General features: G+C 64.7%; 49 protein-coding genes and 2 pseudogenes (1 of these 51 cut by a window edge). 23 read left to right on the top strand and 28 right to left on the bottom strand.

From position 1 onward, the window contains the following. The 3 genes in view from FSZ31_RS09330 to FSZ31_RS09320 are tightly spaced (at most 20 nt apart) and all read right to left on the bottom strand, a layout consistent with a single transcriptional unit that may run on beyond the window. On the bottom strand, positions 1–163 hold the beginning of the coding sequence (locus FSZ31_RS09330) for a hypothetical protein (RefSeq protein ID WP_147123071.1). The gene continues 248 nt to the left of window position 1, outside the view; the window shows 163 of its 411 coding nt (coding positions 1–163); its start codon is at positions 161–163; its stop codon lies off the left edge, out of view. Positions 164–183: 20 nt separating this feature from the next. Then, positions 184–1,011 (bottom strand): 4-(cytidine 5'-diphospho)-2-C-methyl-D-erythritol kinase, encoded by an 828-nt coding sequence (locus tag FSZ31_RS09325; RefSeq protein WP_147123281.1) that lies wholly within the window; start codon positions 1,009–1,011, stop codon positions 184–186. A gap of 19 nt (positions 1,012–1,030) precedes the next feature. Continuing rightward, positions 1,031–2,665 (bottom strand): electron transfer flavoprotein-ubiquinone oxidoreductase, encoded by a 1,635-nt coding sequence (locus FSZ31_RS09320; RefSeq protein WP_147123280.1) that lies wholly within the window; start codon positions 2,663–2,665, stop codon positions 1,031–1,033. A gap of 159 nt (positions 2,666–2,824) precedes the next feature. Here FSZ31_RS09320 and FSZ31_RS09315 point away from each other — a divergent pair, with 159 nt between their 5' ends. Genes FSZ31_RS09315 through moaB form a run of 3 tightly spaced genes read left to right on the top strand, consistent with a single transcriptional unit; the run spans position 2,825 to position 5,909 of the window. Further along, the gene (locus tag FSZ31_RS09315; protein WP_147123070.1) at positions 2,825–3,610 is read left to right on the top strand and encodes a uracil-DNA glycosylase family protein; all 786 of its coding nucleotides are present in this window, start codon (positions 2,825–2,827) and stop codon (positions 3,608–3,610) included. Next, positions 3,607–5,358: a lytic transglycosylase domain-containing protein gene (locus tag FSZ31_RS09310; RefSeq protein WP_147123069.1), complete on the top strand. Its 1,752-nt coding sequence runs from the start codon at positions 3,607–3,609 to the stop codon at positions 5,356–5,358. The genes FSZ31_RS09315 and FSZ31_RS09310 overlap by 4 nt, the downstream gene beginning before the upstream one ends. Positions 5,359–5,381: 23 nt before the next feature. Then, entirely contained in the window at positions 5,382–5,909 is a 528-nt protein-coding gene (moaB, locus tag FSZ31_RS09305; RefSeq protein ID WP_147123068.1) for a molybdenum cofactor biosynthesis protein B, read from the top strand. A gap of 3 nt (positions 5,910–5,912) precedes the next feature. On the opposite strand, the gene FSZ31_RS09300 is transcribed toward moaB, so the two are convergent. Continuing rightward, positions 5,913–6,263: a VOC family protein gene (locus FSZ31_RS09300; RefSeq protein WP_147123067.1), complete on the bottom strand. Its 351-nt coding sequence runs from the start codon at positions 6,261–6,263 to the stop codon at positions 5,913–5,915. A gap of 56 nt (positions 6,264–6,319) precedes the next feature. Here FSZ31_RS09300 and FSZ31_RS09295 point away from each other — a divergent pair. Then, a pseudogene (locus FSZ31_RS09295) lies at positions 6,320–7,417 on the top strand (PA0069 family radical SAM protein). Between the two features lie 2 nt (positions 7,418–7,419). Here the strand turns inward: FSZ31_RS09295 and FSZ31_RS09290 are convergent. The 5 genes from FSZ31_RS09290 to FSZ31_RS09270 form a co-directional block, all read right to left on the bottom strand. After that, on the bottom strand, positions 7,420–9,015 hold the full coding sequence (locus tag FSZ31_RS09290; protein WP_147123066.1) for a long-chain fatty acid--CoA ligase: 1,596 nt from the start codon (positions 9,013–9,015) through the stop codon (positions 7,420–7,422). Between the two features lie 49 nt (positions 9,016–9,064). Further along, positions 9,065–12,541 carry a DNA polymerase III subunit alpha gene (gene dnaE, locus FSZ31_RS09285; protein ID WP_147123065.1) on the bottom strand — a complete coding sequence of 1,159 codons (3,477 nt, stop codon included), beginning with the start codon at positions 12,539–12,541 and terminating at the stop codon, positions 9,065–9,067. Between the two features lie 71 nt (positions 12,542–12,612). Beyond that, on the bottom strand, positions 12,613–13,176 hold the full coding sequence (locus FSZ31_RS09280; protein WP_147123064.1) for a hypothetical protein: 564 nt from the start codon (positions 13,174–13,176) through the stop codon (positions 12,613–12,615). A 51-nt stretch (positions 13,177–13,227) separates the two neighbouring features. After that, on the bottom strand, positions 13,228–13,899 hold the full coding sequence (locus FSZ31_RS09275; protein ID WP_147123063.1) for an ABC transporter ATP-binding protein: 672 nt from the start codon (positions 13,897–13,899) through the stop codon (positions 13,228–13,230). Next, complete coding sequence (locus tag FSZ31_RS09270) at positions 13,892–15,142, bottom strand: lipoprotein-releasing ABC transporter permease subunit (RefSeq protein WP_147123062.1); 1,251 nt, start codon at positions 15,140–15,142, stop codon at positions 13,892–13,894. The genes FSZ31_RS09275 and FSZ31_RS09270 overlap by 8 nt, the downstream gene beginning before the upstream one ends. 452 nt (positions 15,143–15,594) lie before the next feature. Between FSZ31_RS09270 and FSZ31_RS09265 the strand changes: the two genes are divergently transcribed. Beyond that, the gene (locus FSZ31_RS09265; protein WP_147123061.1) at positions 15,595–17,148 is read left to right on the top strand and encodes a serine hydrolase; all 1,554 of its coding nucleotides are present in this window, start codon (positions 15,595–15,597) and stop codon (positions 17,146–17,148) included. 68 nt (positions 17,149–17,216) lie between these two features. Here FSZ31_RS09265 and FSZ31_RS09260 read toward each other — a convergent pair whose 3' ends face one another. From FSZ31_RS09260 to tpiA, 3 genes are all read right to left on the bottom strand, one after another. Continuing rightward, a complete protein-coding gene (locus FSZ31_RS09260; protein ID WP_147123060.1) occupies positions 17,217–18,848 on the bottom strand; it encodes a CTP synthase in 1,632 nt (543 codons plus the stop codon). A 142-nt stretch (positions 18,849–18,990) separates the two neighbouring features. Then, the gene (gene secG / locus FSZ31_RS09255) at positions 18,991–19,404 is read right to left on the bottom strand and encodes a preprotein translocase subunit SecG (RefSeq protein ID WP_147123059.1); all 414 of its coding nucleotides are present in this window, start codon (positions 19,402–19,404) and stop codon (positions 18,991–18,993) included. Between the two features lie 89 nt (positions 19,405–19,493). After that, positions 19,494–20,243: a triose-phosphate isomerase gene (gene tpiA / locus FSZ31_RS09250; protein ID WP_147123058.1), complete on the bottom strand. Its 750-nt coding sequence runs from the start codon at positions 20,241–20,243 to the stop codon at positions 19,494–19,496. Between the two features lie 205 nt (positions 20,244–20,448). Here tpiA and FSZ31_RS09245 point away from each other — a divergent pair, with 205 nt between their 5' ends. The 6 genes from FSZ31_RS09245 (at position 20,449) to lexA (ending at position 26,101) form a co-directional block, all read left to right on the top strand. Beyond that, positions 20,449–22,380 (top strand): peptidylprolyl isomerase, encoded by a 1,932-nt coding sequence (locus FSZ31_RS09245; RefSeq protein WP_161595992.1) that lies wholly within the window; start codon positions 20,449–20,451, stop codon positions 22,378–22,380. A 41-nt stretch (positions 22,381–22,421) separates the two neighbouring features. Next, positions 22,422–23,003, top strand: a complete 582-nt coding sequence (locus FSZ31_RS09240; protein ID WP_147123279.1) for an anthranilate synthase component II — start codon at positions 22,422–22,424, stop codon at positions 23,001–23,003. Beyond that, the gene (gene trpD, locus FSZ31_RS09235) at positions 23,000–23,989 is read left to right on the top strand and encodes an anthranilate phosphoribosyltransferase (protein WP_147123056.1); all 990 of its coding nucleotides are present in this window, start codon (positions 23,000–23,002) and stop codon (positions 23,987–23,989) included. The genes FSZ31_RS09240 and trpD overlap by 4 nt, the downstream gene beginning before the upstream one ends. Further along, positions 23,986–24,780, top strand: coding sequence for an indole-3-glycerol phosphate synthase TrpC (trpC, locus tag FSZ31_RS09230; protein ID WP_147123055.1), 795 nt, complete (start codon positions 23,986–23,988; stop codon positions 24,778–24,780). Before trpD ends, trpC begins: the two co-directional genes overlap by 4 nt. Beyond that, the gene (gene moaC, locus FSZ31_RS09225; protein WP_147123054.1) at positions 24,777–25,247 is read left to right on the top strand and encodes a cyclic pyranopterin monophosphate synthase MoaC; all 471 of its coding nucleotides are present in this window, start codon (positions 24,777–24,779) and stop codon (positions 25,245–25,247) included. Before trpC ends, moaC begins: the two co-directional genes overlap by 4 nt. A gap of 173 nt (positions 25,248–25,420) precedes the next feature. Beyond that, a complete protein-coding gene (gene lexA, locus FSZ31_RS09220; RefSeq protein WP_147123053.1) occupies positions 25,421–26,101 on the top strand; it encodes a transcriptional repressor LexA in 681 nt (226 codons plus the stop codon). A gap of 625 nt (positions 26,102–26,726) precedes the next feature. Here lexA and FSZ31_RS13000 read toward each other — a convergent pair. Further along, positions 26,727–28,034 (bottom strand): annotated as a pseudogene (locus FSZ31_RS13000) (ComEC/Rec2 family competence protein); the annotation flags it as partial. A gap of 290 nt (positions 28,035–28,324) precedes the next feature. Between FSZ31_RS13000 and gltX the strand changes: the two are divergent. Then, positions 28,325–29,770, top strand: a complete 1,446-nt coding sequence (gene gltX, locus FSZ31_RS09210; protein WP_147123052.1) for a glutamate--tRNA ligase — start codon at positions 28,325–28,327, stop codon at positions 29,768–29,770. Between the two features lie 13 nt (positions 29,771–29,783). Continuing rightward, a complete protein-coding gene (locus FSZ31_RS09205) occupies positions 29,784–31,070 on the top strand; it encodes a citrate synthase (protein ID WP_147123051.1) in 1,287 nt (428 codons plus the stop codon). A gap of 7 nt (positions 31,071–31,077) precedes the next feature. On the opposite strand, the gene FSZ31_RS09200 is transcribed toward FSZ31_RS09205, so the two are convergent. The 3 genes from FSZ31_RS09200 to FSZ31_RS09190 are packed head-to-tail and all read right to left on the bottom strand — an operon-like array spanning position 31,078 to position 34,682. Next, positions 31,078–32,430, bottom strand: coding sequence for a sensor histidine kinase (locus FSZ31_RS09200; protein WP_147123050.1), 1,353 nt, complete (start codon positions 32,428–32,430; stop codon positions 31,078–31,080). Beyond that, entirely contained in the window at positions 32,427–33,437 is a 1,011-nt protein-coding gene (locus tag FSZ31_RS09195) for a hypothetical protein (RefSeq protein WP_147123049.1), read from the bottom strand. The genes FSZ31_RS09200 and FSZ31_RS09195 overlap by 4 nt, the downstream gene beginning before the upstream one ends. Positions 33,438–33,464: 27 nt before the next feature. Then, a complete protein-coding gene (locus tag FSZ31_RS09190) occupies positions 33,465–34,682 on the bottom strand; it encodes a hypothetical protein (RefSeq protein WP_147123048.1) in 1,218 nt (405 codons plus the stop codon). 239 nt (positions 34,683–34,921) lie between these two features. Between FSZ31_RS09190 and gyrA the strand changes: the two genes are divergently transcribed. Continuing rightward, on the top strand, positions 34,922–37,654 hold the full coding sequence (gene gyrA / locus FSZ31_RS09185; protein WP_236643769.1) for a DNA gyrase subunit A: 2,733 nt from the start codon (positions 34,922–34,924) through the stop codon (positions 37,652–37,654). Positions 37,655–37,792: 138 nt separating this feature from the next. On the opposite strand, the gene FSZ31_RS09180 is transcribed toward gyrA, so the two are convergent. Further along, a complete protein-coding gene (locus tag FSZ31_RS09180) occupies positions 37,793–38,458 on the bottom strand; it encodes a lysoplasmalogenase (RefSeq protein ID WP_147123046.1) in 666 nt (221 codons plus the stop codon). Positions 38,459–38,504: 46 nt separating this feature from the next. Here FSZ31_RS09180 and trmFO point away from each other — a divergent pair, with 46 nt between their 5' ends. After that, positions 38,505–39,869 (top strand): methylenetetrahydrofolate--tRNA-(uracil(54)-C(5))-methyltransferase (FADH(2)-oxidizing) TrmFO, encoded by a 1,365-nt coding sequence (gene trmFO / locus FSZ31_RS09175; RefSeq protein WP_147123045.1) that lies wholly within the window; start codon positions 38,505–38,507, stop codon positions 39,867–39,869. On the opposite strand, the gene FSZ31_RS09170 is transcribed toward trmFO, so the two are convergent. Next, entirely contained in the window at positions 39,866–40,333 is a 468-nt protein-coding gene (locus FSZ31_RS09170; protein ID WP_147123044.1) for an EF-hand domain-containing protein, read from the bottom strand. The two genes, trmFO and FSZ31_RS09170, sit on opposite strands and share 4 nt — an antisense overlap. A gap of 62 nt (positions 40,334–40,395) precedes the next feature. After that, positions 40,396–41,085, bottom strand: coding sequence for a squalene/phytoene synthase family protein (locus FSZ31_RS09165; protein WP_147123043.1), 690 nt, complete (start codon positions 41,083–41,085; stop codon positions 40,396–40,398). A 102-nt stretch (positions 41,086–41,187) separates the two neighbouring features. Here FSZ31_RS09165 and FSZ31_RS09160 point away from each other — a divergent pair, with 102 nt between their 5' ends. The 3 genes from FSZ31_RS09160 to FSZ31_RS09150 are packed head-to-tail and all read left to right on the top strand — an operon-like array spanning position 41,188 to position 44,458. Then, positions 41,188–43,140 (top strand): pilus assembly protein, encoded by a 1,953-nt coding sequence (locus tag FSZ31_RS09160; RefSeq protein ID WP_147123042.1) that lies wholly within the window; start codon positions 41,188–41,190, stop codon positions 43,138–43,140. Then, entirely contained in the window at positions 43,137–43,757 is a 621-nt protein-coding gene (locus tag FSZ31_RS09155; protein WP_147123041.1) for a TadE/TadG family type IV pilus assembly protein, read from the top strand. Before FSZ31_RS09160 ends, FSZ31_RS09155 begins: the two co-directional genes overlap by 4 nt. Beyond that, positions 43,754–44,458, top strand: coding sequence for a TadE/TadG family type IV pilus assembly protein (locus FSZ31_RS09150; protein WP_201739151.1), 705 nt, complete (start codon positions 43,754–43,756; stop codon positions 44,456–44,458). Before FSZ31_RS09155 ends, FSZ31_RS09150 begins: the two co-directional genes overlap by 4 nt. Positions 44,459–44,461: 3 nt before the next feature. On the opposite strand, the gene FSZ31_RS09145 is transcribed toward FSZ31_RS09150, so the two are convergent. The 4 genes from FSZ31_RS09145 to eno form a co-directional block, all read right to left on the bottom strand. Next, positions 44,462–45,877: a pyruvate dehydrogenase complex E1 component subunit beta gene (locus tag FSZ31_RS09145; RefSeq protein ID WP_147123040.1), complete on the bottom strand. Its 1,416-nt coding sequence runs from the start codon at positions 45,875–45,877 to the stop codon at positions 44,462–44,464. After that, complete coding sequence (gene pdhA, locus FSZ31_RS09140; RefSeq protein ID WP_147123039.1) at positions 45,877–46,962, bottom strand: pyruvate dehydrogenase (acetyl-transferring) E1 component subunit alpha; 1,086 nt, start codon at positions 46,960–46,962, stop codon at positions 45,877–45,879. The genes FSZ31_RS09145 and pdhA overlap by 1 nt, the downstream gene beginning before the upstream one ends. A gap of 98 nt (positions 46,963–47,060) precedes the next feature. Next, positions 47,061–47,438 carry an FtsB family cell division protein gene (locus tag FSZ31_RS09135; protein ID WP_236643743.1) on the bottom strand — a complete coding sequence of 126 codons (378 nt, stop codon included), beginning with the start codon at positions 47,436–47,438 and terminating at the stop codon, positions 47,061–47,063. Between the two features lie 33 nt (positions 47,439–47,471). Then, positions 47,472–48,749 carry a phosphopyruvate hydratase gene (gene eno, locus FSZ31_RS09130; protein WP_147123038.1) on the bottom strand — a complete coding sequence of 426 codons (1,278 nt, stop codon included), beginning with the start codon at positions 48,747–48,749 and terminating at the stop codon, positions 47,472–47,474. Between the two features lie 242 nt (positions 48,750–48,991). On the opposite strand from eno, the gene FSZ31_RS09125 reads away from it, so the two are divergent. The 5 genes from FSZ31_RS09125 (at position 48,992) to FSZ31_RS09105 (ending at position 51,217) form a co-directional block, all read left to right on the top strand. Continuing rightward, the gene (locus tag FSZ31_RS09125; protein ID WP_147123037.1) at positions 48,992–49,588 is read left to right on the top strand and encodes a hypothetical protein; all 597 of its coding nucleotides are present in this window, start codon (positions 48,992–48,994) and stop codon (positions 49,586–49,588) included. 25 nt (positions 49,589–49,613) lie between these two features. Continuing rightward, on the top strand, positions 49,614–50,015 hold the full coding sequence (locus tag FSZ31_RS09120) for a phage holin family protein (protein WP_147123036.1): 402 nt from the start codon (positions 49,614–49,616) through the stop codon (positions 50,013–50,015). 8 nt (positions 50,016–50,023) lie between these two features. After that, positions 50,024–50,437: a hypothetical protein gene (locus FSZ31_RS09115; protein WP_147123035.1), complete on the top strand. Its 414-nt coding sequence runs from the start codon at positions 50,024–50,026 to the stop codon at positions 50,435–50,437. A gap of 2 nt (positions 50,438–50,439) precedes the next feature. Then, on the top strand, positions 50,440–50,901 hold the full coding sequence (locus tag FSZ31_RS09110) for a hypothetical protein (RefSeq protein WP_147123034.1): 462 nt from the start codon (positions 50,440–50,442) through the stop codon (positions 50,899–50,901). A gap of 85 nt (positions 50,902–50,986) precedes the next feature. Continuing rightward, positions 50,987–51,217 carry a DUF4170 domain-containing protein gene (locus tag FSZ31_RS09105; protein WP_147123033.1) on the top strand — a complete coding sequence of 77 codons (231 nt, stop codon included), beginning with the start codon at positions 50,987–50,989 and terminating at the stop codon, positions 51,215–51,217. A 1-nt stretch (position 51,218) separates the two neighbouring features. On the opposite strand, the gene FSZ31_RS09100 is transcribed toward FSZ31_RS09105, so the two are convergent. The 5 genes from FSZ31_RS09100 to carA form a co-directional block, all read right to left on the bottom strand. Beyond that, on the bottom strand, positions 51,219–51,875 hold the full coding sequence (locus FSZ31_RS09100; RefSeq protein ID WP_147123032.1) for a rhomboid family intramembrane serine protease: 657 nt from the start codon (positions 51,873–51,875) through the stop codon (positions 51,219–51,221). A 22-nt stretch (positions 51,876–51,897) separates the two neighbouring features. Further along, entirely contained in the window at positions 51,898–52,374 is a 477-nt protein-coding gene (greA, locus tag FSZ31_RS09095) for a transcription elongation factor GreA (protein WP_147123031.1), read from the bottom strand. 99 nt (positions 52,375–52,473) lie between these two features. Further along, the gene (gene carB, locus FSZ31_RS09090) at positions 52,474–55,818 is read right to left on the bottom strand and encodes a carbamoyl-phosphate synthase large subunit (protein ID WP_147123030.1); all 3,345 of its coding nucleotides are present in this window, start codon (positions 55,816–55,818) and stop codon (positions 52,474–52,476) included. After that, the gene (locus tag FSZ31_RS09085; protein WP_147123029.1) at positions 55,818–56,273 is read right to left on the bottom strand and encodes a hypothetical protein; all 456 of its coding nucleotides are present in this window, start codon (positions 56,271–56,273) and stop codon (positions 55,818–55,820) included. The genes carB and FSZ31_RS09085 overlap by 1 nt, the downstream gene beginning before the upstream one ends. After that, the gene (gene carA / locus FSZ31_RS09080) at positions 56,273–57,457 is read right to left on the bottom strand and encodes a glutamine-hydrolyzing carbamoyl-phosphate synthase small subunit (RefSeq protein WP_147123028.1); all 1,185 of its coding nucleotides are present in this window, start codon (positions 57,455–57,457) and stop codon (positions 56,273–56,275) included. Before carA ends, FSZ31_RS09085 begins: the two co-directional genes overlap by 1 nt.

Below are 57,457 nucleotides of genomic sequence, written 5' to 3'. Positions count from 1 at the left end.
AGCTGTCGGTGAACTGCTGTTCATCGCCGAGCGCGCACGAGACCTTGGCAACGCTGTTCGCCGCGCCTTCCGCATCGTCGATCAATGCCTCGTCCTGCGATTGGCAGGCCGACAGTGCATAAAGCGACAGGACCGCTGCCGAAAGGATGAGGATCGTGCGCATGGTCGGCACTTTGCCGCGCTTCAGGTCAGGCGGCAAGCCATCGTCCAATAGTGTGGATGGTCTTGGGACATCGCTCTGGATGCTCGATCGCGCAAAACATCGCTTTCGTAGAGCGCGAAACATGTCGCGCCCGATCCCGACATCCTGGCGAAGGATGCGCCGCTGCCGATCAGAGCATCGAGCAAGCGATTGATATCGCGCGTTAGTTCCTGTGCCGGGGTGGTGAGATCATTGCGGCCATGTGCGATAATGTCGCTGACCTCGCCTGCCGCCAGCGCCCCACGATCGACGCCGTCCCATTGCGCGAAGACCGCTGCGGTCGACAGCGCGACGCCCGGATTGGCAATGAGCACGGGCGTCCCGGCGAGGTCGTTGGCGATCGGCACCAGATGCTCTCCCCTGCCCGTCCCGATCGCGGTCCGGCCAAGGAGGCATGCGGGAACGTCCGAGCCCAGCGCGGCCGCGATCGGCATCAGACCTTCGATGCCCAGATCGAGACCCCAGAAGCGGTCGAGCAGCCGCAGCGTAGCGGCGGCATCGGCCGAGCCGCCACCGATCCCCGAGGCGACCGGCAGGCGCTTGTCGAGCGTCAGTGCCGCGCCCTTCGCGATACCAGCCTGCGATTGCAGCAGGCGCGCGGCCCGCAGCACGAGATTGTCGTCGCCGCTGCCAAGGTCGCATGCAAACGGTCCCGTCAGCGCCAGCGAGAGGCCATCGCCTGGCGCGACCGAAACGACATCGCCCTGGTCGACAAAGGCGAACAGCGTTTCGAGCGCGTGATAGCCGTCGGCGCGCCGCTCGCGGACATGCAGCGCAAGGTTGAGCTTGGCGGGCGCAGGCTCGCGCATCGCGGTCACCGACGGGGACTCACATATTGGGATAATTGGGGCCACCACCGCCCTCGGGCGTGACCCAGTTGATGTTCTGCGTCGGGTCCTTGATGTCGCACGTCTTGCAGTGGACGCAGTTCTGCGCGTTGATCTGGAAGCGCGGCCCGTTGCCCTCGTCGATCACCTCGTAAACGCCTGCCGGGCAGTAAAGCCGTGCCGGTTCGTCGTAATGCGGCAGATTGTACGCGATCGGCCGGTCGGGATCGGCGAGGTGGAGATGGACCGGCTGGTCCTCCTCGTGATTGGTGTTCGACAGGAAGACCGACGACAGGCGATCGAAGCTGAGCACGCCGTCGGGCTTGGGATAGTCGATCGGCGTGACCAGGTCCTTGCGCCACAGGCTGGCGTGATCGGGATGGTGCTTCATCGTGAAGGGCATGCGCAGCCCAAGATGTTCGGCCCACATCGTGATACCGGCGAGCATCGACCCGATCAGGTCGCCGAACTTCTTGACCAGCGGCACGACGTTGCGAACCTTGCTCAGTTCCTTGGCGACCCAGCTCACCTCATAGGCGCTCTGATACGCATCGAGCGTGTCGTTGGCGCGGGTTGCGGCGATCGCATCGAACGCGGCCTCGGCGGCCATCATGCCCGTCTTCATCGCGGTATGCGTGCCCTTGATCCGCGGCACGTTGAGGAAACCTGCGCTGCAGCCGATCAACGCGCCGCCGGGAAAGACGAGATGCGGGACCGACTGGAAGCCGCCGTCGTTGATTGCGCGCGCGCCGTACGACACGCGTTTTCCGCCCGCGAGGATCTCGGCAATCGCGGGGTGATGCTTCCAGCGCTGCATCTCCTGGAACGGCGACAGATAGGGGTTGCGATAATTGAGCCAGGTGACGAAGCCCAGAGCGACCTGGCCATTGGCCTGGTGATAGAGGAAGCCGCCGCCATTGGCGTCGTCGTCGAGCGGCCAGCCCTGTGTATGGATGACCCGGCCGGGGACGTGTTTGTCGGGGGCAACGTCCCACAGTTCCTTGACGCCGAGGCCATAGACCTGGGGTTCGACATGCTCGTCGAGCGCGTATTTGACCTTGAGGTTCTTGGTCAGGCTGCCGCGCACGCCTTCAGCGAAAAAGGTGTATTTGGCGTGGAGTTCGAGCCCGGGCTGATAGTCCGCCTTGTGGCTGCCGTCGCGCGCGACGCCCATGTCGCCCGTCGCGACGCCTTTTACGCTGCCATCGTCGTTGTAGAGCACTTCGGCGGCGGGAAAGCCGGGGAAAATCTCGACACCCATGGCTTCGGCGCGTTCGGCGAGCCAGCGGCACAGGTTGCCGAGGCTGCCGGTATAGGTGCCCTTGTTGTTCATGAAGGGCGGCGTCAGGAGATGCGGCAGGCCCCATTTGCCCGACTTGCTCAGCACCCAGTGCTGGTTATCGGTGACCGGCGTGTCGGCCAGCGGGCAGCCGGCATCGCGCCAGTCGGGGATCAGTTCGTCGAGCGCCCTGGGGTCGATCACCGCGCCGGAGAGGATATGCGCGCCGATCTCCGACCCCTTTTCGAGGATGCAGACCGAAAGCTCGTGGCCCTTTTCCTCGGCGAGTTGCTTGAGCCTGATCGCCGCGGACAGGCCGGCGGGGCCACCGCCGACGATGACGACGTCGTACGGCATCGATTCGCGTTGAGTTTCTTCGGCGCTCACTGGTCGTCTCCTTTGTCGCGGTGCAGGTCGGCGAGACCGGAAACGTCCCCCGTTCGCACGCGATGCACAGTTCGTCGGGTATCCGATGCCTTTTGATTGACCTTGCCGTCAACACGCTGTTTCAAGCAAATGATGGCAGGGGGCAATCTCGAACTGGCACACAGCGTGCTCGACTGGTGGTCGTTGGCGGGGGTCGACTGCGATTTCGCCGACGATCCGGCGGACCTGCTGGTCGCGCCCAAGCCGATCGCTATCGCGCCGGCAAACGCCCAGCCGGTCGAGCTGCGATCGGCGCCCGACCCGGTTGCCGTCCCCGCCCAATCCGCCCCCGTGCAATCCGCTCCCGCGCGACTGGAACTGCCCGCTACGCTCGCCGAGCTGCGTGCATGGCTGGCAAGATCTCCCGACGTTCCCGGCGCCGGCCCGTCGAGCAACCGCGTCGCCGCCAGCGGACCCGATTGCGCCGACCTGTTCGTCCTGACCGCCGCGCCCGATGCGGTCGACCTGATCGACGGTCACGTCCTGGGCGGCGCGCCCGGCGCGCTGTTCGACCGGATGCTGAATGCGATCGACCTCAAGCGCAAAAAGGTCGCGATCGCCAGCATGGCGGTATCGCCGCTGGCGGGCACACGACTGGCCCCCGAGGACATCGCCGCGCTGGCCGACATCGCCCGCCACCACATCGCGCTGGTCAAACCCAAGGTGGTGCTGATCCTCGGCGACAAGGCGAGCCGTGCACTTTTGGCGACCGATGTCGTCAACGCGCGCGGAAAGTTACTCGAAATTAAAGTTAAAGGTGCAATCATCACGTCAGTCGCGACTTTCCATCCGCGCACGCTCGATCGCAACCAGCGGTTCAAGCGCGCAGCGTGGGAAAGTCTCTTGCAGGTACAAAAGGAACTGACGCGCTCATGATCGCCCCGCTCCGCCAATCGTTGATCCTCTGTGTTGCCGCATCGGGTCTGGTCGCCATGCCCGCCCTTGCGAGCGAGGTTCTGGCGGCGACCGTCAGCTATTCGTCGCTGGCGCCGATGGTCAGCGTCGACAGCGGGATCGATGCCGGCGAACGCCAGCGCGCCAAGGCGATCCTGCAGGCGATCCGCGACCAGCGCTGGAGCGATGTCGAGCAGATGCTTGCCTCCGCGCAGCGCGACCAGCTGACGCCCTTGCTGACCGCCGAATATTATCTTGCCGCCAACAGCCCCGAAGTGCCGCTCGATCGCCTGATGGCGCTGTTGCGCCAGGCGCCTAACCTGCCGCAGGCGGCGCAACTTGGCCGCCTCGCCCAGCGTCGCGGCGCAACCGAGCTGCCGCCCCTGCCGACCGAAGCAGGGCTGCGCTGGAGCGGGAGTGCGCCGATCCGCGCGCGCGGCAAATCGGTCACCGACGACCCGGTCGGTGTCGCGCTGGGCACGATCGCCCAGCAGATGATCGTCAACGATGACCCGGCGGGCGCCGAACGCGCGCTGAACGATGTCGCCAGCCAGCTCAGCCCGGCGGCGCTCACTGAATGGCAACAGCGCGTCGCCTGGTCCTATTATATCGAGAACCGCGATGCCGATGCCTTGCGTCTCGCACGGATGGCGCAACAGGGCACCGGCGACTGGCGCGTCCAGGCCGACTGGATCGCCGCGCTGGCAGCCTGGCGGCTCGACGATTGCCGCTATGCCGCCGCGTCGTTCGACAAGGTCGTCCAGGGCACAAGCGACAGCGAGCTCAAGGCCGCGGGTGCCTATTGGGCGTCGCGCGCCTATCTCGCCTGCGGCGAGCCGCATCTGGTCCAGTCGCGCCTGCGCACGGCGGCGGGCCAGCGCGAAACCTTTTACGGATTCCTCGCGATGGAAGCGCTCGGCCTGCCCGAGCCTTCGCCCGCCGTCGCCGAAACCAGCGGACGCGGCATTGCCAGCAAGCCCAACGTCCGCATGGCCGCTGCGCTCGCCGAGATGGGCGAGCACAAGCTTGCCGACCAACTCCTCCGGCACCAGGCGAAGATTGGCCCCGCATCGGACCATGACGAACTGCTCGCGGTTGCGCGTTCGCTCAACCTCGCCGAAACGCAGCTCTACCTCGCCTACAATACCCCCGGCGGCAAACGCCCCGACGAGTTCGCGCGCTATCCGGCGCCGAGCTGGCAACCCGAAAACGGCTGGCGGGTCGATCCCGCGCTGGTTTACGCGCACACGCTCCAGGAATCAGGTTTTCGCCGCGACGTGGTCAGTTCCGCGGGGGCCTATGGGCTGATGCAGGTCCGGCCGGGCACCGCGCAGGACCTCGCCAAGGTGCGCGGTTCGTTCCTCGAAAAATCCGATCTCGCGCGGCCCGAGGTCAATATCGAATATGGCCAGAGCTACCTCGAGAAGCTCCGCGATTCGGCGGTGACGGGTGGTTTGCTGCCCAAGGTTATCGCCGCCTATAATGCGGGCCCCAGCCCGGTTGCGCGCTGGAATACCGAGGTCAACGACAAGGGCGATCCGCTGCTCTACATCGAATCGTTGCCCTATTGGGAAACGCGTGGCTATGTCGCGATCATCCTGCGCAATTACTGGATGTACGAACGCCAGGAAGGCCGCGGTTCGGTCACGCAGAACGTGCTCGCGCAAAACCACTGGCCGCGCTTTCCCGACGCCAAGGGCGGTACGAGGCTCAGTCTCAACCAGCCTTGAGCACGCCTATCAAGGACGAGCCTATGCCGATCGACGAAACCCGCACGTTTACTCCGCTCAACATCGCCGTCCTGACCATTTCCGACAGCCGCAGCCCGGCCGAGGATGTCTCGGGCGACCGGCTCGCCGCGCTGATCACCGAAGACGGCCACAACCTGGCCGGACGCGCCATCGTCCATGACGAGGCCGACCTCATCGTCGCGCGACTGCACAACTGGATCGACGATCCCGCGGTCGACTGCATCGTCACGACCGGCGGCACCGGGGTGACCGGTCGCGATGTTACGCCCGAGGCGTTGCAGCGCCTCGACGGGCGGGACATCCCGGGGTTCGGCGAACTGTTCCGCTGGCTCAGCTACCAGAAAATCGGCACATCGACGATCCAGTCGCGCGCCTGCGCCTGCGTCACGCGCGGCACGTTCGTCTTTGCCCTGCCCGGCTCGCCCGGAGCGGTCGTCGACGGTTGGGAAGGCATTTTGCGGACCCAGCTCGACAGCCGCCATCGGCCGTGCAATTTCGCCGAGCTGCTGCCGCGCCTGACAGAGAAATAGGGCTCAGCTCTCGCCGCGCTGCCAGGCGCCGAGCAGATGGCCGTCGGGGTCGGTAAAGTGGAAGCGCCGGCCGCCGGGGAAATCGAAGATATCGCGATCGATCGTGCCGCCGGCGGCGAGTATCGCCGCGCGGCAGGCATCGAGATCGTCGACCTCGATCACCGGCAGCGGCGCCTTGATCCGCGTGGCCTCTTCGCGATCGCCATCAATGCCGAGGTCGGTGTCGTCGCTGATCGTCGCGGCATAGGTCGGGCCGAACGCGGTCATGCTCCAGCCGAACGCCCGCTCGTAAAAGCCGCGCGAACGGGCAAGATCGTCGCTCGGTAGTTCGAGATAGTTGAACCGTGCTGGCATGAGCGTCCTCCGATATGTTCTTGTTACGTTCGCATTGATATCCTAAAGGTCGAACGATGGCAATTCGGCCCGATCCAGACAGTCCGATCTTCGCGACGAAGGGACGCGGCGCGCCGCAGAACCTGACGCCGTTGCGGTTCAACCTTGCCGAGCGCCAGGCCGACGGCGAATGGCTCGACGATCGCGCGGCAATCGACGGGCACGCCGCGCCCGTGCGAACGACGGTGACGGTCGAGCGGGCGCGAACGATCATCTCGCGCAACAGCTCGCCCGATCTCGGCTTCGACCGTTCGATCAACGCCTATCGCGGCTGCGAACACGGCTGCGTCTATTGTTTCGCGCGGCCGACGCACGCCTATCACGACCTGTCGCCGGGGCTCGATTTCGAAAGCCGGCTGTTCGCCAAGCCCGACGCGGCCAAGCTGCTGCGCGGAGAATTGGCGAAACCCGACTATCGCTGCGCGCCGATGGCGATGGGGACCAATACCGATCCGTACCAGCCGATCGAACGCGACTGGCGGATCACGCGCGAGGTGCTCGAAGTCCTTGCCGAAACGCGCCACCCGGTCATCATCACGACCAAGTCGGCGCGCGTCTGCGACGACATCGACCTGCTCGCCGAGATGGCGGCGCAGAATCTCGTCGGCGTGGCGATCTCGGTGACCTCGCTCGACCCGGTCGTTGCGCGCACGCTCGAACCGCGCGCGTGCACGCCGGCGCGGCGGCTCGATGCGATCCGCCGCCTTGCCGAACGCGGCATCCCGGTCGGCGTCAATGTCGCGCCGGTCATTCCCGCGATCACCGATCACGAGATCGAACACATCATGGAACGCGCCGCTGAAATGGGCGCGCGTGCGGCATCGTACATCCCGGTGCGCCTGCCGCACGAGGTGGCGCCGCTGTTCCGCGCATGGCTCGATGCGCATTATCCCGACCGCGCCGAGAAGGTCATGCACATCATCAACGATTTGCGCGGCGGACGCGATAACGATCCCGGCTTCGGCACGCGGATGCGCGGACGCTGACCCTGGGCCGACCTGCTGCGCACGCGGTTCAAGCGCGCCGCGCGGACCTATGGGCTCGACGGGCCGCGCACCCGGCTCGCGACCGAGCTGTTTCGCAGGCCACAGGGGCCGCAGGGCGAGCTGTTTTAGGCTCAGACCCCCGGCAGGCGATAATCGGCATATGCGTCGCGCAGCTTGCGTTTGAGCAGCTTGCCGGTCGCGGTGTGCGGCAGTTCGGTGACGAACTTGATCTCGTCGGGCAGCCACCATTTGGCGACCTTGTCCGAGAGATAGGCGAGGATGTCGTCGGCCGAGACGCTGCTGTCGGGCTTGCGGATGACGAGGAGCAGCGGGCGTTCGTCCCATTTGGGATGATGGACGCCGACCGCCGCCGCCTCGGCAACGCCGGGGCAACCGACCGCGGCATTTTCGAGTTCGATCGAGCTGATCCACTCGCCGCCCGACTTGATCACGTCCTTGGCGCGATCGGTGATCTGCATGACCCCGTCGGGATGGAGGATCGCGACGTCGCCGGTGTCGAACCAGCCGTCCTGATCGATCGTCGGGCCGCCGGCATCACCGAAATAGGTATCGATGATCCAGGGCCCACGGACCTCGAGACGGCCGCTGCTTGTCCCGTCGCGCGGCAGCACCGTGCCATCGTCGTTGAGCGTGCGCAGTTCGACGCCGAACGGGACGCTGCCCTGTTTGACGACGATATCGACCTGCTCGTCAAAGCTGAGTTCGTCCCAGTTCGCGGGTCGCGATCCAACCGTGCCGATCGGCGACGTTTCGGTCATGCCCCAGGCATGCGCGACGTCGATCCCGGCGCGCATCAGTCGCTCGATCATCGCGCGCGGTGCCGCCGACCCGCCGATGACGGCGCGCCTGAGCTTGCCGTAATCGCCGCCGTTGGCGTCCATGTCGGCGAACATCGCCAGCCAGACGGTCGGCACGCCTGCGCTGTGCGTGACGCCCTCTTCGCGAAACAATGTCCACAGCGCGCCGGCGTCGTTGGTGCAGGAAAAAACGAGCTTCGCGCCGACCATCGCGGCGGCGAAGGGAATGCCCCAGCCATTGGCATGGAACATCGGCACGACGGGCAACATCACCGACCGCGTCGTCATGTCGAACACGTCGGGCTGGAGGCTGGCGAGCGCGTGGAGGACATTCGACCGGTGCTCGTAGAGCACGCCCTTGGGATGGCCGGTGGTGCCGCTGGTATAGCACAAACCGCACGGGTCGCGTTCGTCTCCGCCGAGCCAGGTAAAATCGCCGTCCACGCCGTCGATCAACGCGCGAAACGTTCCCTCGCCCGCGCCGTCGAAGACGACATAATGCTCGATCGTCGTCAACTCGGGCCGAAGCTGTTCGACGAGCCCCGCGAACATCGCGTCATAGAGCAGCACGCGGCCACCGGCATGGTTGATGATGTAGACGAGCTGTTCGTGGAACAGACGCGGATTGACCGTGTGAAGCACCCCGCCCATCCCCGCCGCGCCATACCAGGTGGCGAGATGATGGGCGTGGTTCATCGCCAGCGTCGCGATCCGGTCGCCCGGCTTCATGCCGAGACCGACCAGCGCGCTGGCGAACCTTCGTGCATCCACGGCGAGTTCGGCCCAGCTCGATCGGGTCACGCTGGCATCGGCCCAGCGTGTGACGATCTCTCGCGCGCCATGTTCGCGCGCGGCGTGATCGATCAGGTCGGTCACGCGCAAAGGTCGGTCCTGCATTCCGCCGATCATCCGTCTCTCCCTTTTGTTTTATGGGAGAGGTTGACCGCAAGCGATGGTCTTACGCAAGCCCCGTCGGCGGACGGGTGCCGATATTCGTGTCGATCACGCCGGGGATCCGCCCGATCAGCGCGGCGAGATCGGCGTCGATCGTCAGCTTCGTGCCGATCACGACGCGCGCGCGTTCGACGTCGTTGTCGAGCGCGCGGATGATCGCGGCATCGCCACCCGGAACGCGTGCGCCGAGCAGGCGGGCAATGCCGTCGAGCGCGTCGGCATCGGTGACCGAGATTTCAAGCAGCAGCGGCGTATTGGCGTGGATCCGCGCGAGCGGCGTCGCCTGGCGGATCGCGATGCGCGGCACCTCTTCGCCTTCGGGCAGGTCGAGTTCGACCTGGAGCAGCGCGCATTCGCCCTTGGCAGCGAGCTCGGCGAGCGTTTCATTGACCGTGTCTTCAAAGCAGCTTGCCTGGAACTGTCCCGAGCGGTCGGACAGGGTGACGACGCCATAGGCCTTGCCGCGTTGCGACACGCGCTGACGCGCCGATTCAACGAGGCCTGCCATCACCGCGGGGCGGCGCGCGCCGGGCTGGAAACCGCTCAGTTCACAAATTTCGGCAAAGGTGCGTGCGCCGTTGGCAGCGGCGACGGCGCCGAATTGCTCGACCGGATGGGCCGAGAAATAGAAGCCGAAAGCGTCCTTTTCGTGAAGCATCCGTTCGGCGATCGACCATTCGGCGGTACGCGGCAGCTGGATCGTCGGTGCGGTCGCAACGTCACCGCCGAATAGCCCGCCCTGCCCGCTTTCGCGCGCGCTCGCCGCGCTCGACGCAACCGACAGGATCGTCTCGGCAGCGGCAAAGACCTGTTCGCGCGAGGCGTTGAGATCGTCGAACGCGCCGCTTCCGGCAAGCGCTTCGAGCTGGCGACGGTTGAGCTGGCGCGGTTCGACGCGGTCGGCGAAATCGTCGAGGTGCTTGAAGCGGCCATTGGCCTCGCGCTCCCTGACGAGGCTCTCCATCGCCTTTTCACCGACGCTCTTGAGCGCGCCGAGTGCATAGCGCAATTTCGGTTCGTCGTTCGCGACCTCGACCGAGAAGTCGGCGTGGCTGGCGTTGACGCACGGCGGCAGGATTTCGCAGCCCGAGCGCCTGAGATCGTCGACGAAGATGCACAGTTTCTCGGTCTGGTGCGTGTCGAAGGTCATCGATGCGGCGAAGAATTCGTGCGGATAATGCGCCTTGAGCCAGGCGGTCTGATAGGCGAGCAGCGCATAGGCCGCGGCGTGGCTCTTGTTGAAACCATAGCCGGCGAACTTGTCGATCAAGTCGAACAGCTCGTTGGCCTGTTTCGCCTCGATCCCGTTGACCGCGAGACAGCCTTCGACAAAGCCCGCGCGCTGGGCGTCCATCTCGGCCTGGATCTTCTTGCCCATCGCGCGGCGCAGCAAATCGGCCTGTCCGAGCGTGTAGCCGGCAAGTATCTGCGCGGCCTGCATGACCTGTTCCTGATAGACGAAAATCCCGTAGGTCTCGGCCAGCACGGGTTCGAGCAACGCGTGCGGATAGGCGATCGGTTCGCGCCCGTTCTTGCGCGCGCCGAACAGCGGGATGTTGTCCATCGGACCCGGGCGATAGAGCGAAACGAGCGCGATGATGTCACCGAAAGCGGTCGGTTTGACCGCCGACAGCGTGCGGCGCATGCCTTCCGATTCCAGCTGGAAGACGCCGACGGTATCGCCGCGCTGGAGCAGTTCGTAGACCTCCGGATCGTCCCAGGCGAGCGTGTCGAGATCGACCGTAATGTCGCGCAGCGCAAGCAGTCGCTCGGCCTCCTTGAGCACCGAGAGCGTCTTGAGCCCGAGAAAGTCGAACTTTACCAGGCCTGCGCTTTCGACATATTTCATGTCGAACTGCGTCACCGGAATGTCCGAGCGCGGGTCGCGATAGAGCGGCACCAGCTCGTCGAGCGGACGGTCGCCGATGACGACGCCGGCGGCATGCGTCGAGCTGTGGCGCGGCTTGCCTTCGAGCTGCTGCGCCATGTCGAACAGGCGGCGCACGCCGGCGTCCTGCTTGTACTCGCGGGCAAGCTCGGACACGCCGTTGAGCGCGCGCTTGAGCGTCCACGGGTCAGTCGGGTGGTTGGGCACCAGCTTGGCGAGGCGGTCGACCTGGCCATAGCTCATCTGCAGCACGCGCCCGGTATCCTTGAGCACCGCGCGTGCCTTCAGCTTTCCGAAGGTGATGATCTGGGCGACGGTATCGCGGCCGTATTTGTCCTGGACGTAGCGGATCACCTCGCCGCGGCGCGTTTCGCAGAAATCGATATCGAAATCGGGCATCGACACGCGTTCGGGATTGAGGAAGCGTTCGAACAGCAGGCCGAGCTTGAGCGGGTCGAGCCCGGTGATCGTCAGTGACCAGGCGACGACCGAGCCGGCGCCCGAACCGCGCCCGGGCCCGACCGGAATGTCGTTCGCCTTGGCCCATTTGATGAAGTCGGCGACGATCAGGAAGTAGCCGGGAAAGCCCATCTGGATGATGACATCGAGCTCGAAATCGAGCCGGTCGAGATAGACCTGGCGCTCCTCGGCGGTCATCTCGCCATAGAGCGACAAGCGCTCGGCAAGCCCGGCGTGCGCGTCGAGGCGCAATTGTGCCGCCTCGGCATCGCGATCGCCCGCGAGGCTCGGCAGGATCGGGTCGCGATGCGGCGCGGCGACCGCGCAGCGCTGTGCGACGACGACGGTGTTGCGGATCGCCTCGGGAATGTCCGAGAACAGGTCCTCCATCGCCTCGGCGGACTTGAGCCATGCTTCGGGCGAGGATTTGCGGCGGTCGTCGCTTTCGACGTACGACGACTGGGCGATGCACAGCATCGCGTCGTGCGCGGGGTGGAAGCCGGGTTCCTCGAAACAGCACGGATTGGTCGCGACGAGCGGCAGGCCGTGGGTGTCGGCGAGCCCGATGAGCGCGGCTTCGGCGGCGGTCTCGTCAGCGTCGCCGCGACGGCACAGCTCGAGATAAAGCCGGTCGCCGAACACGTCCTTGAGCCGCGCGAGATAGCGGTCGGCGGCATGTTGCTGCCCCTGCGCGAGCATCCGCGTCAGGCCACCCTCGCCGCCCGCGGTGAGGCAGATCAGTCCGGCATTATACGTTTCGAGCGCGTCGAATGTGACATGCGGATCGCGTTCGACGGGGCGATCGAGATGGGCCGCCGAAACCAGCTTGCACAGATTGCCATAGCCCGTCTCGTCCTGCGCATAGAGCGCGAGCCAGTCGGTCGCCGGTTGCGCGCCATCGGGCGTGTCGGGTCGGGCGACGGCCAGCATCGTGCCGATGATTGGCTGGACACCGCCCGCCATGCACGCGTCGGAAAACGGCATCGCTGCGTAAAGCCCGTTGCGATCGGTCAGCGCGATCGCGGGAAAACGGCGCTGCGCCGCGGCCTTGCCGATCGCCTTCGGGTCCATCGCCCCGTCGAGCATGGTGAAGCTGGAGAATACGCGTAGGGGGACGAAGGGGGCATGCGACATGGTTGGGTGCACCCTAACGCCCGGTGCGTGATTCGGGGAAGCGAATTGCTCGGCTTTCTGGCGCGCGCGACCTAGCCGGGCCGACGGCGGTAGATAAAGTCGAACGAGGGCTGCCAGCTGAGGCCGAAATCGGTCGATTGCTCGCCATGCTGGCGCACCGATCCGTCCGGCTGAAGGGTGTATTGCATCCGCACCAGCGCGTCGCGGCCGGGCCCGAGCAGATTGCGCCACAGCCCCGTGAGGACCATCGTCTCCCCCGACAGGCCACCGCTGAAATCGACACGTGTTCCCGAAGAGTCGACCCACGCCTGGCGCCAAGACCGTGTGTCGCTGTCGTAATTGTTCAGGCTACCGCCGCCGGTTCCGCCAAACGGCATCCAGTTCTCGCGGATCGCGCATCCCCCGTAGAGGCTTTCAATCCTGCTTGTTGCGACCTGGGCGTCGCTACCGTTGGGGAAAACGTCCCATTCGCCGATCCAGAAATCAAGCTGGTGATACGCATCGCCGGTACACGGCGAAGCTTTCGGTGCGGGCTGGGTGGCAGCGGTTTGCGCTGGCGTGGGTTCAGCATACTGGATCGCGCCGGGTGCTGCGACGAGCAGGCCGATCATGCTTGCGGCCAGGACAATCGTCATGAGCCTTCCTCCTGACGCGAAGGTGACAGCTGCGCGCTTGGCTTGCAAGCCTCAGACGAGCACGCCCTCGTGCAGCCGCTCGACGCGGTCCATTCGGGCTGCGAGCGCCTCGTTGTGCGTCGCCACCAGCGCCGAGGAGCCGTGGCCGCGGACGAGGCTGAGGAACTGGTCGAAGACGATCTCGGCGGTCTTCTCGTCGAGGTTGCCGGTCGGTTCGTCGGCGAGGATCAGGCGCGGACGGTTGGCCAGCGCGCGCGCGACCGCGACGCGCTGTTGCTCGCCGCCCGACAGCTTGCTCGGCTTGTGATCGACGCGCTCGCCCAGGCCGAGGCGGCCGAGCAGGTCACTGGCGCGCTCGGCCGCCTCGCTCGCGCTGCGGCCGTGAATCAGCTGTGGCAGGATGACGTTCTCGAGCGCGCTGAAATCGGGCAGCAGGTGGTGGAACTGGTAGATGAAGCCCAATTTGTCGCGGCGCACGACGGTGCGTTCGTGGCTGTCGAGCCTGGCGACTTCCTCGTTATCGATGCGGATCGATCCGCCGAAGCCGCCTTCGAGAAGGCCGACCGCCTGGAGCAGCGTCGATTTGCCCGAACCCGACGGACCGAGTAGCGCGACGATCTCGCCCGGGGCAATCTCGAGGTTGAGCCCGCGCAGGACGTCGATCGTCACCCCGCCCTGTTCGAAGCTGCGCGTAAGCCCCGCGACTTTCAGCATCTCACTCATAACGCAGCACCTGAACGGGGTCGGTATTGGCTGCCTTGAAGGCAGGATAGAGCGTCGCGAGGAAGCTGAAGATGATCGCCATCGCGGCGATCCCGACGATCTCGACCGGATCGCTCTTGGTCGGCAGCTCGGTCAGCATGCGGATCGAGGGATCCCAGAGGTCCTGGCCGGTGAGCAACTGGACGAAATTGACGACGCCCTGGCGGAAATAGAGGAAGATCGCGCCGAGGATCAGGCCGGCAACGGTGCCGAGCACGCCGATCGACACGCCGACGGTAACGAAGATCCGCACCATCGATTTGCGCGTCGCGCCCATCGTGCGCAGGATCGCGATGTCGCGCATCTTCGAGCGGACCAGCATGATCAGCGACGACAGGATGTTGAACACCGCGACGAGGATGATGATCGACAGGACGACGAACATCGCGACGCGCTCGACCGCGAGCGCCTCGAACAGCGTCGAGTTCATCTGTTTCCAGTCCGAGATGACCGCCTTGCCCGCGACCTTCTGCGCGACGGGGGCGAGTATCTCTCCGACGCGGTCGGCATCGACGGTATCGACTTCGATCATGCCGACCGAATCGCCGATTAGCAGCAGCGTCTGCGCATCGGCCATCGGCATGATGACGAACGCCTTGTCGAAGTCATAGACGCCGATCTCGACGATCGCGGCGATGCGATACGATATCTCGCGCGGAACGGTGCCGAACGGCGTGCTGCGCCCCGCCGGATTGATGATCGTGATGTTGCCGCCGGGCTGCGCGCCCAATTGCCTGGCGAGTTCCTTGCCGAGCGCGACGCACTGGCAGCCGGTCGTCAGCTCGCCGAGATTGCCCGCAACCGCCTTGCCCTTGAGACTGGGATTTTCGCGGATGTCGTTCGGCTCCATGCCGCGCACCAGCGCCGCATCGACGCGACCGTTGAGGCTGGCAAGCAGGGGCTGTTCGATCAGCGGCGTCGCAGATGTGACGCCGGGCGTCGCGCGCACTTCCTTGAGGACATCGCGCCAATCGTCGAGCCGGCCATCATAGCCCTGGACGACGGCATGGCCGTTGAGCCCGACGATCTTGTCGAACAGCTCGGCGCGAAAGCCGTTCATAACGCTCATCACGATGACGAGCGCGGCAACGCCGAGCATCACCGCGACGAGGCTGATCGAGGCGACGAGGAAAATGAACCCCTCGCCCTTGCCCGGCAGGATGTAACGTTTGACGATAAGCCGTTCGGCGGGGGAGAGGATCATGACAGCCCGAAATTGCGCCAAAGGCGGGAATGCAGCTTTAGGCCCGCGCCCTGCGGCTGGCAAGCATCGCCCCTTCATCTTGCATGTGGCTCATGGGACACAGGCCCGAACGATAATCGGCAGGCAGCGGCTTCATCGCATGACAAACGTGCAAACAGTTCATATCAAATGCGTATCCGAACGACGGAGCGGAGGAGCAATCCTTCGCCGTCGGATCCGGACCAGGTCGGGGTCCGATCGTCGCCTTGGGCGGTGATCACTAAGGAATTACCGCCAAAAGGGGGATGGCGAAAGTTTCGTCACGCTGCGCCCGGGTTCAAAACCCGGGCGCTTTTTTTTGGTCGCGTCGCGCGGAATGGCTTGCCGGTCGGCCGACGCTATTGGATGATTTACCCCTTTGCGTTCGAGCTGTGGTGAATTACTCCCCTGCTCGAACCAGCGGAGGGTAATCTATGAAATGGCAGCTTGCGTGCGCGATTGCGCTCAGTGCGGTGACGATCCTTCCGGCCCAAGCGGACGACGTTACCCCGCCCGATTATGCAGGCGAGGCCAAGCGGATCATGAGCGGCCTGGATGCCACGGGCATGACCGCAGCAGTTTCGATAGACGGGAAGCTGGTCTATTCGGGAGCTTATGGCAGCATCGAGGACGGGAAGTCTGCCCCGGTCACCCCCGACACGCTGTTTCCCATCGCGTCGATATCTAAGGCATTCACGACCACCGCGCTCGCCATGCTGGTCGATGAAGGCAAGCTCGCCTGGGATGATCCTGTCCGGAAATACATCCCCGAATTTGCGATGTACGATCCGTGGGTCAGCGAGCATTTCACCGTTCGCGACGCGTTGACCCACAGATCGGGCCTGCCGCTCGGCGCGGGCGACCTGACGATCTGGCCAGACGGCAATGCCACGCCCGATGACGTCATCGCCACGCTCAAATATCTGCGCCCGACGACGGGGTTCCGCGACGGTTACGCCTATGACAATCTGCTTTACATTGTCGCTGGAGAGATCATCGAACGGGTGTCGGGGACGAGTTGGACCGACTTCATCACCAGCCGGATCTTTGCGCCCGTGGGCATGAACGATTGCGCCGCCGACAAGACGCGCATCCGGCCCGGCCAGGCGTTCGCCACCGGCCACGAACGCGCCGCCGCCGATACGCACGGCACGCCGATTGACCAACGCATGGCGTTTTCCAAGACATGGGATGCCGCGGGCGGAATCTGGTGCACGTCGGGCGACATGATGAAATGGGGCAAGTTCTGGCTCGACGGGGGCGTCACGGCCAGCGGCACGCGGCTGCTGTCGGAAGAGCAGGCGAAAGCGCTGTGGACCGGGATGACCCCGGTTGCCACGACGATCTCCCCGGCGACCGGCAAGGGCAATCTTGTCCTCTACGGCCTCGGCTGGTTTCTCTCGAACACCGAAGGCACGCCGATCGTCTATCACTCGGGCGGCGCGCCGGGGGTAACGAGCAATTTCATCATCCTGCCCGCGAAAAAGACGGTCATCTTCGCATCGTCGAACGATTATATGAGCACGGCGGGTGCGTGGACGCGCCACATTGCTGACGCACTTGCCAATGGGAACCAGGACGCTGATGTCGTTGGCTTGGCAATCGCGGCCAATGCCAAGGCCAATAGCGAAGCGGTCGCAGCCCTGGGCAAGGCGGTTGCCCCGCCGAAAGACGCCAAGCGTCCGACGCTGCCGCTCAACGCCTATGTGGGCACCTACCGGGACCCTTGGTACGGCACGGTGACGATCAGCCGGCGCGGCAAGGGGTTGTTTATCGACATGGGCCGATCGGCCCTGCTCGACGGACCGCTGACCCCTTTCGACGGCGATACCTTCGCCGCGATCTGGCCCGACAAGACGATGAAAGCCGATGCCTTCGTCACGTTCACGGTCAAGGATGGAAAAGCGGTCGGCATGAAGATGAAGGCGATCAGCGACATCACCGACTTTTCATACGACTTTCATGACCTCGAGCTGAAGCGGGAATGAGGCCCCAGTTACTGCGCGATGCAAGCGGCGATGAACGACCACTGCTCACCGCAGCGATTGCTGACAATCTAAACGAGGCGGCTTTGCTTGACCGCAGCGGCGACGAAGCTGGCGAACAGCGGGTGCGGGTCGAACGGTTTCGACTTCAGCTCGGGATGGAACTGGACGCCGATAAACCATGGATGGTCGGGGCGTTCGACGATCTCGGGCAATTCGCCGTCGGGCGAGAGCCCTGAGAACATCAGCCCACCCGCCTCGAGCGCCTCGCGATAATGCGAATTGACCTCGTAGCGGTGACGATGGCGTTCGGAAATGTCGGTCGCGTTATAAATTGCCGCGACATGGCTGTTGGCCGAAAGGTGCGCGGGATAGGCGCCGAGCCGCATCGTTCCGCCGAGGTCGCCGTCGGCTTCGCGCTTCTGCAGGCCCTCTTCGCTCATCCATTCGCTGATCAGGCCGACGACAGGCTCGTCGGTCGTACCGAACTCGGTGGTCGAAGCGGAACCGAGACCAGCGGTGTTCCGCGCCGCCTCAATGCACGCCATCTGCATGCCGAGACAGATACCGAAAAAGGGAATTGAATTTTCGCGGGCATAGCGCACGCTGGCGATCTTGCCCTCGCTGCCGCGTTCGCCGAACCCGCCGGGGACGAGGATCGCGTCGAGCGGTTCGAGATCGGCGGCGAGTGCCTCATCGCCGTCGAACAGCTCGGCATCGAGCCAGCGGACGTGGACCTTGACCCGGTTGGCCATGCCGCCATGGACGAGCGCTTCGTGAAGCGATTTGTAGGCGTCCTGAAGGCCGACATATTTGCCGACCACGCCGATCGTGACTTCGCCTTCGGGATGCGAGTGGCGATCGATGACATCGTCCCAGCGCGTCAGATCGGGCTCGGGCGCATCGGTGATGCCAAATGCGCGCAGGACCTCTGCGTCGAGCCCCTCGTCATGATACTGCATCGGCACGCTGTAGATGCTCGGTGCGTCGAGCGCGGGGATCACCGCTTCCTTGCGGACGTTGCAGAACTGCGCGATCTTGGCGCGGTCGCTGTCGGGCAGCGGGTGTTCGGAGCGGCACAATAGCAGGTCTGGCTGGATGCCGAGGCCGGTCAGTTCGCGCACGCTGTGCTGCGTCGGCTTGGTCTTCAGTTCGCCCGCCGCGGCGATATAGGGCACCAGCGTGACATGGACCGAGATCGCGTTGTCGTGACCGAGTTCGTTCCTCAGCTGGCGGATCGCTTCCATGAAGGGCAGCGATTCGATGTCACCGACGGTCCCGCCGATCTCGCACAGGACGAAATCGAGATCGTCGGTCTCGGCCAGCGCGAACTGCTTGATCGCGTCGGTGACGTGCGGGATGACCTGGACCGTGGCGCCGAGATAATCGCCGCGCCGTTCCTTCTGGATGATCGTCTGGTAGATCCGGCCCGAGGTGATGTTGTCCGACTGGCGCGCAGCAACGCCGGTGAAACGCTCGTAATGGCCCAGATCGAGATCGGTCTCGGCGCCGTCGTCGGTGACGTAGACCTCGCCATGCTGATAGGGCGACATCGTCCCGGGATCGACGTTGAGATAGGGATCGAACTTGCGGATGCGGACCTTGTAGCCGCGCGCCTGAAGCAGCGCCGCGAGGCTTGCCGCCATCAGACCCTTGCCAAGCGAAGAGACCACGCCGCCGGTGATGAAAATGAACCGCGCCATGGGAGAAAAGACCTAGTCGTGCTTGGGGTCGCGTGGCAAGCGCGCGAATCCATCAAGTCGTAAATATATTCGCGATGCGCCCCCGTTCGAGGGCACCGGTCGCGTGCGGCTGTCGGGTGGCGTCAGCGCACCCGCGGGACGATCATTCGATCGGGACGCCAGTATCCTTGGCAGGTGCGGCGGGCTTGGCCGTGCCGCTGTCCTTGGCGGCTTGCGCCAGCGGATCGTCACCCTTGGGGATCCCGCCATCAAGCGGAACGCCGCTGCCGGCACCAACATCGGTTACCGGCGGCTGAGCAGTCAAGGCATCGCCAATCTGGCCAGTGCTATGGTTGACCGAGGCGAGACCGGCGAGCGCAATGCTGAGAACCACGAACAGGAATGCGAGCACGCCGGTCGCGCGGGTCAGCAAGTCGGCCGCGCCGCGCGCCGACATCAGGCCCGACGGGCTACCGCCGACGCCAAGACCGCCGCCCTCCGATTTCTGCATCAGGATGACGCCGATCATGGCTGCGCCGACAAGGGCCTGGACGACGACGAGAAACTGAAAAAGCATGAACGGGCACCGCTAGCTGGATAAGAAGATGGTCGGCGCGGCACATAGGCGCAATTGCGTTGCGCTTCAACTGGCAAGCCACGCCGATGTCAGATCGCGGCAGCAGCCTCGATAATGGGCAAGAATTTGACGGCGGTCAGGCTGGCGCCGCCAACCAGCGCGCCATCGACATTGGCTGCGGCGAGCAACTCGGCGGCATTGGCGCCATTGACCGACCCGCCATAGAGCAGGCGAATCTTCGCGGCATCGTCGCCGATCCGGGAAGCTAGGGTGGCGCGCAGCGCAGCGTGCATCGCAACGACATCTTCGACGGTCGCGACATCGCCGGTGCCGATCGCCCAGATCGGTTCATAGGCAATCGCCAGCCGCGCGGAATCGAACGATGCGGGCAGTGACGCGGCAAGCTGTGCGGTCACGTGGCGTTCGGCATCGCCGGCATCGCGGATCGCCTTGCTTTCGCCGACGCACAGGATGACGTCGAGGCCGTCGGCCAGCGCGCGTTCGGCCTTGGCCCTGACGATCGCATCGCTTTCGCCGCAGCCTTCGCGCCGCTCGCTGTGCCCGACGATGACGAGTCTGGCACCCGCATCGCGCAGCATCGCCGCCGAAATCGAGCCGGTATAGGCGCCTGCCTCGGCGTGGTGGCAGTCCTGTCCGCCGATCGAGAATTCGGCAAGCCGGTCCGCCATGGGCGCAACCAGCGTTGCGGGCGGACACAGCGCTACGTCGACAGTGTCGGTTGCCGAAGCCACCTCGGCGATCGCCGCCGCCTCGCCAAGGTCGTCCCTGGTGCCATTCATCTTCCAGTTGCCGACGATATATTTGCGCCGTTCGGACATTCGGTCATCCTCGCTTCATGCTGCCGGTGTTTGGGCGAACCCGTCGATCGCTTGCTACGCGGGCTCGTCATCGGCGCGCAAGCCCCCGCGCCCCGAACGGCGAGTTCAGTTCATCGCGGGTTGAAGCGGCCTCGCCTAGGCCTTAAAGCCGCGCCAAATGAAGGCGCATGGCGCTGCTTTAACCCCCACGCGGATATTATCTCCCATGATCATCTTCTTTCGCCGGATATTCTCTTCGAAGATCGGCCTTTTCTTCAGCCTGGTGTTCATCGCGTTGATCGCGATCGCCTTTGCTGGCGCCGATGTTGGCCGCTCATCCTTTGGCGGCGTTGCGGGCGGCAATGTGGCGAAAATTGGCGACACGTCGATCGGGCTTGGCGAACTGCGCGAAGAGGTGCGTCGCCGGTTCGACGCGGCGCGCCAGGAAAACCCCGCACTCGACATGAAGACTTTCGTCGAAAGCGGCGGCGTCGACGAGACACTCGACAGCATGGTCAACAGCGCGGCGCTCGAAGGCTATGCCAAGAAGCTGGGCTTCGGTTCGACCAAGGCGCTCGAAGATGCAGAGATTCGCAAGATCCCCGCCTTCGCCGGAATTGACGGCACGTTTGACCAGACGCGTTTCGAACAGGCGATCAAGGGCGTCGGCCTGACCGAAAAGACGCTGCGCGACGACATTCGCCGCCAGCTGCTGATCCGCCAGATGACCGGACCGGTGACGGGAATTACCAAATTGGCTCCCGGGTTGACGCTGCCCTATGCATCGTTGTTGCTCGAAGCGCGTGACGGGCGGGCGACCTTCCTTCCTGCCACGGCATATGCGCCGACCGGCGAACCCGATGCCAAAGCGGTCGCCGATTTCTATGCGAAGAATAGCGCGCGCTATACGATTCCCGAGCGCCGTGTCGTCCGCTACGCCGAATTCGGTGAAGCTACGGTGGGCAAGGCGGGCGCCGTGACCGACGCTGACATCGCCAAATTCTACGCTGACAACAAGGCGGACTATGCCGCCAGCGAAACCCGCAAGATCTCGCAGGTTATCGCGTCGGACAGGGCGATTGCGGACAAGATCGCGGCAGCTGCAAAGGGCGGCGCGACGCTCAATGCCGCTGCCGGCGCCAACGGACTTGCCGCAAGCGAGGCCAGTTTCGCCGCCGCGTCCGATCTTTCTACGAGCATCGGCGCTGCTGCCGCCAAGGCGGTATTTGCAGCTCCCAAGGGCGCGGTCGTCGGACCGCTCCAGGGACCGCTTGGCTGGGTTGTCACCCGCGTTGAGGCGATCGACGGCAAACCCGCGCGCGATCTCGCCAGCGTCCGCGATGACATTCGCAGCCAGCTCGTCGAGCGCAAGCGCCAGGAAGCGCTGATCGACCTCTATAACAGCCTGCAGGACCAGCTCGGCGGCGGTGCCGACATTGCCGAGCTTGCCGACGCACACGGCCTCAAGGTCGAGACGACCAAAGCGATCACCGCGGGCGGCACGCTGCCCGGGAGTGATGCCGCCGTCCTTCCCGACAATTATGCGCCTGTCGTCAGCGCCGCCTTCGAGGCGAGCGAAGAGAATTTCGGCGAGATCGTCACGATCGAAGAAAACAAGCGCTATGCACTGGTCGATGTCACGCGGATCGTCGCGGCCGCGCCGCCGCCGCTCAAGGATATTCGCGAGCAAGTGGCGCGCGACTATCGCCTCGCCGAAGGCGCCAAGAACGCCAAGGTGATCGCGCGCAAGATCGCCGCGCGGGTCGAAAAGGGCGAGAAGCTCGAAGCAGCCGTGGCAGCCGAAAAGGTCCCATCGTTCACGACACAGAAAATCGGCGGCAAGCGCGCCGACATGGCCCGTGCCAAGGGGCGCATTCCCCCTGAGCTTTCGCTGCTGTTCTCGATGGCACCCAAGTCGGTCAAGACGCTCGAAATCGGCAACAATGCCGGCTGGATGGTCGTCTATCTCGAATCGATCGACGAGGGCGACGCGACCAAGGAGCCGGGCCTGATCGAAGCCGTTTCGACGCAGCTGGCCAGCGCGATGGGCAATGAATATGTCGGCGGCATGCTCAACGCGGCGAAAAAGGCGATGGGCGTCGAGCTCAACGCTGATGCGATCGCCACGCTCAAGCGCGAGCTGACCGGCAGCCAATAGGAGTTGAGGACCCTGATCGGGTCGGGCGAGGGTGTTAAATGATGATCCTCGTCATCGATAATTTCGACAGTTTCACCTATAATCTGGTCCATTACCTGGTCGAGCTGGGCGCCGAGGTCGATGTCCGGCGCAACGACGCGATTGGCGTCGACGAGGCGATGGCAAGCGGCTGCGACGGCATCCTGATCTCGCCCGGCCCTGGTACGCCAGACGATGCCGGGATCAGCCTCTCACTCGTCGCTGCATGCGCCGCTGCGGGCAAACCCCTGCTCGGCGTGTGCCTCGGCCATCAGGCGATCGGCCAGCATTTCGGCATGGCGGTCGCGCGCGGCGGGTTGATGCACGGCAAGACGTCCGCGGTCCGCCATGATCGCAGCGGCGTGTTCGCTGGCCTCCCCTCGCCGTTCACTGCTACCCGCTATCACTCGCTCATCGTCGAGGGATCGAGCGAGTGCCTGATCGCCAACGCGCACGACGATGCCGGGGTCATCATGGGGTTGCGCCACCGCGACCTGCCGATCCACGGTGTCCAGTTTCACCCCGAAAGCATCGCTACCGAACACGGCCATCAGCTGTTAGGAAACTTTCTCTCGCTGTGCCTTCAGGACCGATTCCACCCATGACCACCCTGCCCGATACCGCCACCGCCTTGAGCGAGGACGAAGCGCATCTCGCCTTTGCCCGGATACTCGACGCCGAGGTGTCCGAGGAAGCGATCGAAGGCTTCCTGGTCGGCCTAACCGAACGCGGCGAAACCGCGACCGAGGTCGCCGCTGCTGCCGCGGCATTGCGTGAACGGCTGATCCCGATCGACGCGCCTGCCGACGCGATCGACGTTTGCGGGACCGGCGGCGATGGCCATCACACGCTCAACATCTCGACCGCCGTCTCGCTCGTCGTCGCGGCGGCGGGCGTGCCGGTGGCCAAGCACGGCAATCGCGCGGCATCGTCGAAGGCGGGCGCGGCCGACGTGCTCGAGGCGCTCGGCCTCGACATGGCACGCGCGGGCGAGACTGCCGAGGCATCGCTGCGCGACATCGGCATCTGTTTCCTGTTCGCCGCCAACCACCATCCCGCGATGCGCCGGATCCAGCCGATCCGCCAGAAAATCGGCCGTCGCACGATCTTCAACCTGATGGGGCCGCTGGCCAATCCGGCGCGCGTGCGCCGGCAGCTGATCGGCATCGCACGGCCCGGCTATGTCCACCTCTATGCCAAGGCGATGGCCGCGCTCGGCACCGACATGAGCTACATCGTCTCGGGCGACGAAGGGCTCGACGAGCTTTCGCTCGCGGGCGGCAACGAAGTCGCCGAGGTCACGCGCGACGGCGTTCACATGATGCGCCTATCGGCGAGCGATGCCGGAATGCCGCACCATCCGACGACCGCGATCCGTGGCGGCGACGTCGACCACAATGCCGCTGCGCTGCGTCGCTTGCTCAAGGGCGAGGCCGGAGCCTATCGCGACGCGGTGTTGTTCAACGCCGCCGCCGCCTTTCGCATCGCCGATCGCGCAGAGACCCTGCCCGCGGGCGTGGCGCTGGCCGCCGAAACGCTCGACAGGGGTGAGGCCGCCGCGTTGCTCGATCGCTGGATCGCTTACGCATGAGCAAGCTTGCAGAGATTTGCGCGACCAAGCGCAGCGACGTTGCGCAGCGCAAGCGCACGCATTCGATCGCTGACCTCGAAACGCGCATCGCCGAGCGCGACGATGCGCCGCGCGGTTTCGCGGCGCGCGTCAGCGATAAGGCGCGCGATGGCATCGCTGTGATTGCCGAGATCAAGCGCGCATCGCCGTCGAAGGGCCTGATCCGCGAGGACTTTGATCCCGCCGCAATCGCGCGTGCGTATGAGAACGCCGGCGCCGCCTGCCTGTCGGTGCTGACCGACCGCGACTATTTCCAGGGCGACGACGCGTTTTTGGAGGCTGCGCGCGCCGCGAGCGCCCTGCCCGCCTTGCGCAAGGATTTCATGGTCGATGCATGGCAGATCGCCGAATCGCGTGCGCTCGGCGCTGACGCGGTGCTGTTGATCCTCGCGGTGCTTGACGACGAGGCGGCGAACGAAATGGCGGTAGCGGCGCGCAGTTACGGCATGGATGTCCTCGTCGAGGTGCATGACGAGGATGAACTTGCGCGGGCGACGCGGATCCCGGATGCGTTGATCGGCATCAACAACCGCAACCTAGCGACCTTCCATACCGACCTGGCGGTCAGCGAGCGGCTATCGCGCCTCGCCCCGGCCGATCGCCTGCTGGTGTCCGAAAGCGGCATTGCGACGCGAAGTGATATCAAGCGGCTGACCGCACACGGCATCCGCGCCTTCCTGATAGGAGAAAGCCTGATGCGACAGGACGATATCGAGGGCGCGCTCGGCGCGCTGATCGGTCGCCCGGCATGAGCCGCCTGACGCATCTCGACGAGACCGGCGCGGCGCGCATGGTCAACGTCTCGGACAAGGACGCGACGAAGCGCACTGCGACCGCGCGCGGGACGATCACGCTCAGCGCCGAAGCGCTCGAGGCGGTGCGATCGGGCAGCGCGAAAAAGGGCGATGTCCTTGCCGTCGCGCGCGTTGCCGGGATCATGGCAGCCAAGCAGACGCCTGCGCTGATCCCGCTGTGTCACGCGCTCGCGCTGTCGTCGGCGAGCGTCGATTTCGAGCTTGGCGACGGTGACATTACCGCGACCGCAACGGTCACCTGCACCGGTCCGACCGGGGTCGAGATGGAGGCGCTCACCGCGGTCTCGGTCGCGCTGCTTACGATCTATGACATGGTCAAGGCGGTCGACCGGACGATGGTGATCGGCCAGATTCGCGTGCTCGACAAGAGCGGCGGCAAATCGGGCGACTGGAGCGCGGCGTAGCGCTGATCGCGCTGAGCGAAGCGGCTGCGCTGCTCCGCGCGCGGCGTGCCGGTGCGGTCGAACTCGACCTGAAGACCGAAATTCGTCTCCTCGACTGACTTGACACGGCCCCATTATGTTGCATAAACGTTCCCTGTCCGTTCCACCGGGTTCGCCAGACGAGGATATGTGCCATGTTGACCAGCAAGCAGCACGAATTGCTTTGCTTCATCCACGATCGGCTTGAAGCCACCGGCATTTCGCCGTCGTTCGAGGAAATGAAGGAGGCGCTCGATCTCAAGTCGAAATCGGGCATCCACCGCCTGATCAGCGCGCTCGAGGAACGCGGTTTCATCCATCGCCTCGCCAATCGCGCCCGCGCGCTCGAAATTCTCAAGATGCCAGAGCGCACGGCAGTTGTTTCGGGACGCGAAGCCGACAATGTCGTGCCGCTGCGCGCCAAGGCGAAGCCGCGTCCGATTGCTGCCAATGACATCATCGAAGTGCCGCTCCATGGCCGGATCGCCGCGGGCATGCCGATCGAGGCATTCGAGGACGACCGCTCGCTTTCGGTGCCCGCCGCATTGCTCGGGTCGGGCGACCATTATGCGCTCGAAGTGTCGGGCGATTCGATGATCGAGGCTGGCATTTTCGACGGCGACTATGCGCTGATCCAGCGCGCCGATACCGCACGCGAAGGCGACATCGTCGTCGCACTGGTCGACGAACAGGACGCAACGCTCAAATATTTCCGTCGCGAAGGGCGGATGGTTCGGCTCGATCCGGCGAATTCGTCGCACCAGCCGCAGCTTTATGCCGCCGAGCAGGTCCGCGTTCAGGGTCGCCTGGCGGGGTTGCTGCGCCGCTACCACTGAAGCGCTTGCGCGCAGGTCCCGCGTAAGCGCGGCGTTTCTGCGCCGCGCGTCGCCACGGATGGCGATCGCCGGCAGCGAAGGTTGGACGAACGCGCGGTGGGTCAAGATAGATCGCCAATCCGCCGCTGCGCGCGAGGGCAAATCGATCGGCCTTCAGCCATCGCGGCGTGCAGCTTTTCGGCAGGCCGCGATCGGCGATGACAATATCGACGCGTTCGCACGCGCGGATCAGGTCGAGCGCATCGACATAATAGCCGCTCGTCGTTGCCATGACGCTGTACTGGCGGCCTTCATCGCCCACCGGCCAGACGCAGAAATCTCGACTGCAGCGCGCATCGGCGCGGTTGCGCAGCGGCAGCAGGTCGAGATCGGTGGCGACGCTTTCAGCGATCATGTCGCGGACGTAATCACCCGCGCGATCGCGCAGCAACGACACCCGTCCGCTCGCATCGCGCGCGGCGACGTGGCGGCCATCGCCGGTGACGACAAGATCGGGCGCACGCGCACTCGCCATCGTGCCGACCCCGATCGCCAGGACGGGCAAGGCGATCCATCGGACCCGCGTGCGAAAAATCGCGAACCACAGCCCGGCGAGCGCGCTTGCGGCAAAGGGCCATGATGCCATCGCCGGGAGCAAGGTTACCGCGCCCGGACGCGAGGCGGTATAATGCGCTAGCCCGAGCAGCGCGTCGAGCGCCTGGCCGGTCAGCCACCAGACCGGTGCGCCAATGCCGACCGCGTCGAGCAACAGCGCGAGCGCCTCGAGCGGCATGATGACGAAGGTCGTCAGCGGGATCGCAACGACGTTGGCGAGCGCGCCGTAAAGGCCCGCCTTGTGGAAGTGGAACAAAGCGATCGGCATCAGCGCCAGCTCGACGACGATGCCGGTGAGGAGCAGCGAACCAAGCCCGCGCAGCCAGCGCCTGCCCCGCCCCTCTTCGCGCCGGGTGAACCAGGCGCGCACCTGCGGCTGGCGATGCAGCGCGACGATCGCGGTCACCGCGGCAAAGCTCAGCTGGAAGCTCGGTCCCATGATCGATTCGGGCCAGAAGACCATGACGAAGAGCGCGCCGGCCGCGATTAATCGCAGCGTGATCGCCTCGCGCCCGATCGCGAGCGCGATGAGGACGAGCATCGCCGCGACGCACGATCGCACCGTCGGTACCTGGGCGCCGGTCAGGAGCGTATAGGCGATCCCCGCGACCGCGCCCGAGCCCGCCGCGATCAGCATCAGCGGCGCGTGGAGCGCGAGCCGCGGGCTGAGCGCGAGCAGCCGCAGTACGAGCAGGAATGCCGCGCCGACGACCGCGGTCACGTGCAGCCCGCTGATCGATAGCAGGTGCGCCAGCCCGCTGCGCCGCATCGCCTCGGCATCGGCTTCGGGTAGCGCACCGCGATCGCCCGTTGCGAGCGTCGCTGCGATCGCGCCTGCGGGACCATCGACCTGCGCCTGTACGTGGCGGGACAGGCGATGGCGCAGGCTTGGACCGGGCGGCGCGGCGACGACGACGCGAACCGGTCCGATACCGCTTCCGGTCGCCCCCAGCCGATCGAACCAGGCGCGCCGCGCAAAGTCGTATCCGCCCGGCAGCGCAGGCTGCGCCGGGGGCATCAGCCGCGCGCGCAGTCTGACCTGCGCGCCCGCCCCCAGTCCTTCGGGGACCTTGTCAGCGGGGATATTGATCCTTACCCGCTGCGGCAGGTCGGGCCGTTCAACTGGCCGCGCCACGATCCGCACAATCCCCCGCGCAGCCAGCGGCTCGACGCTTTCGACCGCTGCGGTCATGCGCGTCACCACCGGACGGTCGAGCACCGGTGAGGCGACGATCAGGCTGCGCGTCCAGATCAGCGCGCAACCGATTGCCAGCGCGACGGCTCCGATCGTGATGATCCGTGCAAGCCGCGTGCCTTGGCCGATCGTCACGCCGGCCATGGCAATGCCAGCACATCCGACCATGAAGGCCAGCCACCAGCGGGCATCGGGCAGCGCGAACCAGGCGGCAATTCCCCCCGCCAGCGCGACGGGTATCCATAGCGGCAACTGGTCACGCTCGGCCTCGAGCCAGTTCTCGATTGCGGCGAACACGCGGTCAGCGCGACCATCTCGCACTTGCGAAATGGCTGTTTGAAGCGCGCTGGAAGCCATGCTAGGACCTCGATCGTTGGACCCGCCCGGTCCAGAAAATCCGAAGTTTCGATATCGTAATGTGGGAGATAGCGCGGGTGAGCGCAACCGAATTGACACGCCCCGTGGTAACCCGCTTCGCGCCTTCGCCGACGGGGTTCCTTCACCTGGGCGGCGCGCGCACCGCGTTGTTCAACTGGCTGTTCGCGCGTCATCATGGCGGCGAGTTCAAGCTGCGCATCGAGGACACCGACCGTGCCCGCTCGACCCAGCCCGCGATCGAGGCGATCCTCGACGGGATGCGCTGGCTCGGGCTCAACTGGGACGGCGAAGAGGTTTACCAGTTCGCCCGCGCCGCGCGCCATGCCGAGGTTGCCGAGGAATTGATCGCCAGGGGCGCGGCTTATCGCTGCTATCTCTCGACCGATGAGCTCAAGGCCCGCCGCGAAGCCGCGCAGGCCGAGCGCAAACCCTTTCGCCTTATCAGCGAGTGGCGCGATCGTGGCCCCGATGATGCGCCCACCGGCGAAGCGGGCGTCGTGCGGCTCAAGGCGCCACGCGATGGCGAAACGACGATCGAGGACGCGGTCCAGGGCAAGGTGACCGTGCAGAACGCCGAGATCGACGATTTTGTCCTGCTCCGTTCGGACGGCACGCCGACCTATATGCTCGCCGTCGCGGTCGACGATCACGACATGGGCGTGACGCACTGTATCCGCGGCGATGATCACCTCAACAACGCCTTTCGCCAGCGCGTCCTGATCGACGCGATGGGCTGGGCGCGCATGGTCTATGCGCACGTGCCGCTGATCCATGGCCATGACGGTGCCAAGCTGTCGAAGCGCCACGGCGCGCTCGGCATCGAAACCTATCGCGACGAACTCGGCATCCTGCCCGAAGCGATGATCAACTATCTGCTCCGGCTTGGTTGGGGCCATGGCGACGACGAGATCATTTCGCGCGAGGACGCCGTGGCGTGGTTCGATCTGGCGCATGTCGGCCGCTCGCCCTCGCGTTTCGACATCAAGAAGCTCGAGAATCTCAACGGCCATTATCTGCGCGAAGCCGACGATGCGCGGCTTGCCGACATTGTCGCGCCCGATATCGCGGCAAAGCTGGGGCGCGACCTCGGTGCCGACGACTTGGCATTGCTCAACCGCGCGATGCCCGAACTCAAACCGCGCGCCCGCACGCTGCACGAGATAGCCGACGGCGCGCTGTTCCTGTTCCGCACGCGCCCGCTGGCGATGGACGAAAAGGCCGCCCAGCTGATCGTCGATGCACCCGATGGCCTGCTTGGCGACATCGCGCTTGCACTTTGTGCACTTGCCGATTGGACCGTCGAGGCCATAGAGGAGGCCGTCCGCTCGGTGTCCGAGCAACGCGACCTCAAACTCGGCAAGGTAGCCCAGCCGCTACGCGCCGCGATGACGGGGACGACGATTTCGCCAGGCATATTCGACGTACTGGTATTGCTCGGACGCGACGAAACACTGGCAAGATTGGACGACGCTTCCCATCTGCCCAATAACACGACCGCTTGATCAAGGAATGACTATGGCCGACCGCACCGCAAAACTGAGCATTGCCGACACCGATCTCGATCTGCCGATTCTCAGCGGCACGATGGGGCCCGACGTTGTCGATATCCGCAAGTTCTATGCGCAGACCGACCGGTTCACTTACGATCCCGGTTTCACGTCGACCGCGAGTTGCGATTCGGGCCTGACCTTCATCGACGGCGACAAGGGCATGCTGCTCCATCGCGGCTATCCGATCGATCAGCTCGCCGAAAAGTCGAGCTTCATGGAAGTGTCCTACCTGCTGCTCGACGGCGAATTGCCGAACAAGGCGCAGCTCGACGAGTTCGAATACACGATCAATCGTCACACGATGGTCCATGAGCAGCTCAAGACGCTCTACAACGGCTTTCGCCGCGATGCCCACCCGATGGCGATCATGTGCGGCGTCGTCGGTGCGCTGAGCGCCTTCTATCACGACAGCACCGACATCAACGATCCCGAGCAGCGGCGCATCGCCTCGCACCGGTTGATCGCCAAGATGCCGACGCTGGCGGCGATGGCGTATAAATATTCGATCGGTCAGCCGTTCCTCTACCCCGACAACAACCTCAGCTATGCGGGCAATTTCCTGCGCATGACCTTTGGCGTCCCGGCCGAGGACTATGTCGTCGATCCGGTAATCGAACGCGCGATGGATCGCATCTTCATCCTTCACGCCGACCACGAACAGAACGCATCGACCTCGACCGTCCGGCTCGCCGGTTCGTCGGGTGCCAATCCGTTCGCGTGCATCGCGGCCGGTATCGCCTGCCTATGGGGCCCGGCGCATGGCGGCGCCAACGAAGCGGCGCTCAACATGCTGCGCGAAATCGGCACGGTCGATCGCATCCCCGAATATATCGCCCGGGCCAAGGACAAGAACGATCCGTTCCGTCTGATGGGTTTCGGCCATCGCGTGTACAAGAACTACGATCCGCGCGCCAAGGTGATGGCACAGACCGCGACCGAGGTGCTCGACAAGCTGGGCGTCAGCGATCCCGTCTTCGACGTCGCGCGCAAGCTCGAGGAAATTGCGCTCAACGATCCCTATTTCATCGAGAAGAAGCTGTACCCGAACGTCGATTTCTATTCGGGCATCATCCTTTCGGCGATCGGTTTCCCGACGACGATGTTCACCGCGCTGTTCGCGCTCGCGCGCACCGTCGGCTGGGTCGCCCAGTGGAACGAGATGATTTCCGATCCCGCGCAGAAGATCGGCCGTCCGCGCCAGCTTTATACCGGCCCGACGCAGCGCGATTACGTTCCCGTCGACAAGCGCTAGGGCGCGGTCATTCGGGCCAGCGCGGCAGTGCGAGGCTGAACCGCGCGCCTTCGCCTGGCGCACTCTCGATGGTGACGTTGCCGTCCATCGCGCGCGCCAGCCGGTTCGAGATGTAGAGGCCGAGGCCGCTGCCGCCGTGATCGCGACGGCCGAGGCGTTCGAACTTGTCGAAAATCCGCACCTGGTCCTCGGGGGCAATGCCGGGTCCCTGGTCGATAACCGTGACGCTTGCCTTGCCGTGATCGGGATCGACCGCGGTTTCGACAGTGATCTGTGTGTCGTCGGGTGCGTAGCGCACCGCATTGCCGATGAAATTGATCAGGATCTGCAGGACGCGGCGGAACTCGCCGACGGCCAAGGCAGCCTGATCATTGGGTTTGACCGTAATCGTCATGCGCTTTTCCGCGGCCCGCATCGATAAAAGTCCAGCGGCCTGCGCGGCGACTTTGGCGAGGTCGACGCGTTCGTGCGCAACCTCGAAGCCTTCGCGTTCGATCGCCTGGAGGTCGGCGAGATCGTCGATCAGGCCGAGCAGGTGCTTGCCTGCCGAGGCGATGTCGCCGGCATAGCTTGCATAATCGTCGGCGATCGGTCCCTCGACGCGGCGCGCGATCGTTTCGGCATTGGCGATGATCCGGCCGATCGGCAGGCGCAGTGCCTCGTCCATCCGCCGGTCGAGCGCGCCCCAGTTGCCCGGCAGATAGGGCGTCTCGCCCGCTGCCCCGGCCCGCTTGCCGCGTTTGAGCGTCAGGCTGCCCGCAGCGCCCGACAATGTGCCATTCGCTGCGATCGAGGGTCGCGCATTGAGTTCGGCCCGCGCGACGACTCCGTCGATCATCGCATCGACCGCGAGAGCGTCGACGGTTTCGCCGCGCGCAAGCGTGGCGGCGATCGGCTCGGTGCCGACCGGATCGAACAGTTCGTCGAGCGTCTTGCCGATCCAGTCGCGCGTGCGGATGCGCGCCGCCGATCCCTCGGCCCAAAGACCGAGGATCGCGAGACGTCCGTCGCACTCGAAGGTCCAGCCGGGACCGTCGAGCGGAAAGGCCGGATCCTGGCTGAGTTGCGGACGGATCTTTGCCTCTTCGCTCCAGCCCGAAAGCGTCAGCGCGGCGCCGTCGGTGTCGGGCACGATGCGGACCCAGAAACGCAGGTCGAAATCGGCTTCCCCGGCATAGACCGGACGCAGCATCGGCGCATTGAGGCGCAACGCCGTGGCGACGATGGCGGCGAGTTGCGGCATGACGATGGGTCCCGGCAGCTTGCCGCCGGCGCGGTGCTGCAAATGCGCCAGCGCGGCATCGGCGCTGACCAGCCGTCCCTCGCGATCGACCCGCGCCCTGATCGTTTCATCGGTCATCGCGACGGATCCCGATAGCGTTCGGCGAGGCGGACGATCCGCTCGGCCGGCGATGCGGCGTCATGATCATCTTCCAGCCCGCCAACGCTAAGGTCTTCGCGTCCGTCGCCGCGCGGCGGACCCACGCTTTCGATCGCGTGGCGGAGCGCCTCGATCACTCGCGCGTCGAGCTCGCTGGGCGAGAGCCATGTCGCGATTTCGTCGGTGGTCGCGATGCACAGGAAGATCGTCGTGTCGCTCTGGTCGGTGCCGCTGAAACGGCTGATCAGCGCGATGATCGCGGGCCAGGCGGCGCAGGCTATCAGGTCCGCGATCAGCGCCGACGGCGGGCGAACGGCAAGCGCCGCGTCGATCAGGCGCGCGGCGGCAACGCCAATCCCCGTTTCCTCGCGATAGAGCGAGACCGATTCGGCGCACGCGCGAACATAGCTTTCGGCCTGCGCCGCGCGATCGGGTTGTTGTGATAGCAGCGCACTTGCGACGCATTCGGTCAGCGCAGCCTGCGCTTCGACCGGCAGGTCGGCGGCGATGATCACCGGCGCATGCCAGCTATCGCGCCGGCGGCGATCGGCAATGCCATACCGCATCCACAGGTCGGCAAGCCCGGCATCGTCGTTGGCCCAGTCGGGCAGCCCCATCGATATCTCGGGATCCTTGCGTCCATCCTCGAGGCTGCGCTCAAGCGCGCGCGCCAGTACGGGACGCGCAAGCCCCTCAACCGGCAGGCCACGTGCGGCAATCGTGTCCCAGGCGGACGGTGCTTCGTTCAACTGGCGCGGCAGGAAATGACACAGGTCGATCTCAATCCCGTCGACCAGCTTGCGCACGATTTCGCGCGTCTCGGCGCCCTGCCGTTCGGTGAGGTTGATCCTGCGCGGCCGGGCGATCAATGATTCGACGGCATCGATCAGCGTGCGCCCGCGACGCGCGAGCGACGCAGGCAAAGCCTGCATCGCCGGCGTGGCAGGCCCGCCATCGCTCGCTCGTGATCCCTGATGCGCGTTCATGTCACGCGCGGGATAGCCTTGTTAGCGTTAATTTGGGATAAACCTTGTGCCATCTTCGCGGCGACGCGCGAGCGCACCGATCGCCAGCGCGGCACTCGCAATCAGCGCTGCGATGCCAGTCCCGAGCACCAGCTGGCCGAGCAGCGCACTGGCGCCGCACACGACGAATGCCAGGCCGGCGTCGGGCGCAATCCGATAAAACCACTGCGATTGCGGCGTTTTGGCGGCCGCGTCGGCGTGGACCAGCGTGGTCGCGAGGACCAATGCGGCGATCGCACCCGACCAATCGCTGCGGCCCGAAAATGCCAGATACGCGCCAAGTGCGAGCGTCGCTGCGATCGGCAGGCCGGTCAGCAGCCAGCCCCACCACGCGCGGCGCGCGGGTTCGAGCGTGAACAGCGCAACGTACCGCCCCAATGCGACGAAAACCAATCCGACCAGGCCACTGAACGCGCCAAGCGCGATCCAGCCCGTTGCCCAGCCGATGATTGCGGCGACCAGCAGCGCGATCGCGGCCCCGTCGAGAATGCTCGATCGCGCGCTGCGGGCGAGCAGCGCCGGGCCGACGATCCGCGCGATCGGGGCGAGGATATTGGCCATGACCACGCCGCTTTCACCCACCGCAGCGCTGTCATAGACGCGCGCGCTCAAGGCATTGGCAGCGCCCGCGCTGTCGATGACGACAAGATCGCCGCGCTCGAACAGAGCGGGCGCGCACGACAATCGCGTCGCCCCGCGTTGCACCGACCGCCGCAGCAGTGTCGAGGGCAGGTCCCAGTCGTCGGGCAGGTCGGCGAGGTCGGCAAGCAATTCGCAGCGCGTCAGTGCCAGCCCCGCCCAGCGCAGATCGGCATCGATCCGCTCGAGCCCACGCGTCACGGGCGTATCGGCGGTGACGAACACGGCATTGGCGGGCCCGGCGGCAAAGGCCGAGACCTGGTCGCCATTGGCATAGAGACCGTCGAGCACCAGCATCAGCGGGTCGCGCGGACGCGTGCGATCGAGAATCTCGCTGGCGCGGCGGACGGGTTCGACCGGCAGGCCGATCGCGCGCAGGCGGTCGAAGGCCTTGACCAGATCATCGGTCATGCGATCGACACAGACGAAGATCAGCGTCACGCCGGCATCACGGCACAGCGCCGCCTGCCGCTCGATCAGATACTGGCCGGCGATCAGTTGCGCGGCGCGCAACGTCTCGCCGTCGTCGGTGGTTTCGGTGGCGCTCAACAGCGCATGCAACGTCATGACGCCTCCCTATCGCCGTGCGCGCAGGCACAGCAACCGGTTTTGCCGCAAGCCGCGCAGGAAGTTGCGTGCGAGGGGTGAAAAAAGGCGAAAAAACGACCCGAAACACTGGCTATCGCAGGCGCTTTGGGCTAGCGTCCGGCACCAGTAAAATACACCGAAAAGGGCGCATTTTGAGCGAAGAAAACCAGACGGTCGGCGAGCCGTCGGACATCCAGCCGATCAGCATCGTCGAAGAGATGAAGACGAGCTATCTCGATTACGCAATGAGCGTGATCGTCAGCCGCGCGCTGCCCGACGTTCGCGACGGGTTGAAGCCCGTCCATCGCCGCATTCTCTATGCCAGCCTCGAGGGTGGTTTCGTCCCCGGCCGGCCCTATCGCAAGTGCGCCAAGATCGTCGGCGACGTGATGGGCAACTACCATCCGCACGGCGACAGCGCGATTTATGACGCGCTCGCACGGCTCACCCAGGACTGGTCGATGCGCGTCACGCTGATCGACGGCCAGGGCAATTTCGGGTCGATGGATCCCGATCGCCCCGCCTCGATGCGCTATACCGAAGCGCGTCTTGCCAAGGTCGCGATGACGCTGCTCGAGGATCTCGACAAGGACACTGTCGATTTCACGCCGAACTACGACGCCAGCCGGACCGAGCCGCAGGTGCTCCCTGCCCGCTTCCCCAATATCCTGGTCAACGGCGCCGGCGGCATTGCGGTCGGCATGGCGACCAACATCCCGCCGCACAATCTGGGCGAAGTCGTCGATGCCTGTCTGGCCCATATCGATCGCGAGATCGTCGGCGGCGACGTCATGTCCGACGAGGATTACATCGCGATCGTTCCCGGTCCCGATTTCCCGACCGGCGCGCTGATCCTCGGCCAGGCGGGCGCGCGCAGCGCGTACCTCACCGGACGCGGATCGATCATGATGCGCAGCCGCCACATCATCGAGGAACGTCGAGGCGACCGCCGATCGATCGTGCTCACCGAAATCCCCTACCAGGTCGGCAAATCGGGCCTGGTCGAGAAGATCGCCGAGGCCGCCAAGGACAAGCGCATCGAGGGCGTTAGCGACATTCGCGACGAATCGAACCGCGAAGGCGTGCGCGTCGTCATCGAATTGAAGCGCGACGCAACCCCCGAGGTCGTGCTCAACCAGCTGTGGCGCCACACCCCGGCGCAGTCGAGCTTCCCCGCCAACATCCTCGCGATCCGCGGCGGGCGGCCCGAAACGCTGAGCTTGCGCGACATCATCATGGCGTTTGTGAAATTTCGCGAGGAAGTCGTTACACGCCGGTCGAAATTCGAACTCAACAAGGCACGCGAGCGAGCTCATATTTTGCTCGGCCTCGTCCTTGCGGTAACCAATCTCGATGAAGTCGTCCGGATCATTCGCGGCAGCTCGAGCCCCGCCGAAGCGCGCGCCGCATTGCTCGCCCGCCAATGGCCCGTTGCCGAGATTGCCAGCTACATCAAGCTGGTCGAAGCGGTCGAGACCGAGGTCGAGGGCGACACCTACCAGCTGAGCGAGCGCCAGGTGAAGGCGATCCTCGATCTGCGCCTGCATCGCCTGACCGCAATCGGCCGCGACGAAATCGGCGGCGAGCTTAAGGAACTGGCCGTCCTGATCGCCGAATTGCTCGCGATCCTTGGCGACCGAGCGAAGCTTTACGAAGTCGTGCGCGAAGAGCTCGTTTCGGTCCGCGCCGAGTTCGCCACGCCGCGCCGCTCCGAAATCGCCCCCGCCTGGGACGGCCTCGACGACGAGGACCTGATGGAGCGCGAGGAGATGGTCGTCACCGTCACCCACGACGGCTATATCAAGCGTACCCCGCTCGCGACATTCCGCGCGCAACGCCGCGGCGGCAAGGGCCGCGCCGGCATGGCGACCAAGGACGAGGATGCGGTGACCGAACTGTTCGTCACCTCGACGCACACGCCGGTCCTGTTCTTTTCGACGCACGGCAAGGTCTATCGCATGAAGGTGTGGAAGCTGCCGCCCGGCGGGCCGCAGACGCGCGGTCGGCCGATGGTCAACCTGCTCCCGCTGGCCGAAGGAGAGACGATTTCGACCGTCCGCCCGCTGCCCGAGGACGAGGCCGAGTGGAAGAACCTCCACGTCATGTTCGCCACCGCCAAGGGCACCGTCCGGCGCAACTCGATGGACGCATTCACCAACGTTCCCTCGAACGGCAAGATCGCGATGCGTTTCGACGACGACAGCGACGATCGCCTGATCGGCGTCGCGCTGCTGACCGAAACCGACGACGTCCTGCTCGCCACGCGCCAGGGCAAGGCGATCCGTTTCTCCGCGACAGACGTGCGCGAATTCCAGAGCCGCACTTCGACCGGCGTGCGCGGCATGCGGTTGAAGGGCGACGACGAGATCATCTCGCTGTCGATCCTGCAGGGCTTTGATGCGACGACCGACGAACGCGACAGCTATTTGCGCGCCGCACCGTGGAAAGAGAATGACAGCGAACCGACGTTATCGGCCGATCGCATGGCCGAATTCGCCGACGCCGAGGAATTCCTCCTGACCGTTTGCGCCAACGGCTATGGCAAATTGTCGAGCGCCTATGATTATCGCCGCAGCAATCGCGGAGGCCAGGGTATCGGCAATATCGACAATATCGAACGCAACGGCCTCGTCGTCGCAAGCTTCCGTGCGACCAAGGGCGACCAGCTGATCCTCGTCACCGACCAGGCCAAGATGATCCGCATGCCGCTCGACAGCATGCGCGTGATCGGGCGCAACTCGGCCGGCGTGAAGCTGTTCGACGTTGCCAAGGGCGAGCACGTCGTCTCGGCAGCGCGGATCGACGAGGAACAGGCCCCCGAGGACGAAGCCGAAGAGGCGGTCGTTGAAGAAATGGCCGAGATCGCCGAGAGCGGTGCGCCCGACGCGGTAAAACTCGACGACGGGACCGGGCCGGATACGATCTCCGAGGACATTCCCGAGGACGAGTAATCGGCGGAAATTCGATCAGGAAGGACAGTCCTTCGATACGGGCCTGCGGCCCTACTCAGGATAAACGGCTTTGGGTTCACCACCCAAACCCGTTGGGGCTGGGCTTGTCGAAGCCCTGTCCTTCAGGGCCTTGGCGCCTTAACTCGGAGCGGCCCGTTCGCTCGATACGCGCGTAACCACGCCCCAGGCGATGAGCGCCTGGCCGGCAAAGTAGAGCGGCCAGACGAGCAGATGCGGCAAGGACGAGTCCGCAAGCGGGCCGAGCCGACCGAAAATGAGCAGGTCGGACAGCGCGAACAGGACCGCGCCGATGCCGACGCGGTAACGCGAGAAGCGGCTCGTCCATGCCGCGCCCGCCATCGCCCCGATCGTCAGGCCGTAGATCGCGTGGCCGACCGCCTGCATGCCCGGCGGTGAGACCGCATAGGCGATCGCCGGTACGCCCACGAGCAGCACCAGGCCGAGCAACGCTTGGCTTCCGCTCGGTGCCGCTCGCCGGTTGCGCAGGTAGAGGACGACCGCGACGATGTGTCCGATCATGAAAGCGATTCCGCCCATCCTGAGGTTCACAGCGTCGATCAGGACATCGCCCGTCGCGCCGAGCGCCAAGACGCCAGCGATCAGCCAGCCGTCGAGCGAGCGCGCGTGACGCGCCGCCCACAAGGCGAGCAATCCGACCCCGGCACCCTTCCAGACGATCGCCGAGGGGTTTTGGAGTTCGAGCAGCACCGCTGCGTAATAGCTGGCGCCGGCAAACACTGCGGCGAAAAACAGTGCGTCGAGCCTTGGCCGGTGAGCTTCCATCGTAACTTCCCTGTTCGTTTGCGGTCCGCGTTGCTATGCGCGCGGCATGACAGACACGGTCCATATCATCGGTGGCGGCCTCGCGGGAAGCGAAGCCGCGTGGCAGCTTGCCCGCGCAGGCGTTAAGGTTCGCCTATCGGAAATGCGCGGGGGCGGCGATAGCACTGCGGCGCACCATAGCGACGGCCTCGCCGAGCTCGTCTGTTCGAACAGCTTTCGTTCGGACGACGCGACGAGCAACGCGGTCGGACTGCTCCATCAGGAAATGCGCGAACTCGATTCGCTGATCATGACCGCGGCGGAATCGGCCAAGGTTCCCGCCGGGTCGGCGCTTGCGGTTGATCGCGATGCGTTTTCGGATGCGGTGACCGCCGCGCTGGCGGCCGAGCCGTTGATCGAGATCGTCCGCGAACGGATCGACGCGCTGCCCGCCGAGGGGCTTACGATCGTCGCAACGGGGCCGCTGACGGGCACCGCGCTCGCCGAGAGCATCGCGGCTGCGACAGGCGCCGATGCGCTGGCGTTTTTCGACGCGATCGCGCCGATCGTCCACCGCGAAAGCGTCGACATGGATATCTGCTGGATGGCGAGCCGCTGGGACAAGGGATCGCCCGACGGTGACGGCAAGGATTACATCAACTGCCCGATGACCAAGGAGCAATATCTCGCCTTTCATCAGGCGCTGCTCGACGGCGAGAAGACGGTATTCAAGCAGTGGGAGGCCGACACGCCGTATTTCGACGGCTGCATGCCCGTCGAGGTGATGGCCGAACGCGGCATCGATACGCTGCGCTATGGCCCGATGAAGCCCGTCGGGCTCGACAATCCCCACGCCGCGACGCCCGAGCACCCGACCGGGCGCTGGCCCTATGCGGTCGTCCAGCTGCGCCAGGACAATGCCCTCGGCACGCTGTGGAACATGGTCGGCTTCCAGACCAAGCTCAAGCACGGCGCGCAGGTCGAGGTGTTCCGCATGATCCCAGGGCTCGAAAAGGCCGAGTTCGCACGGCTCGGCGGGCTCCATCGCAACACATTCATCCGTTCGCCCGAACTGCTCGACGGCGAGCTGCGCCTCAAGTCGGCGCCGCATATCCGCTTTGCCGGGCAGATCACAGGGTGCGAGGGCTATGTCGAAAGCGCGGCGGTCGGCCTGATGGCAGGTCGTTTTGCAGCGGCCGAAGTCACGGGCAGCACCCTGCCCTCACCGCCCGATACGACCGCGATCGGCGCGCTGCTTGGCCATATCACCGGCGGCGCCGATGCCTCGAGCTACCAGCCGATGAACGTCAATTTCGGCCTCTTCCCGCCGCTCCATGACGTCAAGAAGAAGCAGCGCAAGGAAGCCTATACGTCGCGTGCCCGCGCCGACCTGGCCGACTGGATCGCTGAAACCACGTTGGTGACGGCCTAACAGCCGCACTTTGGTTTTGCGCTCCGCTTGGGCGCGGTGGTCGCAAATTCGGCGCGGGTCAGCAGGCCGTTGCGATTGGCGTCGGCGCGCGCAAAGCGATCCGATGTCGCCACCGCCCACTCTTCGAAGGTCAGCAGGTTGTTGCCGTCCTTGTCGAGCTTCTTGAATGCGCTGGTCCGGCTCGACATCAGCTCGATCCGGCTGATCGCCTCGTCGCGATTGCGGTCGTAGCGATTGAAGCGCGCTTCTTCTCGGGTCGCCTTCTTCGCTTCGGGTGGCGCTGGCGGCGCCGGACCGCGACTGGGCGCATTGGCGGCGGGCGGATCGGGCAGCGTCGGCACGCTTCGCTCGGTCGGCGGAGCAGCGGCGAGCGGTTCGGCATCCTGGCTTTCCGCCTGCCAGAGGAACAGTCCGCCCGCGAGCAACAGGATCGCCGCGATGGCACCCGCTATCGTCCGGTTCATCGTCGCCTCCCGTGTCGATAGCGCGCGATGCTATGCAAATCGCCGGCCGATGCCAAGATGCTTCAGCGCCCGATCAGTCCCATGCGCAACAAATAGAGCTGGTCGCGCAGGGGAGAAGGCGTGCCGTGGCGCAAGGCTATCCGCCGCGACCATCCCGCGAGCGCACGCAGCGCACGGGGGCCACCGCGGTCGTTCGCATTGGCCTCCGCGGCATGATCGAACAACGACGCCGTGATCGCTTCGTCGTCGATGTGCGTCGCCAGATCGACGGCAGCCCAGCATGTCCCGAGGCCTTGTCGATCAGGGCCAGCGGGATCGAGGATTTCGCTGGCGAGCGCAGCGAGGGTCGCACCGCGGCCTTTGGCATGGGTAATTGCCGCAGCACGATCGAGTGGCTGAGCGAGCAAGAGCCGCTCCCAAATGTCCACCAGTTCGGCCAGGCTATCGATCTGGGCGGCGGGCACGAACTGCGCGAGCGCGGCAAGCACCGGATCGGGCCGTTGCCTGGGTGTCGCCAGTGCGGCGATCTCGTCGCGCCACCAGGCCAGCCTGAGCTGGGCCATGATCGCATCGCCGCCCTTGGCGCGGGCAACCGTTGCGGCCATCGCCCGGTCGAATGCCCAGATCGCCGACAGCGGTTGCCGTTTCGTAGGCGAAACCATTGCCAGCAGCACCGGATTGTCGAGCGCGACCACGTCAGGCCGCACTTCCGGGAGGGTCTGCAATGGCACCGCTTCGTGTTGAATTGTCATTAACCACACCGTTTAGGCTGCGATGAACCATCAGCCACTATGGGTCATGGCACGAAAGTGGGATTAGGCACAGCCGCCCAGCGCTGAGGGGTTCAGGGACCAATGATCCAGATGCTGAAAAAGACCGTTCGCGCCATGCGTCGCCTTGCCCGCGACGAAGGCGGCAACACGCTCATCATCACCGCTTTCCTGCTCTTCCCGATGATCGGGATGATCGGATCGGGCGTCGACATGAGCCGCGCCTATATGGTCAAGACGCGGTTGCAATCGGCCTGCGACGCCGGCGTCCTCGCCGGGCGCAAGGCGATGGGACAGGTCGGGAGCTACAACACGGCGGCCCAGTCCAAGGCCAATACGATGTTCAATTTCAACTTCAACGGCGACGGCGTCAAGGTCACCAATACGAGCTTCACCACTGCGGCAAACACCGAGGGTCAGGTGAACGGGAACGCGTCGACCAAGCTCCCGACGCTGATCATGAAGACTTTCGGTTACACCAACTTTGATCTGACCGTGACGTGCAGCGCCGAACTGCAGATCGCCAACGCCGACATCATGTTCGTGCTCGACACCACGGGTTCGATGGCGTGGTGCCCAAATGGTAGCAGCAGCTGTAATGGCGGCTCGGGCTCGCGCATTGCGGGCATCCGCGAAGCCGTCGCCGATTTTCACAAGACAATCGCGGCAGCGGTGACCAACGATACCGAGACGCGGATCCGCTATGGCTTCGTGCCGTACAGTTCATCGGTCAATGTCAGTGGCCTGATCGCCGCGGGTCAGTTCCCGGCCAGCTATCTGGCGAACAGCCACACCTATCAGACACGGCTCGCGGTGTACGATACCCCCGTATATACGGTGTCCAGCACGACCAACGTCGGCTCGGCGCAGACACAGGTCTATAATAGCGGAGCCGACATTTCGAGTAACCAGTGCAACGATTATGCCGATAACAACTATCCGTCCAGTGGCACAAATCCTCTTATCCTCAGCGGTTCGAAGCCCGGCACCGTGCGCGAGCGAATATATTATAATCCCGAATGGGGCTATTCGGGTGCCCCTGATAAAAAGGGCAACACCCGCTCGTGCCGTCGGACCTACCAGGACCGTGACGTCAATTATGTGAGCGGTGGGTTTTCCTGGACCAAATGGCGCTATACCGCCGATCCGATTTCGACCGTCGGGATAAAGACTGGCAGCACGCAAATCGCCACTGGCACCGCGGGTACCGTCACAACGGCTGGCGTCTATGATCCCGTCGACCTGCTGACCGCGCCCGGCGCAAAGGGAATTATTTCGACGAACAGCACGTGGCAAGGCTGTATCGAAGAGCGCGCGACGGTCAGGAACTTTGCCATGTCGCCGGTGCCGTCGGGTGCGACCGATCTCGACATCAATAGCGCCCCGACAAGCGAAGCGACGCGCTGGAAGCCGCTGTGGGAGCACGTCGAATATTATCGCTACAACAACCTGACGAGCGTCGATTCGACGACCACGCTCAACAGCGTCAACGCCAACTGCCCCGAGACGATGCGCGAATTCACCGCGGTCGATACGGTCAATGCGACGACCGTGCCGACGTGGCTGACCAATTATCTCGACTCGCTTCAACCATCAGGTTCAACCTATCACGATATCGGCATGATCTGGGGTGCACGCCTCGGCAGTCCGCGCGGCATCTTCAAATCGATCGTCGACGACGGCGTGACCAAATCGGTCAGCCGCCACATCATCTTCATGACCGATGGCGAAATGGCACCGACAACGACGACGTATTCGTCCTATGGTCAGGAAATCTACGACAATCGCGTGGCACCGTCGGGCACCAACAACAGTACGTTGACCGACTACCATTCGAACCGTTTCCTCGCCGCATGTGAAGCCGCGAAGGCCGAGGGCTACATGATCTGGACGGTCAGTTTCGGCACCGGGATGACAGACAATCTGCGCAAATGTTCGAGCGACAACCGGGCGTATGAATCGTCGAGCACCACCGCGCTCAAGGACGCCTTCAAGGCGATCGCCTCGCAGATCGCCGACCTGAGGCTCAACAAATGAGCCTGCTGCGGAAGTTCGCCAAACGCCTAGGTGCCAGCGAAGACGGCTCGACGATGATCGAATTCGCGATCATCGGACCGATCTTTTTCATGTTCATCTTCGGCATTTTCGATATCGGCTACGCTGCCTACAACCACGCCATTCTCGAAGGTGCGGTGCAGAATGCAGGTCGTAGTTCGGGACTGCAATCGGGACCGACGGCTCAGTCCATCGTCGATGCAACGGTCGCCGCGCGCATCCATGACGTAAACAAAGTCGCTGTCGTGACCTTTTCACGCAAGAACTACGAGAATTTCGATGTTGTCGGCATGCCCGAGGATTTCGTCGATGCCAACGGAAACGCCAAATACGATACGTCCGAATGTTTCACCGACGTCAACGGCAACAACAAATGGGATGCCGATAGTGGTGCGGCAGGTCTCGGTGGCGCCGACGATGTCGTCGTTTATACCGTGACCGAGAAGTTCGATTCCATGTTTCCGCTCTGGAGTCTGCTCAACATGCAGAACAAGAACAACTATTTCCAGAAAAGTCGCCAGCTCACGGCAACGACGATCCTGCGCAACCAGCCGTTCGGCAGCCAGGCCGCACGCCCGACCAAATCGGTGTGCCCATGACCCGCGGGTCAGGCGCCATCGCCCGATGCGTCGGGCGGCTTCGCGGACTGGGCCGTGACACATCGGCACTCGCTTATGTCGAATTTGCATATATGCTCCCGATCCTGATGGTCCTGGGCCTCGGCGGGATCGAGCTCGGCAACCTTGCGATCACCCATATGCGGATCAGTCAGGTCGCGCTGTCGCTCGCCGACAACGCTTCGCGCGCCAAGCAGAAAGTCGCCACCGGCCTGCCCCGACTGCGCGAAACCGACATCAACCAGGCGCTGACCGCCGCCCAGTTGCAGGCGGGTGGCCTGAACCTGATCAAAAACGGTCGCATCATCCTGTCGAGCCTGGAAAAAAACGCGGACGGCGGCCAATGGATCCACTGGCAGCGCTGTTCGGGTAGCAAGGTTTATGTTTCGAGTTTCGGCCTCCAAGGCGACGGGGCCAGCGGTACCGCGATGAAGGGCATGGGTCCCGCAGGCAAACAGGTCGCCGCCGATACCGGATTTGCCATCATGTTCGTCGAAGTCGCCTACGACTATCAGCCGATCATCTTCGGATCGATGTTCGGCCCGCAGGTGATCAAGAAAACCGCCGCGATGTACGTTCGCGACGATCGCGACCTCACGGGCGATACAACCAAGGCTGCCAAATATGGCAACGTCTACAATCCCTCGCCAGCCGTTCCCGATTCGAAAATCGGATTCTGCTGACCGTTAGCGGTAGCTGACTTTCCTGGCCGCAGCGACGACGCGCGCCGCATCGACCAGCGCCAGTTTCTCGAGGTTCGCCGCATAGGGAAGAGGAACGTCCTCGTTGGTCACGCGCAGGACCGGCGCGTCGAGCCAGTCGAAACCCTGTTCCATGCACACCGCCGAAATCTCGCTGGCGATCGAACAGGTCGGCCAGCCTTCCTCGACGACGACGACGCGGTTGGTCTTCTTGAGGCTTTCGAGGACCGTGACGGTATCGAGCGGACGCAGCGTGCGCAGGTCGATCACCTCGGCGTCGATCCCCTCTCCTGCCAGCATCTCGGCCGCCTCGAGTGCCACCCCGACGCCGATCGAATAGCTGACCAAAGTCACGTCGGCGCCTTCGCGGACGATCCGCGCCTTGCCGATCGGCAGGACATGGTCGTCGAGATCGGGAATATCGAAGCTCTTGCCGTACATCAGCTCGTTTTCGAGGAATACGACGGGGTCTTCGCTGCGGATCGCCGCCTTGAGCAGGCCCTTGGCATCGGCCGCGTCGTAAGGTGCGATGACGATCAGCCCAGGTACGCTGGCGTACCACGGGCCATAATTCTGGCTGTGCTGTGCGCCGACGCGGCTGGCGGCGCCATTGGGGCCGCGAAAGACGATCGGGCAGCGCATCTGGCCGCCTGACATATAATTGGTCTTGGCCGCCGAGTTGATGATGTGGTCGATCGCCTGCATCGCGAAATTGAACGTCATGAACTCGACGATCGGGCGCAGGCCGCCCATCGCCGCGCCGGTGCCGAGACCGGCAAAGCCATATTCGGTGATCGGCGTATCGATGACGCGCGCCGGGCCGAACTCCTCGAGCAGACCCTGCGTCACCTTGTAGGCGCCCTGGTACTCGGCGACTTCCTCGCCCATCACGAACACGCGGTCGTCGCCGCGCATCTCTTCGGCCATCGCGTCGCGCAAGGCTTCGCGGACGGTCGTCGTAACCATCTTGGTGCCATCGGGAATCGCCGGGTCCGACGGGCGCGGCTTGGCCGGCGGAGCGTCGTGCTTGGTAATCTCGGCCTCCGATTCGGCGCGGCCGACATCCTTGCCCTCGCCCGGAACGTCAACCGGCGCGGCGGCAGCGGGAGCGGGCGCAGCGGGAGCAGCTTTCGGCGCTTCGACCGTGCTGGCATCCTCGTCTTCACCGGCGATCATCGCGATGACGGTGCCGACCTTGACCGCGTCGGTCCCCTCGGCGACCAGGATCTTGGCGATCGTGCCTTCGTCGACCGCTTCGAATTCCATCGTCGCCTTGTCGGTTTCGATCTCGGCCAGGATGTCGCCCGATTTGACCTCGTCGCCTTCCTTGACGAGCCATTTGGCGAGCGTGCCTTCTTCCATCGTCGGTGACAGAGCGGGCATCTTGAGTTCGATCGCCATCAGTAGGTCTCCACCAGGACGTCGGTGTAGAGTTCGGCCGCCTCTGGCTCGGGCGAGTTTTCGGCAAAGTCGGCGGCGTCGCTGACGATCTTCCTGATCTCCTTGTCGATGTCCTTCATCGCCTCTTCCTTGACGCCCTGTTTTTCGAGCAGTTTCTTCACGTGTTCGATCGGGTCCGACTTGTCGCGCACCGCCTGGACCTCGTCGCGGCTGCGGTATTTGGCCGGATCGCTCATCGAATGGCCGCGATAGCGGTAGGTCTTGAGTTCGAGCAGGATCGGTCCCTTGCCGGCACGGACCCATTTGAGCGCCTCTTCGGCCGCGCCGCGGACCGCGAGCACGTCCATCCCGTCGACCTGCAGCCCGGGAATGCGAAAGCTCTCGCCGCGGCGGTAGAGCTGGTCCTCGGCCGACGAGCGGTTGACGCTGGTGCCCATCGCATACTGGTTGTTCTCGATCACGAAGATGATCGGCAGCTTCCACAGCTCGGCCATGTTGAAGCTTTCGTAGACCTGGCCCTGGTTGGCCGCGCCGTCGCCGAAATAGGCCATGCAGACGCCGCCGTCCTTGCGGTATTTGTGCGCGAAGCCGAGCCCGGTGCCGAGCGAGACCTGCGCCCCGACGATGCCGTGGCCGCCATAGAATTTATGTTCGACGCTGAACATGTGCATCGAACCGCCCTTGCCCTTCGATATGCCCGCCTGACGACCGGTCAGTTCGGCCATGATCAGCTTGGGGTCGATACCGTAAGCGAGCATGTGGCCGTGATCGCGATAGCCGGTGATGACGCTGTCCTTGTCACCGTCGAGCGCCGACTGCAGGCCGATCGCGACCGCCTCCTGGCCGATATAGAGGTGGCAGAAGCCGCCGATCAGGCCGAGGCCGTATAGCTGCCCCGCCTTTTCCTCGAAGCGGCGGATGAGCAGCATGTCGCGATAGAACTGGAGCAATTCGTCCTTGCTCGCGTCGAACGGCTCGGGCTGGTCGGGGCGTTCACGATTGGGCAGTGCGGGCGGAGCGCTCTTGGTCGCAGCCTTTTTGGCCGGGGCCGGTTTCGCGGCGGGGCGCGACGGAGATTTCGCCAAGGGACAGTCCTTTCGACGGTCGATAAGGGTCAGCGCCGGAACCGGCGCGGCTTTGGGGCAGCCTTGGCAAAGACTAGCCCGGGCTGCAAGCCGTAGCGTTAGCGCGGCGCGCTATCGGGCGTATTGCGCGGGATGATTACCTCGCCGGGATCGTTGACGTTGAGTTCCTTGCGCACCAGCTCGTCGACGAGATCGGGGTCGGCATGGCGCGGATCGACGAGCTTGGTGCGGTTCTGCAGGCGCGCTTCCTCGGCCTTGAGCTTTTCCAGCTCGACCTTCTTTTTCGACAGCGACTGGCGATAATCGCCCCAGGCGTAGAGCCCGGTCGGTCCGAACACCGCATAGCTGACCATCGCGACGAGGATCACCACCGCCAGCGCAGGGCCGAGCGCCGACACGATCGCCCGCTTTCGTTTGGGCAAAGGTAAGGTGCCGTTATGCGCTGGCTTGCCGTCGGATTTGGTCGTGGGTTTCACGGGTCGGGACTGAATCACAATCGCTGCGGGCAATCAAGCGGCGAAGATCGAACGGCCCGCATAGACCGCGGTATCGCCAAGCTCTTCCTCGATGCGGATCAACTGGTTGTACTTCGCGAGCCGGTCCGACCGTGCCAGGCTGCCGGTCTTGATCTGCCCGCAATTGGTCGCCACCGCGAGGTCCGCGATTGTCGTATCCTCGGTCTCGCCCGAGCGGTGCGACATGACCGCGGTGTAGCCCGCGCGCTGCGCCATCGCGACCGCCTCGAGCGTTTCGGTCAGCGTGCCGATCTGGTTGACCTTGACGAGCAGCGAGTTGGCCAGGCCGCGCTTGATGCCGTCGGCAAGCCGCGCCGGATTGGTGACGAACAGGTCGTCGCCGACGAGCTGACAACGATCGCCGATCGCGCGCGTCAGCGCTTCCCAGCCGGCAAAATCATCCTCGCTCATGCCGTCCTCGATCGACCGGATCGGATAATCGTTGATAAGCTGTGCCAGATAACCCGCCATTTCGACCGGCGACAGCGAGATGCCCTCGCCCGCCATGGTGTATGTGCCGTCGCGGAAATATTCGGTCGCGGCGCAATCGAGCGCCAGGACGACGTCGTCGCCCGCGGTAAAGCCTGCCTGTGCGATCGATTCCATGATGAAGTCGAGCGCCGCACGCGTCGAGGCGAGGTTGGGGGCAAAGCCGCCTTCGTCACCAACCGCGGTCGCGAGACCCTTCTGGTGCAGGCCCTTCTTGAGCGTGTGAAAGATCTCTGCACCCCAGCGCACGCCTTCGGCCAGGCTGTCGGCGCCGACGGGCATGATCATGAATTCCTGGATGTCGATCGGGTTGTCGGCGTGTTCGCCGCCATTGATGATGTTCATCATCGGCACCGGCAGGACATGCGCCTGGACCCCGCCGACATAGCGATAGAGCGGCAGGCCGCGCGCGCTGGCCGCGGCCTTGGCGACCGCCAGGCTCACGCCGAGGATCGCGTTCGCGCCGAGCCGGCCCTTGTTGGCGCTGCCGTCGAGCGCGATCATCGCCATGTCGATTTCGCGCTGGTCCTCGGCATCGAGGCCGACAATCAGCTCGGCGATCTCGCCCTTGACCGCGGCGACCGCCTTGGTCACCCCCTTGCCGAGGTAGCGTGCCGTATCGCCATCGCGCAGTTCGACCGCCTCATGCGCGCCGGTCGAGGCGCCCGATGGCACCGCCGCGCGGCCCAGGCTGCCATCCTCCAGCAAGATGTCGACCTCGACCGTCGGGTTGCCCCGGCTGTCGAGAATTTCGCGGGCGTGGATATCGATGATGGCGGTCACGGCGGTGTGCTCCGGGTCTGGTGGGCGCGGCGCGGGCCGCGCGAATGGCTCGAACGATGCGCTGCCTCTAATCCGGCGACACGCGGCGCGCAATGTTGACGACGCCGGTGCATTCCATTGCTTGCGCCCAAATTCGCTAAGGTGTATTACTTATATACGTCACCGGAACAAATGTCACATCCGGTGGTTGTCGAGATGAAACGATTTGCTATCTCGATATTCCGTTCGAAAGGAGCCGCATCATGGCTGACAAGAAAACCCCGACCAAACCCGCCGCCAAGGCAAAGAAGCCGACCACGGCCAAGACCCCGCCGCGCCCATCGGCCAAGCGTGCCGCTGCCGCCAGGGCGCCGCGCCCCGCCGCCCCGATCAAGTCGGGCGCATCGCGCAAGGCCGCCACGACTTCGGCGACGACCAGCGAAGTGAAACACAATTTCGCCGCGACCCGCGACAGCGTCAGCAAGCTCGCCAGCGAGAAGGCGGCGCAGCTGAAATCCGATGCCGCGCGCATGACCGAGGATGCGGGGGCCCGCGCCAAGGTGATGGCACGCGACGGCAAGGACAAGGCCGCCGGCGCAATCGCCAGCCTGGCCAAATATATCGACGACAGCGCCTCGAGCGTCGATGATCGTCTCGGCGACCAGTATGGTGAATATGCTCGCACCGCTGCCGCCTCGATCGCCAGCCTCGCCGCGACGGTCGAGAAACAGGACGTCGACGAACTGATCGACAACACCCGCGAATTCGTCCGCAAGAGCCCGGCAATCGCCATCGGTGGCGCGGCCGTCGTCGGTTTCATCATGGCGCGCATGCTGCGAGGCGGTTCTTCTGACGCTTGATCCCGATCTGAACGAACGCGCCGACATGTCTGCAACCGGCGACCGCGTCCATCACGGCTATGCGCCGCCGATCGACGATGAGGACGATGATCCGCGCCCGTCGGTCACGCAAACGATCGAGGCGCTGGTCGAAGAAGGCAAACGCTCGGCCAAGGCCGAACTTTCGCTGCTCCGCGCGACGGTCAACTTTGTCACCGATTCGACGGTTCACGCGGTCGTCTGGCTGACCGCGGCGGCGATGCTGAGCATGATGGGCGTCTTCGCGATCGCGGTCATCGCGGTGTTGGCGTTGAACCGCATCATGGCCTTGCTGCCGGCGGTATCGATCGTCGCGGTTGCGCTCGTCGTTCTCGCCGGCGTCTGCGTGATGATCGGCCGGTCGAAGATCAGCGCGATCAAACAGGCACTGGGAGCGAAAAGCGAATGAAGGACACGATGCGCAGCGAACTGAGTGCCGCGAGGGGGCGCGCGACCGCGCACCGCGTGTTGCTCAAGCGCAATATCGTCGCGACCAAGGAGCGCCTTTCGCCCGGCGAGCTCAAGCGTGACGTGACCTACAAGCTGCGCGCGATCGGTCGCGATACCCGCGACGGTACGGTCCAGACGGTCAAGAGCCATCCCTATGCGATCGCTGCCGGTGCTGTCGCGATTGCCGCTTTTCTGCTACGCAAACCGATTGCGACGGTCTCGCCAAAGGTCGGCCACTGGCTGTCGGATCGCTTTGCCGATACGCGCGCCGCGCTCGGCGGCAAGGATACGCGATCGCGCTGGTGGCACCGCGACCGCTTGAAGCGATTATTCCAACGTAACGGCGAATCCTCGCCGACCCACGAAACCCCAGGAGACTGACCATGGCTCGCAAGATTTTCAAACAGTTCGGAAAGATCAAGGACGATGCCGGCGAGACCGCTTCGGCGGCGCGAGACCGTATCGCCGAAACCTATGGCAATGCCCGCGCCAAGGGCGAAGTGCTCGCCGAAAAGGGCCGCGTCGTTGCAGGCGAAGCGCTCGAAACCAGCCGCGACGCTGCAAACCGCGCGCTTGAAGCCGGTCGGATCAAGGCCGGTCACGCCTATGAAGCCGGGTCGGAAAAGGCGCGCGAAGCCTATCAGGCGGGTCGCGGCAAGGCAGTCGAGCTCTACGCCGACGGTCGTGAAAAGGCCGGCGAACTTTATGCCGACGGCCGCGAATATGCCCGGGAGCTTCCCGCCAAGACGTCGGACGGGATCCAGCGCAACCCCCTGCTCGCCCTCGTCAGCGCGACGGCGGTCGGCCTGTTCGCCGGGATCATGCTGCCCAAATCAAAGCGCTAAGAGCTTTCGCGCCGCACAGTTGCGGTGCGGCGATGCGGTTGCTAACGGCGCGGGTGAAATTTCTCCCGCGCCAAGGCAATCGAACATGAGCAGCAAGTTACACCTGGTTTTCGGCGGACGCGTCAGCGATCCGCGCACGCTCGACTTTACCGATCTCTCGACGATCGATATCGTTGGCGTTTATCCCGACTATAAATCTGCCGAAAAGGCCTGGCGCGGCGCGGCCCAGCGGACCGTTGACGATGCCGAAATGAAATATGTCGTCGTCCACCTGCACCGGCTGCTCGATCCGGGCGAGGATGGCAACGTCGCCTGACCTAATGCCGCGTGTCGTCGCCGCGCGCGATGACCTGGCGCTCGTGCAGGCGCAGCATCGGCACCGCGAGGGCCAGCCCGGCGAGAAATCCGCCGACATGCGCCCAGATCGCGATCGCCATGCCGCTGCCGCCAAAGGCGTAGCCGACCATGACCTGCAGCCCGATCCAGGCCACCGCCAGCCAGGCAACGTGGAGCACGACGGGGGGAATGCCGAAGCGCCCGGCGACGCGTCGCTTGCTGAACAGCAGGGCGTAAGCGCCAACCAGCGCCGATATCGCCCCGCTCGCACCGACCACGGGGACGATACTGGCAGGGTCGGCGAGATATTGCGCGGCAGCGGCGGCATAAGCACCGACGAGGTACAGCGCGAGCATCAGCCAGCGCCCGAGGGCGAGTTCGACGAACCGACCGCAGAACAATAGCATCAGCCCATTGAAGGCGATGTGCATCGCGCCCGAATGGAGCAAGGTCGAGCTCAAGGGCGTCAGCCAGACCGGCACCGCGCCGGGAAGGTCGATGAGGCCAGCGACGCGCGCAGGAATGAACCCGCCCGCGATGAAGCCGTAATCCTGCCAGCCCGACAGCGCCAACGCAGCCCAGGCGATCACCGTGACAGCCAGGATGATGTTGGTAAAAAGGCCCGGTGGCATGCGCATGGCTATGCTCGATGCGCTCCGATCAGATGAACTCGATCTTTTCGATGACGTAATATTTGTCGCCCGACGGCACCGTCAGTTCGACCTCTTCGTCGACGACGCGGCCGATCAGCGCGCGGCCGAGCGGCGAGTTGTACGAGATCTTGCCGCTCTTGGCGTCGGCTTCGGCCTGGCCGACGAGCTGGTAGGTCACCGGCTTGTCGTTTTCGTCGAGCAGGTGGACCGTCGCGCCGAACACGACCTTGTCGCCCGACAGCGTCGTCGGATCGATGATCTGCGCGCGGCTGAGCTTGTCCTCGAGATCGCCGATCGACGCCTCGACCTGCCCCTGGCGCTCCTTGGCAGCATGGTATTCGGCGTTTTCGCTGAGATCGCCATGCGCGCGCGCCACTTCGATCGCCTCGACGATCGTCGGGCGTTCTTCCTTGAGCGCCTTGAGCTGGGCGGTCATCATCTCATAGCCTTCGACCAGCATCGGCATTTTTTCGACGGTTGCCATGGCGCGCGTCCTTTCTGTGAGCTTCGACCGACTCAAAAGCCCGCTTGGCGGCGGCGGCAAGGCCGGACGCTGCGCGAAGGGGCATGTTGTCGGGATGTGTTACTGGTTGGAATAATAGGCCTGAAGCGGTTTCACTTCAAGGCTGTGCGAGCGCAGCGCGTCGATCGCCTGTGCAACCGCGTTCGAAGCGGGCGCGGTGGTGTAATAGGGAACGTGCCCGAGCAGCGCCGACGCGCGGATCGATTGCGAATCCTTGAGGCTCTGCCAGCCCTCGGTCGTGTTGAAGATGAGGTCGATATCGCCGTCCTTGATCCGGTCGACGATATGCGGGCGACCCTGGGCGACTTTGTTGACGCGCTCGACGGCGATACCGACGCCTTCAAGGAAGGATGCGGTGCCGTCGGTGGCGACGATCGACCAACCCATCTGCTCCATCAGCCGTGCGGCGGGGACGATGACGGGTTTGTCGCTTTCCTTGACCGAGATGAACACGGTGCCATCGAGCGGGACCTTGATGTTCGCGCCGAGCTGCGACTTGGCGAAGGCCATCGCGAAATTGCTGTCGATCCCCATCACTTCGCCGGTCGATTTCATCTCGGGGCTGAGCACCGGGTCGATCCCGGCGAAACGCGCGAAGGGGAACACCGCCTCCTTGACCGCGACGTACGAGATGTGGCGATCGATCTTCGGCAGGTCGGCGAGCATTTCGCCCGCCATGACGCGCGCGGCGATCTTGGCGATCGGGGCGCCGATCGCCTTGGCGACGAACGGCACCGTCCGGCTGGCGCGCGGATTGACCTCGATCAGATAGACCTCGCCGTCCTTGACCGCGAACTGGATGTTCATCAGGCCGCGGACCTTGAGCCCGTGCGCGAGCAATTCGGTCTGCCGTTCGATCTCGGCGATGATGTCCGCCGACAGGCTGTGCGGCGGGATGGCGCAGGCGCTGTCGCCCGAATGGACGCCGGCTTCCTCGATATGCTGCAGCACGCCGGCAACGACGACGTCGGTGCCGTCGCAGATCGCATCGACGTCGACCTCGATCGCGTCGCGCAGATACTGGTCGATCAGGACGGGGGTTTCAGCCGAAATCTTGACCTCGTTGGCGATATAGTCGTCGAGCTGCTCGGGGCCGTCGACGATTTCCATCGACCGCCCGCCGAGAACGTAGCTTGGCCGGGTCAGCACCGGGTAGCCGATCCGCGCGGCGATCGCGATCGCCTCGTCGCGGCTGCGGGCCATGCCGTTGGCAGGCTGTTTGAGATCGAGCTTGTTGACGAGGCGGGCAAAGCGTTCGCGGTCTTCGGCGAGATCGATCGCGTCGGGGCTGGTGCCGAGGATGGGGATGCCCTCGGCCTCGAGCTCGCGGGCAAGGTTGAGCGGCGTCTGGCCACCGAACTGGACGATGACACCGACGAGTTCGCCGCGGCTTGCCTCGAGCTGGAGGATTTCGAGCACGTCCTCGACCGTCAGAGGCTCGAAATAGAGCCGGTCGGAGGTGTCGTAGTCGGTCGAGACGGTCTCGGGGTTGCAGTTGACCATGATCGTTTCATAGCCCGCCCCGCCCTTGCTCGCGTCGCCGAGCGCGAAGCTGGCGTGGCAGCAGCAATAGTCGAACTCGATGCCCTGGCCGATGCGGTTTGGCCCGCCGCCGAGGATGACGACCTTGCGCCGGTCAGACGGCATCGCCTCATTCTCTGGCTCTCCGAAGCTCGGCGCTTCATAGGTCGAGTACATATAGGGCGTCTTGGCATCGAATTCGGCGGCGCAGGTGTCGATGCGCTTGAAGACGGGACGCACGCCCAGTTTATGCCGCAGCTTGCGCACTTCGGCTTCGGTGACGGCGCCGGCCATCGCCTTCATCGCGTCGTGGACGAGGCCCGAGCCATAGGCCTGAGTGCGGCGCGTTCCCTTGGGTGCGTGGGTCGACATAAGCGCGAGATAGGCGAGCCGCTTGTCGGAAAAGCCCATCGCCTTGAGGCGCCGCATCCCGGCGGCGTCGCGTGGCAGGCCGTCGCTGCACACTTCGCGCTCGGCCACGATGATTTCGGCGAGACGATCCAGGAACCACGGGTCGAACCCGGCGACGGCGTGGATTTCGGCGACGCTGAGGCCTTCTCGAAGGGCTTGCGCGGCGACGAGCAGGCGATCGGGGGTCGGGCGCGCCAGCGCGGTCAGGATCGCCTCTTTCGACGCGCCTTCGAGCGCCTCGACGAAATCGAGGCCGGCGAGCCCGGTTTCGAGCCCGCGCAGTGCCTTTTGCAGGCTCTCGTGGAAATTGCGGCCGATCGCCATGACCTCGCCGACCGACTTCATCGCGGTCGACAGCAGCTGTTCGGCGCCCTTGAACTTCTCGAAGGCGAAGCGCGGGATCTTGGTGACGACGTAATCGATCGTCGGTTCGAACGACGCAGGCGTGCAGCCGGTAATGTCGTTGTCGATCTCGTCGAGCGTGTAGCCGACCGCGAGCTTGGCCGCGACCTTGGCGATGGGAAAGCCCGTCGCTTTCGACGCCAGCGCCGATGATCGCGACACGCGCGGGTTCATTTCGATCACGACTAGGCGTCCGTCGGCGGGATTGACCGCGAACTGGACGTTCGACCCGCCGGTTTCGACGCCGATCTCACGCAGCACCGCGATGCTCGCGTTGCGCATGATCTGGTATTCCTTGTCGGTCAGCGTCAGCGCCGGCGCGACGGTGATCGAATCGCCCGTATGGACGCCCATCGGGTCGATATTCTCGATCGAACAGATGATGATGCAGTTGTCGGCGCGATCGCGCACGACCTCCATCTCGTACTCTTTCCAGCCGATGACCGATTCCTCGATCAGCACTTCGCTGGTCGGCGAGGCGTCGAGGCCCGATTTGACGATCTCCTCGAATTCCTCGCGGTTATAGGCGACGCCGCCGCCCTGCCCGCCCATCGTGAAGCTCGGCCGCATGATCGCGGGCAGGCCGATATGTTCGAGCGCGGCGAGCGCGTCGTCCATATTGTGCGCGATCGCGCTGCGCGGGCTTTCGAGCCCGATCTTGTCCATCGCTCTCTTGAACTTCTCGCGATCCTCGGCCTTGTCGATCGCCTCGGCATCGGCGCCGATCATGACGACGCCGTATTTCTCGAGCACCCCCATCTTGTTGAGGCTCAGCGCGCAGTTGAGCGCGGTCTGCCCGCCCATCGTCGGCAGCACCGCGTCAGGGCGTTCCTTCTCGATGATCTTGGCGACCACCTCGGGCGTGATCGGCTCGACATAGGTCGCGTCGGCCAATTCGGGATCGGTCATGATCGTCGCGGGGTTGGAGTTGACCAGGATGACCCGGTAACCCTCTTCCTTGAGCGCCTTGATCGCCTGCGTGCCCGAATAATCGAACTCGCACGCCTGGCCGATAACGATCGGCCCCGCGCCGATGACGAGGATCGAGGAAATGTCGGTACGTTTGGGCATTATATCTTTCCGCCAGCATAAAGGGCTGCAATTGCTGTGATAATTGCCGCAAGAATGATGGCGAGAACTTCTGGTTTTCCCCAACCCCTCACCCACCGAAATACTCTGGCAAGCAAAGGCTTTCCCGTATGATCCATTCCTATTTGCGAGGAACGCTCGTCGACGCCTGTAGCATGTTTAGGCAATGCATCCGTGGTGGGGGAGGATGCCATCACACCAAGTGACGTAAGCCCCTCTCGAGTTATCTCGTATCCCGCGTACCTTGGGTTATCGAAGTTCGAAGTGACCAGCCTCGCCTTTACGAGGTGATCCAAGCATAATTTTGCCGCTTTTGAATTCGTCTTGGGAATCATCTTGCTGGCGATGCTTGGGGCGGTAACTGGATGACCGTGACGTTCCAATTCGTGTGCGAGTATCTGTAGAACTTCGTGCTCTTTTTGGTTGATCGCCAACATTATTTTAGCCCCCCCACGAACTTTTCGAACAGGTAGAAGCTGTCCTGCGGGCCGGGGCTGGCCTCGGGGTGATATTGCACGCCGAAGGCGCGTTTGTCGGTGAAGGCGATGCCGCAGTTCGAGCCGTCGAACAGGCTGCGGTGCGTTTCGACGACATTGGCGGGGAGCGTGTCGCCGTCGACCGCGAAGCCGTGGTTCATGGATGTGATCTCGACGAGGCCGCTGTGCGGCTGATCGCCGATCCGCTGGACGGGGTGGTTGGCGCCGCGGTGGCCCTGGTGCATCTTGACCGTCTTAGCGCCCGCGGCGAGCGCGAGCAGCTGATGCCCCAGGCAGATGCCGAAGATTGGCACGTCGGCGTCGAGCAGCGCCTTGATCACCGGCACCGCATATTCGCCCGTCGCGGCCGGATCACCGGGGCCGTTCGACAGGAAAACGCCGTCGGGCTTTTCCGCCATGATATCGGCATAGGTCGCGGTTGCGGGCAGCACGGTGACGCTGGCGCCGGCGCGGACGAGGTTGCGGAAGATGTTGCGCTTGGCGCCGTAGTCGATCGCGACGACGTGCGGCCTTTCGCCCTCGCCCTGCGCCCCGTAGCCAAACCCCAGTCGCCACGGGCCGCCGTCCCACAGCTTTTTCTGCGGGCCGCTGACGCTTTTGGCTAGGTCCATGCCTTTGAGGCCGGGCCAGGCTTTCGCCTTGGCGAGCAGCGCGTCGATATCGAACTGGCCCGCGGCATTGTGCGCGATCACTGCATTGGGCGCGCCGGCTTCGCGGATCCGGCGCGTCAGTGCGCGGGTGTCGATCCCCGAAATGCCGATCCGCCCGCGCGCCTTCATCCAGGCGTCGAAGCCTTCGGTGCTGCGGAAATTGCTTGGCCGGGTAATATCCTCGCGCACGACGCAGCCGAGCGCGTGGGCGTCGTCGGCCTCTATATCGTCGTCATTGGCGCCGACATTGCCGATGTGCGGGAAGGTGAAGGTGATGATCTGTCCGGCATAGCTGGGATCGGTCATCACTTCCTGATAGCCGGTCATCGCGGTGTTGAAGACGAGCTCGCCAACCGCATCGCCCTCTGCGCCGAAGCCTCTGCCCCAGATCGCGGTTCCGTCGGCGAGCAACAGCAGGGCGGTCGCGCCCTTTGGCACGCCGGCAGTGCGGCTGTCGGGCTTGGTATCGGGCAT

The sequence above is a fragment of the Flavisphingopyxis soli genome (genome assembly GCF_007995095.1).
In the GTDB taxonomy this organism is placed as follows: domain Bacteria; phylum Pseudomonadota; class Alphaproteobacteria; order Sphingomonadales; family Sphingomonadaceae; genus Flavisphingopyxis; species Flavisphingopyxis soli.
This window is presented reverse-complemented; position numbering and strand designations above follow the sequence as displayed.

Coding starts and splice junctions, on each gene's coding strand:
- FSZ31_RS09325 (WP_147123281.1), bottom strand. CDS start 1,011: ATGCGCGAGCCTGCGCCCGCCAAGCTCAACCTTGCGCTGCATGTCCGC.
- FSZ31_RS09320 (WP_147123280.1), bottom strand. CDS start 2,665: ATGCCGTACGACGTCGTCATCGTCGGCGGTGGCCCCGCCGGCCTGTCC.
- FSZ31_RS09315 (WP_147123070.1), top strand. CDS start 2,825: ATGATGGCAGGGGGCAATCTCGAACTGGCACACAGCGTGCTCGACTGG.
- FSZ31_RS09310 (WP_147123069.1), top strand. CDS start 3,607: ATGATCGCCCCGCTCCGCCAATCGTTGATCCTCTGTGTTGCCGCATCG.
- moaB (WP_147123068.1), top strand. CDS start 5,382: ATGCCGATCGACGAAACCCGCACGTTTACTCCGCTCAACATCGCCGTC.
- FSZ31_RS09300 (WP_147123067.1), bottom strand. CDS start 6,263: ATGCCAGCACGGTTCAACTATCTCGAACTACCGAGCGACGATCTTGCC.
- FSZ31_RS09290 (WP_147123066.1), bottom strand. CDS start 9,015: ATGATCGGCGGAATGCAGGACCGACCTTTGCGCGTGACCGACCTGATC.
- dnaE (WP_147123065.1), bottom strand. CDS start 12,541: ATGTCGCATGCCCCCTTCGTCCCCCTACGCGTATTCTCCAGCTTCACC.
- FSZ31_RS09280 (WP_147123064.1), bottom strand. CDS start 13,176: ATGACGATTGTCCTGGCCGCAAGCATGATCGGCCTGCTCGTCGCAGCA.
- FSZ31_RS09275 (WP_147123063.1), bottom strand. CDS start 13,899: ATGAGTGAGATGCTGAAAGTCGCGGGGCTTACGCGCAGCTTCGAACAG.
- FSZ31_RS09270 (WP_147123062.1), bottom strand. CDS start 15,142: ATGATCCTCTCCCCCGCCGAACGGCTTATCGTCAAACGTTACATCCTG.
- FSZ31_RS09265 (WP_147123061.1), top strand. CDS start 15,595: ATGAAATGGCAGCTTGCGTGCGCGATTGCGCTCAGTGCGGTGACGATC.
- FSZ31_RS09260 (WP_147123060.1), bottom strand. CDS start 18,848: ATGGCGCGGTTCATTTTCATCACCGGCGGCGTGGTCTCTTCGCTTGGC.
- secG (WP_147123059.1), bottom strand. CDS start 19,404: ATGCTTTTTCAGTTTCTCGTCGTCGTCCAGGCCCTTGTCGGCGCAGCC.
- tpiA (WP_147123058.1), bottom strand. CDS start 20,243: ATGTCCGAACGGCGCAAATATATCGTCGGCAACTGGAAGATGAATGGC.
- FSZ31_RS09245 (WP_161595992.1), top strand. CDS start 20,449: ATGATCATCTTCTTTCGCCGGATATTCTCTTCGAAGATCGGCCTTTTC.
- FSZ31_RS09240 (WP_147123279.1), top strand. CDS start 22,422: ATGATCCTCGTCATCGATAATTTCGACAGTTTCACCTATAATCTGGTC.
- trpD (WP_147123056.1), top strand. CDS start 23,000: ATGACCACCCTGCCCGATACCGCCACCGCCTTGAGCGAGGACGAAGCG.
- trpC (WP_147123055.1), top strand. CDS start 23,986: ATGAGCAAGCTTGCAGAGATTTGCGCGACCAAGCGCAGCGACGTTGCG.
- moaC (WP_147123054.1), top strand. CDS start 24,777: ATGAGCCGCCTGACGCATCTCGACGAGACCGGCGCGGCGCGCATGGTC.
- lexA (WP_147123053.1), top strand. CDS start 25,421: ATGTTGACCAGCAAGCAGCACGAATTGCTTTGCTTCATCCACGATCGG.
- FSZ31_RS09205 (WP_147123051.1), top strand. CDS start 29,784: ATGGCCGACCGCACCGCAAAACTGAGCATTGCCGACACCGATCTCGAT.
- FSZ31_RS09200 (WP_147123050.1), bottom strand. CDS start 32,430: ATGACCGATGAAACGATCAGGGCGCGGGTCGATCGCGAGGGACGGCTG.
- FSZ31_RS09195 (WP_147123049.1), bottom strand. CDS start 33,437: ATGAACGCGCATCAGGGATCACGAGCGAGCGATGGCGGGCCTGCCACG.
- FSZ31_RS09190 (WP_147123048.1), bottom strand. CDS start 34,682: ATGACGTTGCATGCGCTGTTGAGCGCCACCGAAACCACCGACGACGGC.
- gyrA (WP_236643769.1), top strand. CDS start 34,922: ATGAAGACGAGCTATCTCGATTACGCAATGAGCGTGATCGTCAGCCGC.
- FSZ31_RS09180 (WP_147123046.1), bottom strand. CDS start 38,458: ATGGAAGCTCACCGGCCAAGGCTCGACGCACTGTTTTTCGCCGCAGTG.
- trmFO (WP_147123045.1), top strand. CDS start 38,505: ATGACAGACACGGTCCATATCATCGGTGGCGGCCTCGCGGGAAGCGAA.
- FSZ31_RS09170 (WP_147123044.1), bottom strand. CDS start 40,333: ATGAACCGGACGATAGCGGGTGCCATCGCGGCGATCCTGTTGCTCGCG.
- FSZ31_RS09165 (WP_147123043.1), bottom strand. CDS start 41,085: ATGACAATTCAACACGAAGCGGTGCCATTGCAGACCCTCCCGGAAGTG.
- FSZ31_RS09160 (WP_147123042.1), top strand. CDS start 41,188: ATGATCCAGATGCTGAAAAAGACCGTTCGCGCCATGCGTCGCCTTGCC.
- FSZ31_RS09155 (WP_147123041.1), top strand. CDS start 43,137: ATGAGCCTGCTGCGGAAGTTCGCCAAACGCCTAGGTGCCAGCGAAGAC.
- FSZ31_RS09150 (WP_201739151.1), top strand. CDS start 43,754: ATGACCCGCGGGTCAGGCGCCATCGCCCGATGCGTCGGGCGGCTTCGC.
- FSZ31_RS09145 (WP_147123040.1), bottom strand. CDS start 45,877: ATGGCGATCGAACTCAAGATGCCCGCTCTGTCACCGACGATGGAAGAA.
- FSZ31_RS09125 (WP_147123037.1), top strand. CDS start 48,992: ATGGCTGACAAGAAAACCCCGACCAAACCCGCCGCCAAGGCAAAGAAG.
- FSZ31_RS09120 (WP_147123036.1), top strand. CDS start 49,614: ATGTCTGCAACCGGCGACCGCGTCCATCACGGCTATGCGCCGCCGATC.
- FSZ31_RS09115 (WP_147123035.1), top strand. CDS start 50,024: ATGCGCAGCGAACTGAGTGCCGCGAGGGGGCGCGCGACCGCGCACCGC.
- FSZ31_RS09110 (WP_147123034.1), top strand. CDS start 50,440: ATGGCTCGCAAGATTTTCAAACAGTTCGGAAAGATCAAGGACGATGCC.
- FSZ31_RS09105 (WP_147123033.1), top strand. CDS start 50,987: ATGAGCAGCAAGTTACACCTGGTTTTCGGCGGACGCGTCAGCGATCCG.
- FSZ31_RS09100 (WP_147123032.1), bottom strand. CDS start 51,875: ATGCGCATGCCACCGGGCCTTTTTACCAACATCATCCTGGCTGTCACG.
- greA (WP_147123031.1), bottom strand. CDS start 52,374: ATGGCAACCGTCGAAAAAATGCCGATGCTGGTCGAAGGCTATGAGATG.
- carB (WP_147123030.1), bottom strand. CDS start 55,818: ATGCCCAAACGTACCGACATTTCCTCGATCCTCGTCATCGGCGCGGGG.
- FSZ31_RS09085 (WP_147123029.1), bottom strand. CDS start 56,273: ATGTTGGCGATCAACCAAAAAGAGCACGAAGTTCTACAGATACTCGCA.
- carA (WP_147123028.1), bottom strand. CDS start 57,457: ATGCCCGATACCAAGCCCGACAGCCGCACTGCCGGCGTGCCAAAGGGC.